This is a genomic window from Denitratisoma sp. agr-D3, assembly GCF_054658675.1.
Genome location: NZ_BAAGIA010000001.1, coordinates 1 through 56282, shown reverse-complemented (window position 1 = coordinate 56282; position 56282 = coordinate 1). Strand labels below are relative to the sequence as shown.

Here is a 56282-nt window from a genome sequence, read left to right as displayed (position 1 = left end):
GTGTTGGGGCAATATGGGTCGCAAGCGGCCCAACACGAAAACGCCAGAGATGACCTCTAACGTTTTTGTTTGAGTGAGTATTCCCTCAGGCCAAGTTGCTCCAAATTCAATGAGTATTTCCTCGTATCCCCGCATGGATCGTCAGCCCCAAGCCCACGCTGCCGAATCGATCTCCCTCCACTACCTGAGCCTGGGGCACCATCCCCTGACAAGCCTCTCGCACCGCCGGAATCGCTGACGTCCCACCGGTCAAAAACAGGGTGGTGATGGTCTTAGCGCTGACGCCGGCCTGCTGCAAACAGTCGCGAATGCTGTCGGCGATTTTCTGGGTGTCGGCGGAGGTGGCCGCTTCAAATTTCTGCCGGGAAAATTCCACGTTCAGGTCTTCATCCACATAGGGCAGGGGCAGGGTGGCGTGGTCGCTGTCCGAGAGGGCGATCTTGGCTTTTTCCACGTCACCGGCCAGGCGGTGGCCGGACTGTTCGCGCACCACCCGTTGCAGGCGGTGCACCAGTTGCGGCTGGGCGGCGCTGTAGTGCATGTCCCGCAGGAAGGTGGCGGCGCTGTTGCCGTTGAGCAGGGCAATGCGGTGCCAGGTGGCTAGGTCGAAATACACCGAGGAAGGCAGTTCGCGCCCCGGGTGGTCCTTGTGGTGGCTCTTGTAGCCCAGGTGGGGCATCACCTGATGCAGGCTCAGTTGTTTGTCGTAGTCGGTGCCGCCGATGTGCACGCCGCTATTAGCCAGCACGTCGGCCTTGCGCTCGGTCTGGCGGTGCCGTTGCGGCGAAACGCGGACGATGGAAATGTCCGAGGTACCACCGCCCAGGTCGGCGATCAGGGCCAGTTCTTCGCGTTGGATGCGGGACTCGTAGTCCAGGGCGGCGGCGATGGGTTCGTACTGGAAGTCCACCTGTTTGAAGCCGCAGTGCCTGGCGATGGCGGCCAGTTGGTCCTGGGCCGCCTGGTCGCGCTGGGCGTCGTTGTCCACGAACCAGACGGGCCGGCCCAGTACTACGGCGTCCACGCTGTGACCGAGGTGGTTTTCCGCCTTGGCTTTGAGCTGGCGCAGGAACAGACCGATGATGTCCTTAAAGGCCATGGCCTTGCCGCCCACGGGGGTGGTTTCGTCGATCAGGCTGCTGCCCAGCACGCTCTTCAGGGCTCGCAGCAGCCGCCCTTCGTAGTGCTGGGTGTAGGCGGCAATGGCCTCCCGGCCGAACTGCACGCATTCCTCTTCCTCGTTGAAAAAGATGGCGCTGGGAATGGTGAGTTGGTCATCTTCCACGGCCACCAGTACCGGCCCCGTGGCGGAGGGGTAGCCCACGGTGGAATTGGAGGTGCCGAAGTCGATGGCGAGGATGGCGTCTGTGGGCTGGGACATTGCGGGGCTGGTGAGGGGCGGTGATGGATCGTTGGGGGCGATGACTGGGCCCTTGCGGGGTCTTCGTCGGGCCCCCAGGCGCGGCGGGGGGCGGATTATAAGCACGGCCCCGACCGGGACAAGGGGTGGAAAGTTGATTTCCACTATAACAGCGACAGTGCATAGCAACCCTGCCCTGGGCCGGCCCCAAGCCCGGCTTAAGTACCTGATTGTTAAAACCTCAAGAACTTTTGCCGGGGTGGCACGGCCCTTGTACTGTTACGCCATCCGTTACAAGGCGTTCTCCATGGAAGATCTGACCCACGACATCCTGATCCTCGGCATCGGCAACCTGCTCTGGGCCGACGAGGGCTTCGGCGTGCGCTGCGCCGAGGTGCTGGCCGCCGAATGGCAACTACCGGACAACGTGCTGGTCATGGACGGCGGCACCCAGGGCCTCTACCTGCTGCCCTACGTGCAGCAGGCCAAGCGCCTGATCGTGTTCGACGCCATCGACTACGGCCTCGAACCCGGCACCATGAAGCGGGTGGAAAACGAGGAAGTGCCCCGTTTCATGGGCGCCAAGAAGATGAGCCTGCACCAGACCGGTTTCCAGGAAGTCATCGCCGCCGCCGAATTCACCGGCCAGTGCCCCGCCGAGATGCTGCTGATCGGCATCCAGCCGGTGGAACTGGAAGACTACGGCGGCAGCCTGCGGCCCCAGATCAAGGCCAAGGTGCCCGAGGCCGTGGCCATTGCCGTGGAGCGCCTGCGCCAGTGGGGCGTGGACATCACCCCCCGCCCGGCGGACGCGCTCCTGCCCGCCAGCGACGACGCCCTGGCCATGGGCCGCTACGAAGCGGGCCGGCCCAGCGCCGAGGAAGCCTGCCGTTTCGGCGACGACCGTTTCCTGCGCATCCGCGAGGATGCCGAACCCGGAGAGAACAGCTGATGTGCCTCGCCATTCCCATGGAAGTGCTGCGGGCCGAGGGCCTGCAAGCCTGGTGCCGCGACCGGGACGGCAGCGAGGTGGTGGTGGACACCCTGCTCACCGGGCCGGTGAACCCCGGCCAGTGGCTGCTGGTGTTCCTCGGCGCCGCCCGGGAGATCGTCAGCGCCGAGGACGCGGCCAAAGTGTCCGGCGCCATCGACGCCCTGGAAGCCGCCCTGGTGGGCGACACGGACCGGATCAACGCGGCCTTTGCCGACCTTATCGACCGGGAGCCCCAGCTCCCCGACTTCCTCAGAAAGGACGCCTGATGGCCCTGCCCTTTAGCGCAACTCCGGACGGCGACCGCCTGCTGGCCCTGTTCCAACGCCATGCCGAGCACCACGGCCACGCGGTGCTGACCGATGCCGCCGGCGCGGATGCCTTCCTCGCCGGCCCCGGCGACCGGGTGCTGCTGCTGGCCGACGACCCGCGCCTGGTGCCGGAAAGCTGGGACGTGGCGGTGATCCTGCCCGATGCGGTCAAACCCGTCGCCGCCAAACTCAGCGTCGGCCTGGCCCTGCCCGCCGTGGCCCGTCCCATCGCCGCCCGCTACGCCATCAACCTCTGGCCGGCCCTGCTCTTCGTCCGCGACGGCCAGTACGTGGGCGCCCTGGAAGGTATGCGCGACTGGGCGGTGTACGCCAAGGAAATTCCCGCCATGCTGGACAAGCCCACCAGCCGCGCGCCGGGCATCGGCATTCCCGTGGCCAGCGCCACTTCCTCCTCCTGCCATTGAGTCGAGACCGTCATGAAACCCTTCCCCATTCCCGTCGTCCCCGTGCTCGGCCCCGGCTCCCAACCGGAAGAAGAGGAACTGCACTACCTCGCCACGCCCGGCGACATGTCGGTGTTCCGCGCCCCCATTCCCCGCCCGCCCGCCTCGCCGGAAGCCCTGGCCGGCGCCCGGGCTCTGTTGGAAAAACTGGTGGCCGACATGGAAGCCAAGGCCTTCGCCGACGCCGACGCCCCCTGCCTGTCCCTGCTGGGCGTGGACGCCCTGGTGGTGGATGAAGTGAACGAACTGCTGGGCCAGGGCGAGGTCAGCGTGCTGGTCAAGGGCGGCCGCACGCTGCGCGTGCAGGAAACCGCCTTTCCTTCCGTCTGGCGCGTCCAGTCCCTGCGGGAGGACGGCAGCCTGGAGCGGGACGACGTGGAAGCCGGCGCCATGCCCAAGGCCGTGCTCGACGCCATCGCCGCCGCGCCGAAGGGCGCCGAGATCAAGGCCGAACCGGCGGGGCTGATGAACGCCCCGGCCCTGGTCAATGAGTTGTTCTCCCAGGCCGCCCAGTACCAGGCCGGCCAGCCCGCCCACGTGATCAACCTGACCCTGCTGCCGGTGACGCCGGAAGACCTGCAATACATGGCCGACTGCCTGGGTTTCGGCACCATCTCCATGCTCTCCCGGGGTTACGGCAACTGCCGCATCACCGCCACGGGCCTGCCCCACACCTGGTGGGTGCAGTACTTCAACAGCATGGACCAGTTGATCCTCAACACCCTGGAAGTGGTGCAGGTGCCCGAAGCCGCCCTGGCCGCCCGGGAGGACTACGAGGACAGCATCGAACGCCTGAAGGAGTGGATCGTCTCCCTCGACGACCTGCTATGAGTTCCTTCGAGCGTACCGCCAACGAGGTCAGCACCGCGCCGGAAAGCCGCTTCGAATGCGGTATCTGCTGGCATGTCTACGACCCGGCCGAGGGCGACCCCCTGAGCCAGACGCCCCCGGGCACGCCCTTCGCCGCCCTGCCGGCCCAGTGGACCTGCCCCGAGTGCGATGCCCCCCGCCACAAATTCATGGTGCTGGCCGATGAGTGACGCCAACCTCGCCGAGGTCGTCAGCGAGCCCCAGGCCCATGCCGCCGGCCAAGCCCTGAGCCAGGCCTTCGGCCGCATCCGCCAGACGCGCATGGCGGGCCTGCCCTTCCTCAACCCCAAGCTCCACGTCGAGGCCGTGGGTTTCCGCCCCTGGCAGCAGCGGGTGCTGGGGGTATTGATCACGCCCTGGGCCATGAACCTGATCGTGCTGCCCGGCAACGACAAGGACTTCCGCGCCCTCGGCGCCGACGTACAGCAGACCTGGGCCTTCCCCTCGGGGGACTACGATTTCATGGGCGGCGAAGAAATGGAATGCGGCCCTTTCCACTTCTGTTCCCTGTTCTCGCCCATGGCCGAGTTCGACGACCAGGCCGGCGCCCGGGCCACCGCCGAGGCCGTGCTGGACGCCCTGTTCGTCGAGGACGAGGCGACCCGCAGCGCCCGCGCCAAGGAACAGCGGGAAGCCGCCCAGCTCAAGGGCGAACAGGCGCCCTTGACGCGCCGGGGCTTCCTCTCCGGTGGCCGCAGCGCCTGAACGGTAAGATATCGCCATGCACGAAATGTCCCTCGCCGAAGGCGTATTGCAATTGATCGAGGACGCGGCCAAGCGCGAGGGCTTCACCCGCGTCACCGGCGTCTGGCTGGAGATCGGCCAACTGGCGGCGGTGGAAACCGAGGCCCTGCGTTTTTGTTTCGACGCCGTCACCCGCAACAGCGTGGCCGAGGGCGCCAAACTGGAAATCGTGGACCTGCCCGGCCAGGGCTGGTGCATGAAGTGTTGCGAGACCGTCGCCATGACCGAGTCCATGGGGGCCTGCCCCAAGTGCGGCAGCCACCAGGTGCAGGTCACCGGGGGGACGGAAATGCGGGTCAAGGAATTGGAAGTGGAATGAGTTTTTCCGAATTTGCCGCAAAACCCCATTCGTACTTCTATACATCAGTACGAACGGCGTTTTGCTACAACGCAGCGTTTCCGTTCGCCCTGATGTATAGAAGGGCGAGGGGAAACGCGGCACCGAAGCGACAGAAATAAGGATTTCCCCATGTGTACAACCTGCGGCTGCGGCCCCGATGAAGTTCATATCGACGGTGAACACCACCATCACGATCATGGCATCGCCTATCGCCCTCGGGGCAAGGGCCACGATCATGGTCACGACCATCCCCACGATCACGGCCATGACCACGCCCACCACAGCCATGCCCCCGGCACCTCCGCCGCCCGCATGGTGCAGATCGAGCAGGACATCCTCTCCAAGAACGACGCCTACGCCAACGGCAACCGCGCCGCGCTGGCGGCAAAAGGCATCTTTGCGCTGAATCTGGTCTCCAGTCCCGGCTCCGGCAAAACCACCCTGCTGTGCAAGACCATCGAACTGCTCAAGGGCCAGCGCACTGTGGCGGTGATCGAAGGCGACCAGCAGACCGACCAGGACGCCGCCCGCATCCGCGCGACAGGCGCGCCAGCGATCCAGATCAACACCGGCAAGGGCTGTCACCTGGACGCCCACATGGTGGGCCACGCCATGGAAAAACTGGATCTGGCCGAGCGCTCGGTACTGATGATCGAGAACGTCGGCAACCTGGTCTGCCCCGCCGCCTTTGACCTGGGCGAGGCCCACAAGGTGGTGATCCTCTCCGTCACCGAGGGCGAGGACAAACCCATCAAGTACCCGGACATGTTCCGCGCCGCCGACCTGATGCTGCTCAACAAGTGCGACCTGCTGCCCTACCTGAATTTCGACGTGGACAAGGCCATCGCCTTCGCCCGCCAGGTGAACCCCGGCCTCAAGGTGATCCGTACTTCCGCCACCAGTGGCGAAGGTATGGAGGAGTGGCTGGGCTGGATTGAGGCCGGTGTGGACAAGGCCAATCAGACGGTGGCCGTGTCTGCCGCCAAACCTGCAGTTAGCTATCGGCAGGTGGGATAGTCATGTCCCCTGCGACAACGCTCAGGAAAAACGTCGACTTCGCTGCTGTCCTTCGACTTCAGCGCTTCGCGCTTACGCTCAGGACGAACGGTGAGTTTTTTTTAGCCCAAAACTTCTCCACCGTTCGTCCTGAGCGTAGCGCAGCGAAGTCGAAGGATGAGTGAACGCACACAGCCCATGATCCAAGCCCGCCACATCCGTGTCAGCGGCCTGGTGCAGGGCGTCGGTTTCCGGCCCTTCGTCTGGCGCCTGGCCAAGGAACTCGACCTCGCCGGCTGGGTGCGCAATGACGCCGCCGGTGTCGAGATCGCCGTGGAAGGCGAAGCCGATCAACTGGACATCCTGTTGCGCCGCCTGGAAGGGGAAGCCCCGGCGCCGGCCCGCATCGACCGGGTGCAGGCCGAGGCCATGCCTTCCGTCGGCAGCCGCGACTTCGTCATCGCCGAAAGCGGTGCGGGGAGCGCATCTCAACCCATGGCCACCGCCATCGGCCACGACACCGGTCTTTGCGCCGACTGCCTACACGAATTGTTCGACCCCGCCGGTCGTCGCTGGCGTCACGCTTTCATCACCTGCACCCACTGCGGCCCGCGCTATACCCTGAGCCGCCGCCTGCCCTACGACCGGGCCAACACCAGCCTGGCGGACTTTCCCCTCTGCCCCGACTGCGCCACGGAATACGGTAATCCCGCCGACCGGCGCTTCCACGCCGAGCCCATCTGCTGTTCCCACTGCGGCCCCCAGTTGCAATACCTCGCCGCCGACGGCGAGGTGCAAGGGGGCGACCCCATCGCCAGCACCTTGGCGGTGCTGCGCGCTGGCGGCATCGTTGCCGTGAAAGGCCTGGGTGGCTTCCATCTGGTCTGCGATGCCCGCAACGCCGTCGCCGTGGCCGAACTGCGCCGACGCAAAAACCGGGAAGAAAAACCCTTCGCCGTGATGGCGGCCAATGTCGCCTCCTTGGCCGCCTACGCTCAATGCAGTGAAGCCGCCGCCGGATATTTGCACTCGCCGGAACGCCCCATCGTTCTGCTGCCCAAAGGTGAACAGGAACTGGTCGGCATCGCCCCCGGCCTGCAATGGTTGGGCGCCATGCTGCCGACCACGCCCATGCAGTGGCTGCTGTTCCATGAAGCCGCCGGTCGGCCCGCCGGCACTGCCTGGCTGGATGAACCCCAGGACCTGCTGCTGGTGATGACCAGCGCCAACCCCGGCGGCGAGCCCCTGGTCATCGACAACACCGAAGCCCTGCAACGCCTGGCGGGCATCGCCGATGGCTACCTGCTCCACGACCGGGCCATCGTCGCCCGGTGTGATGACAGCGTGGTGCGCGCCATGCCTACCGCCGTTCGCCCTGAGCTTGTCGAAGGGCTCAGCACGAAGGGCGCCGAATTTCAGTTCATCCGCCGTGCCCGCGGCTACACCCCCACCCCCATCCCCCTGACCGATGATGGCCCCGCCGTGCTGGCCCTGGGCGCGGGGCTGAAGAACACGGTCTGCTTCACGCGCGGCAAGGAGGCTTTTCTTTCCGCCCACATTGGCGATCTGGACAACGCCGCCACCGTGGCCTTCCTCGAAGAAACCGTGCATCACCTGCGGCACATCCTCCAGGTGACGCCCCAGGCGGTGGCCTGCGATCTGCATCCCGACTTTCCCTCCACCCATCTGGCCCAGGCCCTGGCAGCAGAGTGGCAGGTGCCCCTGGTGCCGGTACAACACCATCACGCCCACATTGCTGCCGTGGTGGCTGAACATGGCGTCAGCGGCCCCGTGCTGGGCCTGGCCCTCGATGGCGTCGGCCTCGGCAGCGACGGCCAAGCCTGGGGCGGCGAACTGTTGCGTCTTGAGGGCAGCGAGTATCAACGTCTCGGCCATCTCGTGCCGCTCCCCCTGCCGGGCGGCGACCGGGCGGCGCGGGAACCCTGGCGCATGGCGGCCGCCGCCTTGCACCGTCTCGGCCGTGCCGACGACATCGCTACCCGCTTTGCCGACCAGCCCCCGGCGGCCCAACTGGCCCAACTCTTGGACAAGGGCCTCAATACGCCGCCCACCTCCAGCCTGGGTCGGGTCTTCGACGCTGCCGCCGCGCTGCTGGGCATCCGTACCGTTGCCAGCTTTGAAGGCCAGGCCGCCATGCTGCTGGAAGGCTGCGCCGCCCGCCACGATGGCACAACCCCACTTTGGTCGGACTGTTGGCGCATCGCGGACAATCAATTGGATTTGCTGCCCTTGCTGGCCCGCCTCGCCGACTGGACCGGCCCGGTGGAAGAGGCTGCCGCCGCCTTCCATCGCACCCTGGCCGCCGCCCTGGCGGCTTGGGTGCGCCAACGGTCTGCCGGGGAAACCACCCTTGCCCTGGGGGGCGGCTGCCTGCTCAACGCCCTGTTGCTTCGCCACCTGCGCGAGGAGCTGCCGACCTCGACCCTGCTCAGCGCCGAGTTGGCGCCGCCCAACGACGGCGGCATCGCCCTGGGCCAGGCCTGGGTCGCCCGAAAAACTTTGATGAAGGATGGACACTGATATGTGCCTCGCCATGCCCGCCCGAGTGGTGGAACTGCTGCCCGACGACAACGCCATTGTGGACCTGGGCGGCGTGCGCAAGGAAATCTCCCTCGCCCTGGTGGAGGACGTCGCCGTGGGGGATTACGTGATCCTTCACGTGGGCTACGCCCTGCAAAAGCTGGATACGGATGAGGCGGAAAAAACCCTGGCCCTGTTCGCCGAGCTGGCCGCCAGCGAATCCCACTTGGGTGAAGGAACGCAGCCATGAAGTACATCGACGAGTTCCGCGACGGCGACGTGGCCGCCGGCCTGGCCAAGGCCATCATTCACAGCACCCGCGCCGACCGGGAGTACCGGCTCATGGAATTTTGCGGCGGCCACACCCACGCCATTTCCCGCTACGGCATTGCCGACCTGCTGCCCAAGAATGTGCGCCTGATCCACGGCCCCGGCTGCCCGGTCTGCGTGCTGCCCATCGGTCGCATCGACCAGGCCATCCGCCTCGCCCGTGACCACGGTGCCATCCTCTGCACCTATGGCGACACCCTGCGGGTACCCGCCTCCGATCATCTTTCCCTGCTCAAGGCCAAGGCCCAGGGCGCTGACATCCGCATGGTCTATTCCACGGCGGACGCCCTGCGCATTGCCCAGGAGCAGCCCGGCAAGGAAGTGGTGTTCCTCGCCATCGGTTTCGAAACCACCACCCCGCCCACGGCGGTGGCGGTGAAGCAGGCCGCCGTGCTGGGGCTGAAAAATTTTTCCATCCTCTGCAACCACGTGCTGACCCCGGCCGCCATGCACGCCATCCTGGCGGTGGAAGGTGGCGTGCAGATCGACGGCTTCGTCGGCCCGGCCCACGTGTCCACGGTCATCGGCAGCCGCCCCTACGAACCCTTTCCCCGCGACTACAAGAAACCCGTGGTGATTGCCGGGTTCGAGCCCCTGGACGTGATGCGCGCCATCCAGATGCTGCTGGTGCAGATCAACGAAGGCCGCAGCGAAGTGGAAAACGAATTCACCCGGGCCGTCACTCCCGAGGGCAACCGCAAGGCCCAGGCCCTGGTCGATGAAGTCTTCATGCTGCGCGACAGCTTCGAATGGCGCGGCCTGGGCACTGTGCCCTTGAGCGCCCTGCGCCTGCGTCCTGAGTTCGATGCCTTCGACGCAGAACAGAAATTCGCCGTGCCCTACGTGGCCGTGCCCGACAACAAAGCCTGCGAATGCCCTGCCATCCTGCGCGGCGAAAAGCGGCCCCAGGACTGCAAGATTTTCGGCACCGTGTGTACCCCCGACAACCCGGTGGGCTCCTGCATGGTCTCCTCCGAAGGCGCCTGCGCCGCCCACTACACCTACGGTCGCTTCCGGGAGGCAGCATGATGGCCTTCTTCGCCTATCTGCTGCGCTGCATGGATGGGTCTTTCTACTGCGGCCACACGGACAATCTGGAACTGCGACTGGCAGAACACCAGACGGGCGCCTGCGGTGGCTATACGGCCAGCCGCTTGCCGGTGGCCTTGGTGTGGTCCCAGGACTTCGCCACCCGGGAAGAGGCCCTGGCCAGCGAGCGGCAAATCAAGGGCTGGAGCCGGGCGAAGAAGGAAGCGCTGATTGCGGGGGATTGGGCGGCGATCAACCGCCTTGGACGGGGAAAGCACAAGCACGAACGGAACCTGAGTACGTTCACTCATCCTTCGACTTCGGAAGCTGCGCTTCCTACGCTCAGGACGAACGGTGGTCCCCTAGTGTCCGATCCGCAAGTCCCAACTGCCTCCTCCGTGCGCCCTGAGTCCTTCGCTGCTTATTCCGTTCGTCTTGAGCGTAGCGAAGCGAAGTCGAAAGATGAACGGAATAAGCCCTCAGGACAGGTTCCGTCTCAAGTGCTGAAGGCGAAGGACGAGTGAATCGAGATACAACCATGACCATCAAACCCAACTACACCCGTCCCCTCGACCTGAAACAAGGCCGCGTAGACCTCTCCCACGGCTCCGGCGGCCGCGCCATGGCACAGTTGATCCAGTCCCTGTTCGCCAAGGAACTGGACAACGAATACCTGGCCCAGGGTGACGACGGCGCGCGACTGCCCGCGGCCACTGGCAAGCTGGTCATGGCCACCGACGGCCATGTGGTGTCGCCCCTGTTCTTTCCCGGCGGCGACATCGGCTGTCTGTCGGTGCACGGCACCCTCAACGACGTGGCCGTCATGGGGGCAACGCCCCTGTATCTCGCCGCCAGCTTTATTCTGGAAGAAGGCTTTCCCCTGGCCGATCTGCAACGCATCGTGCAGTCCATGGCCCAGGCTGCCAAGGAGGCCGGGGTGCCGGTGGTGACGGGGGATACCAAGGTGGTGGAAGCGGGCAAGGCGGATGGCGTGTTCATCACCACCACCGGCGTCGGCGTGTTGCGGGAAGGGGTGGACGTGTCCGGCGCCCATGCCCGGCCCGGCGACGTGGTGCTGGTCTCCGGCCCCATCGGCGATCACGGCATGGCCATCATGTCCCTGCGGGAAAACCTTTCCTTCGACGCCCCCATCGTCTCCGACACCGCCGCGCTCCACGGCCTGATTGCGGCCCTGCTGGATACCGTGCCTTCGGTACGCACCCTGCGCGACGCCACCCGGGGCGGCTTGTCGGCCACCTTGAACGAAATCGCCCAGCAGTCCCAGGTGGGCATCACCATCAACGAAGCCGCTGTGCCGGTGCGCCCCACCGTGGCCGCTGCCTGCGAGCTGCTGGGCCTGGACCCGCTCCACGTGGCCAACGAGGGCAAGCTGGTGGTGGTGTGTCCGGCCGACCAGGCCGACGCCGCCCTGGCCGCCCTCCAGTCCCACCCCTTGGGCCGGGAATCTGCCATCATCGGCACCGTGCTTGCCGACGACCACCGCTTCGTCCAGATGCAAACCCGCTTCGGCGGTCGCCGCATCGTGGACTGGCTGTCGGGCGAACAATTGCCCCGCATCTGCTGACCACATCCCGAGCCGCGCCATGGACACTGCCGTCACCCTGCCCTCCGTCCTCGTCATCGACGACGAGATCCGTTCCCAGGAAGCCCTGCGCCGTACCCTGGACGAGGATTTCATCGTGTTCACCGCCGGTTCCGCCGACGAGGCGCGGCGCATCATGGAGCGGGAGTTCGTCCAGATCCTGCTCTGCGACCAGCGTATGCCCGGTACCTCCGGCGTGGAGTTCCTGCGCGACGTGCGCCAACACTGGCCAGACACGGTGCGCATCATCATCTCCGGCTACACCGACGCCGAGGACATCATCGCCGGCATCAACGAGGCGGGCATCTGGCAATACCTGCTCAAGCCCTGGCAGCCGGAGCAATTGCTGTTGACCCTGAAGGGCGCCGCCGAGTTATGGACCCTGCAACAGGACAACCAGCGCCTGTCCCTGGAATTGCGCGACAGCCCGTCGGCCCTGCGTCAGCGGGTCCAGCACAAGCGCCAGCAGGCCCGCGACCGGGCCGGCTTCGAGCGTCTGGCCCGGGCCGGGGACAGCCCCCTCAACGCCCTCTGCACCTACGCCGAAAAACTGGCCCGCTACGACCTGTCGGTGCTGATCACCGGCGAGTCCGGCACCGGCAAGGAACTGCTGGCGCGGGCCATGCACTACGCCAGCCCCCGCGCCGACAATGCCTTCGTGTTGGAGAACTGCGGCGCCCTGCCAGACCAGTTGTTGGAGTCGGAACTCTTCGGCACCAAGAAGGGGGCCTACACCGGCGCCTTCGAGGACCGCATCGGCCTCTTTCAGCAGGCCGACGGCGGCACGATCTTTCTCGACGAAATCGGCGAGACCTCGCCGGCCTTCCAGGTGAAGTTGCTGCGGGTGTTGCAGGAAGGGGAGATCCGTCCCCTCGGTAGCCCGCGTCCGATCAGCATCGACGTGCGGGTGATCGCCGCCACCAACCGCAACCTGGAAGAAGACGTGCGCCAGGGCCGCTTCCGCGAGGACCTTTTCTACCGTCTTGCCGGTAGCACCCTGCACCTGCCTGCCCTGCGCGAGCGGCCCATGGACATTCCCCTGATCGCCAAGGGGTTGATGGAGCGCAGTGCCGCCCAGTTCGGCAAGACGGTGAAGGGGTTCGACCGGGAAGCCCTGGACTGCATCGTGAACTACCGCTGGCCCGGCAATGTGCGGGAATTGCAGAACGAGGTGCAGCGCATGGTGGCCCTGACGGAAGGCGAGCTGCTGGGTGCCGAACTGCTCAGTCCGCGGGTGGTCCATGCCGCCGCGGAAGAAGCCCAGGCCCGGGATCTGTCCCTGCTGGCGGGCCTCGACGGCAGCCTCAAGGAACGCATGGACCAGTTGGAGGCGCGGGTGGTGAAGGAGGTGCTGGTGCGCCAGCGCTGGAACAAGACCCGGGCCGCCGAGGAGCTGGGGCTGTCCCGGGTCGGCTTGCGTTCCAAACTGGCCCGCTACGGCCTTGAAAGCAAAGAATGATGAAGGGATGAAGGGATCGGCTACCATATGCCTTCCTGCATAGCCGTAATAGCCCCTCCCTCTGTCCATGGTATTAGCCCCCCTGCTGGTCAGGCACAAGCTGCTGGCCACCTTTCTGATTGCCTTGATCGCCCTGACCACCCTGGTGGGACTCCTTGCCCGGGAGGTGTTGCGCGGTAAGGAAACCCTGCTCGAAACCGTGCGCGAGGAAAACATCAACCGGGCACGGGGCCTGGGCCGGGAGGTGTCGCGGGAGTTCGAGAAGATCGACGTGCTGCTGCGCTCGACGGCGGCGGACCTGGACGAGGTCATGGCGCGGCAGGGGGATCCGGCGGTGCGGGAACGGGTCAATCGCAAACTGGCTGAACTGCTGGCTTCGATTCCCGAGGCCCAGAGCTTCCGCGTCGTGGACGCCGAGGGTCGTTTCGTCTTCGATGCCAGCGGCAAGCTGTCCTCCGCCACCATCGCCGACCGCCCCTATTTCCGCGAGCAACAGGAAAAACGCGACGGACTGGTGATCTCCGAGCCCATCTTCGCCCGCATCACCAACAACTGGGTGATGACCCTGAGCCGGCCCATCGTCGCCACCGACGGCCGCTTCCTCGGCCTGGTCCAGGTGGCGCTCAACACCGACTACTTCAACACCCTGTTGAAAAGCAACCAGAACAGCAAGAACGACGTGGTGGCGATTTTTGGCGGGCCGAACCACACCCTGGTGGCACGCCAGCCGGAACTGCCCCGCTTCATCGGCAGCCCCCATCCCGAAGGCCCCCTCCACGACCGCCTGCACTCCGGGGAAACCGAGGCCGCGTTCGAGGCCCCCTCGGCCCTGGACCAGGTACAGCGTTCCATTTCCTTCCACAAGTTGCACGAACAGCGGCTGGTCTTCATCTACGCCCGCACCTTGGACGAGGTGCTGGCCCCTTGGTACGAGAAGGTCCGCCTCTACAGCCTGGGGGTCGGCCTGCTGTTCCTTGCCCTGCTGGCGATTTTCGTTTCCTGGCGGCGCGGCTACCTGTTGGCCCTGCACCGGGCCCAGGCCATGCAGGAACATGCCTTCCTCGAAGCGACGCGGCTGCGCACCCTGATCGACAGCCTGCCGGACCTGATCTGGATCAAGGGGCCGGACCTGCGCTTCCAGGCAGCCAACCTGGCCTTCATCCAGGCCATCGGTCGCGGCCAGCAGGATGTGATCGGCGCCAACGCCGAGAGCCTGTTCCCCCCCGACCTGGCGGCGGAGGTGACGGCCCAGGACCGCCAGGTGCTGAGCCGCAAACAGACCCTGCGCCAGGAACACGCGGTAATGGACCCCAATGGCCGGGAACGGGTGATCGACATGATCCGCGTCCCCATCCTCGGCCAGGGCGGCGCGGCCATCGGCGTGGCCGGCATCGGCCGCGACATCACCGAGCGCAAGGACAGCGAAGCCATCATCCGCCACATGGCGGAGCACGATCCCCTTACCGACCTGCCCAACCGGCTGCTGCTGTCCAAGTACGTGGCGGAGATGATGGCGCAGAACCAGGGCGACACGCCGACGGTGCACATGGCCGTGTTGTTCGTGGACCTGGACGACTTCAAGCGCATCAACGACAGCCTGGGCCACGACGTGGGTGACCACCTGTTGCAGCAGGTGGGCATCCGCCTGCAACAGGCGGTTTTCGAAACCGACATCGTCAGCCGCCACGGCGGCGACGAATTCACCGTGCTGCTGCTCAACAGCGCCAGCGCGGTGAAAACGGCCCAGGTGGCGGAGCGGGTGCTGGCCTCCCTGGCGGCCCCCTTTCTGGTGGACGGCCACGAACTGTCCATGACCGCCAGCGTCGGCGTTGCCCTCTATCCCGAGGACGGCGACGACCTGGCCTCCCTGCTGCGCAACGCCGATACCGCCATGTATTCGGCCAAGGCGGCGGGCCGCAACGCCTACCGTTTCTTCACGGCGGAAATGAACACCTGCATCGCCGAACGCCTGTCCCTGGAAAACAGCTTGCGCAAGGCCCTGGAACGGGACGAGCTGAGCCTGCACTTCCAGCCCCAGGTGGAAATGGACAGCGGCACCCCCGTCGGCTTCGAGGCCCTGGTGCGCTGGCAGCACCCGGAGCGGGGAGCCATTTCCCCGGCCCAGTTCATTCCCGTGGCCGAGGAATCCCGCCTGATCCTGCCCATCGGCGAATGGATCATGCGCGAGGCCTGTCGCGCCGCCAAGGCCTTCCAGGTGGCCTACGGCCGGCCCATGAACATGGCGGTGAATATTTCCGCCGTGCAGTTCCGCCAGGAATCCCTGGTGGGCCTAGTGGCCGAGTGCCTGCGGGAATTCGACCTGGACCCGGCCAATCTGGAACTGGAGCTGACCGAAAGCATCCTGATCCAGGACTTCCACCACGCCCAGGCCATGATGGGCCGGCTCAAGGCCATGGGCGTGCGCCTCGCCATTGACGACTTCGGCACCGGCTATTCCAGCCTGTCCTACCTGCGCAGTCTGCCCTTCGACACCCTGAAGATCGACAAGCGCTTCGTGGACAACCTGGAGCACAACGACGACGACCGGGTCATCGCCGAGACCATCATCGCCATGGGCAACAAGATGAAAATGAGCGTGCTGGCGGAAGGGGTCGAAACCCCGGCCCAGCAGGACATCCTCCATCGCCACCGCTGCGAGTTGGCCCAGGGCTACCTGTTCGCCCGCCCCATGCCCCAGGACCAGGCCCTGGCATGGCTCAAGGCGCGCGAGGCAAGCTGACATGAAGCTGCTCTGGCTCCAGTCCGGCGGCTGCGGTGGCTGCACCCTGTCCTGGCTCGGCAGCGAGGGCGCGCCCCTGTTCGCCACCCTGGCCGACGAGGGCATCGACATCCTTTGGCATCCCAGTCTGTCGGAAGCCTCCGCCGGCGAGGCCCAGGAGTTGCTGCGGCGCTGCGTCACCGGCCTGGAACCGGTAGATATCCTCTGCATCGAGGGCTCCCTGCTGCGCGGCCCCAACGGCACGGGCCGCTTCCACCTGCTGGCCGGCACCGGCATTCCCACCGTGGACTGGGTGCGGCAACTTGCCCAGCGCGCCCGTCACGTGGTGGCGGTGGGCACCTGCGCGGCCTTCGGCGGCGTCACCGCCGCCGGCAGCAATCCCACCGACGCTTGCGGCCTGCAATACGAAGGGGAAACCAAGGGTGGCCTGCTCGGCGCCGACTTCCGCGACGGCAGCGGCCTGCCGGTGATCAACATCGCCGGCTGCCCGACCCATCCCGACTGGGTGACGGAAACCCTGATCGCCCTCAACCGGGGCGAGCTCAAGCAAGAACACCTGGACGCCCTGGGCCGACCGCGCTTCTACGCCGATCATCTGGTGCACCAGGGCTGCGCCCGCAACGAGTACTACGAGTTCAAGGCCAGCGCCGAGCACCCTGCCGAACAGGGCTGCATGATGGAACACCTGGGCTGCAAGGGCACCCAGGCCCACGCCGACTGCAACCTGCGGCCCTGGAACGGCGGCGGCTCCTGCCTCAGCGGCGGCTATCCCTGCATACGCTGCACCGAGCCGGGCTTCGAGGAACCGGGCCATCCCTTCGCCCTCACCCCCAAGGTGGCGGGCATTCCCATCGGTCTGCCGGCGGACATGCCCAAGGCCTGGTTCGTCGCCCTGGCCGCCCTGTCCAAGTCGGCCACACCGGAACGGGTGCGGGAAAACGCCCGGGCCGACCACGTGGTGCGGGCGCCCACGGTCAAGGGACGCAAACCATGAGCCGCCGCATCGTCCTCGGCCCCTTCAACCGCGTCGAAGGCGACCTGGAGGTCAGCCTCGATATCGCCGACGGCATGGTCCGCGCCGCCCAGGTGAACTCGCCCCTCTACCGGGGTTTCGAACAGATCCTCCAGGGCAAGGCGCCGATGGACGCCCTGGCCCTGGTGCCGCGCATCTGCGGCATCTGCTCGGTGGCCCAGTCTGCCGCCGCCGCCCAGGCCCTGGCCGCCGCCATGGACATCGTGCCGCCGAAGAACGGTCGCCTGGCCGCCGACCTGACCCTGGGCGCGGAAAACCTGGCCGACCACCTGACCCATTTCTACCTGTTCTTCATGCCCGACTTCGCCCGCGCCGCCTACCGCGACCGGCCCTGGTTCGCCGCCACCGAGGCGCGCTTCAAGGCCCAGGTCGGCAGCGCCGGACAGGAAGTGCTGGCGGCCCGCAGCGCCTTCATGCGCGCCCTGGGCCTGCTGGCGGGCAAGTGGCCCCATACCCTGTCGCTGCAACCGGGCGGTTCCTCCAGTCCCCTGCAAGCTTCCGAAAAAACCCGCCTCTACCGCCACCTGCGGGACTTCCGCCGCTTTTGCGAAACGGTGCTGTTTGGCGACCGCCTCGAGGCCATCGCCGAGTTGGCCGACGAGGCGGATCTCGCCCGCTGGCTGGCGCAACATCGCGACCGTAGCGATTTCGCCCGTTTCCTCGCCCTCGCCGACGACCTGCAACTCCACACCCTGGGCCGCGCCACCGACGTTTTTCTCAGCGTCGGCGCCTATGCCAACGACGGCAATCCCTGGCTGGCGCGGGGCGTCTGGGATGCCCAGGGCCTGTCCCCCCTCGATCCGGACCAGATCAGCGAGGACCTGAGCCACGCCTGGTACGCCGAGGCGGAAGAAGCCCAGTCCCCGGCCAAGGGCAGCACCCTGCCCCAGGCCGACAAGGCCGACGCCTACTCCTGGTGCAAGGCGCCGCGCCTGGCCGGCCGGGTGGTGGAAACCGGCGCCCTGGCCCGGCAGCTGGTGGCGGGCCATCCCCTGGCGCGGGACCTGGTGGCGCGCCACGGCGGCAACGTCAAGAACCGGGTGGTGGCGCGGCTGCTGGAAATCGCCCGGGTGCTGATCGCCATGGAAGGCTGGGCCCAGGCCCTACAACCGGGCGAACCCTATTGCTTCTTCGGCGAACTGCCCGACGAGGCCGACAGCGTCGGCCTGGTGGAAGCGGCCCGGGGCAGCCTGGGCCACTGGCTATCCATCCGCCGCGGCCGCATCCACAACTACCAGATCATCGCCCCCACCACCTGGAACTTCTCCCCCCGCGACAGCGCCGGCACCCCCGGCGCCCTGGAGCAGGCCCTGGCGGGCACGCCGGTGGGCGACGGCGACGACACCCTGCCCAGCGTGCAGCACATTGTGCGATCCTTCGATCCCTGCATGGTGTGCACGGTGCATTGACCGGCGGCAAAGGAAGATTTCCATGGAAAGATTCACCATCTCCCTCGACGAGGACCTGGCCCAACAGTTCGACCAGTTGATCGCCCGGCGCGGCTACAGCAACCGCTCCGAGGCTGTGCGCGACCTACTCCGCGGCCATCTGGAAAAGGAACGCCAGGAGCGGGAGGAGGCCGGCTACTGCGTGGCTTGCCTGTCCTATGTGTACAACCACCACGAGCGCGAACTGGCGGAACGGCTGACGGACATCCAGCACCAGAGCCACGACCTCACCGTGTCCACCCTGCACGCCCACCTGGACCACGAGAACTGCCTGGAGAGCGTCATGCTCAAGGGCCCGACCCAGGCGGTGCGGGCCTTCGCCGAGGCCATGATGGCCGAGCGCGGCGTGCGCCACGGCCAGATCAACCTGATCTCCGTGGACATGGACCAGGGCAGCCATCACCACGCCTACCGCCCCCGGGGCAAGGCCCTGCCCCACCTGCACCTGCGCCCCAAGAGCTGACCGTGAGCCGCGCCGCCAAGACCACGTCCATCGAGGACATCGCCGCCGCCAGCGGCGCGGCGGCGGGGGACCATGTCTGGATGGACGTCATCCAGAAGATGGACGAGGTCTACCACGAGCTGCTGGACTACGAAGTGGCCCTGGAGGAGAAGAACGCGGCCCTGGAGGAATCCCAGCAGTTCATCGTCTCGGTGCTCACCTCCATGTCGGACATCCTCATCGTCTGCAACCGCAGCGGCGTCATCGAGGACGTGAACCCTTCCCTGGTGGCCCTCACCGGCAAGAAGGAAGAAGCCCTGAAGGGTATCGCCCTGGCCGACCTGTTCACCGGCGACGAGTCCCGGCGGCGGGTGCAACAGCACATCGCCGGCCACGGCAGCGAGGTCCTGCACGATTGCGAGCTACTGCTGCAAGGCCGCGACGGCAGCGCGGTGCCCGTCTCCCTCAATTGCACCCCCCGTTACAACAGCGTCGGCAAGATGCTGGGCCTGGTCATCACCGGCCGCCCCGTGGGCGAGTTGCGTCGCGCCTACCAGGCCCTGCACCAGACCCACGAGGAACTCAAGCGCACCCAGCAGCAACTGCTGCATTCGGAGAAGATGGCCTCCCTCGGCCGCCTGGTGGCCGGCGTGGCCCACGAGTTGAACAACCCCATCAGCTTCGTGCTGGGCAACGTGGTGGCCCTGCGCCGTTACGTGGAACGCATCGACCGTTATTTGGCGGCGGTGCACAGCGGCGACGACCATGCTGCCCAACTGCGCCGGGAACTGCGCATCGACAAGCTGCTCGAGGACCTGCCCTCCCTGATCGAAGGCACGGTTGAGGGCGCCGAGCGCACCCGGGACGTGGTGGACGGCCTCAAGCGTTTTTCCGCCATGGACCGGGACGAGCGGGAAGATTTCGACCTGGTGCCCGTCATCGAACGCTCCGTGCATTGGGTCAGTCGCGCCGTGGCCGATGCCTTCAAGATTTGCCTCGACCTGCCGGAAAAGCTCCCGGTCACCGGTTCCCCGGGCCAGTTGCAGCAAGTATTGATGAACCTGGTGCAGAACGCGGCGGACGCCACCGCCGACCGCGCCGAACAACGCCTGGCCATCACCGGCCGGATCGAGGCGGGACAGATGATCCTGGACTTCCATGACACCGGCCCCGGCATCGCCGCCGACAACCTGCCGCGTATCTTCGATCCCTTTTTCACCACCAAGCCCGTGGGCCAGGGCACCGGCCTGGGACTGGCCATCAGCTACGGCATCGTCGAACGCCACGGCGGCAAGCTGCTGGCGGCCAACCATGCCGACGGCGGCGCCCTGTTCACCCTGTGCCTGCCCCTGGCGCGTCAGGATGCCGCATCGCCTTCCGCCCCGTCGTCCATTGCCAAGGAGCAACCATGAACCTCGCCAAGACCCTCGCCGCATGCCTGCTCGCCGCCGTGACCCTGGCCGTCCAAGCTGCACCCGCGCCCTGGTATCTCTGGCGCAGCCTGGTGGAAAACATGACGGTCTGCGCCCAAACGCCTCCTGGCGAAGGCTGGGTCCAGATCAAGGGCCCCTACCAGGACGCCCAGTGCCGCACTCCGGGCAAGCCCTCCAACGCCTGGTAGGCCGGCTGCCGACACCGACGCCGAAGCGCTGCGTCACTTCATCTTCGACGGCAATTTGATCCGCTCCCCCGCCACCATAAAGGTGCCCATGCCCTCGTGGTGCAGGGTGCGCGGTGCCTTGAGGCCGCTGGCCTTCCAGGCCTGGGTCACCTCCAGCACGAACAGGTTGTACTTGTTCACCATGCGCGTGTCCGCGATCCGGCAGGCCAGGCTGGCGTAGCACTCCGCAATCAGGGGTGGCTTGACGCCATCCACCTGGACCGGCGTCAAGCCGAAGGCGGCGAACTTGTCCTTGCGCCGACCGCTGCAATTGCCGCAGGCCACAACCGCCTTCGCCAATTCCACCGTGGGGATGTTGATCACGCATTCCCGGCTGGCGCTGAGCAACTCGAAACTGTAGTTACGGCCGCTCATCAACATACCCACCAGGGGCGGCTCGAACTCCATCATCAAATGCCAGGACAGGGGCATGACGTTGCTTTTCCCGCCATGGGCGGTCGTCACCAGAATCACGGGACCCGGCTCAAGCAAGCGATAAACCTTGGACAGGGGAAAGGGTTTCTTGACCATGGCGCACCTCGACGCAGGCGGGGAGTGGTCCAGTATAAGAGCCTATTCCTGCCCGGGTCCCATGGCTTGCGCGGCGCGGCGGGATGCAGGGCCTAGCCGCCGGGATCGGTGCCTTGCTTTCCGCTTGCCGGGGAAAAACGCTAAGGGGCTGTCCAGCCGGCGCTCGCGCCATTGATTCGCCGGCTGCCGCCATCCCCCTGGGCAAGGCGGTTCGCCGCGGCCGTCCCAATCGGGCACGAAAGTTGTATGATGTTTTTTATCTTTTGCTTACCAAGCCCCCGCCCCGGCCACCATGGATACGACCTTGCCCCAGGAATGGACCGCCCTCTGCCTGCTGGTATTCGTGCTGGGCATGCGCCATGGCTTTGACGCCGACCACCTGGCCACCATCGACGGCCTGACCCGTTTCAATGCCCGCAGCCGCTCGCCTTGGGCGCGCTGGTGCGGCGTGCTGTTCTCCCTGGGCCACGGCGGCGTGGTGGTGGCCATCGCCCTGCTGGTAAGCCTGGCCTCCGGCGCAGCGCAAGTCCCGGCCTGGCTGGAAAGCTTCGGCACGGCGGTATCGGTACTGTTCCTGATCGCCCTCGGCGGCGCCAACCTGTTGGCCGTGCTGCGTACCCCGCCAGCCGAGATTGTCCAACCGGTCGGCCTCAAGGGCCGCTTCCTCGGCCGCCTGCGGGAGGCCTCCCATCCCGGCCTGGTGGCCCTGGTGGGCGCCCTGTTCGCCCTGTCCTTCGACACCCTGAGCCAGGCCGCCCTGTTCGCCCTCACCGCCACCCGCTACGGCGGCTGGGAACATGCCCTGACCCTGGGCCTGATCTTCATGGCCGGCATGCTGGCCACCGACGGCATCAACGGTTTCTGGATCGCCCGCCTGCTGCGCCGGGCCGACGCCACGGCGCTGATCGCCTCCCGGGTCATGGGCCTCGCCGTCGCCTTCATCAGCCTGGGCGTGGCGGCCTTCGCCGTGGCCAAGTGGTCCCTGCCGGCCGTGGCGGACTGGAGCGAGGGCAAGGAGTTGTTCATCGGCGCCGGCGTGGTGGCGCTGTTGGCCGCGAGTTTTGTGCTGGCCTCCCGTGTCGGGCGCTCGGCCGTGGCGGTGGAGTCTTGAGTTTTTTTGACCATGATTAAGAAAAAAATAAATTACTTCATATTTTCTACCCTCGCTGTCACCGCATCAACGGTCCAGGCGGCGGGCATCCCCACCTTGGCCGAGGTGGAGGTGAAAGCCACCTCCGCCGATCTGGTGGGCGTCGCCGATTCCGCCAGCGAGGGCACGGTCAGCGCCAAACAATTGGAAAACCGGCCCCTGCTGCGGCCCACCGAGGTGCTCGAAGTGGTGCCGGGCCTAGTGGTGTCCCAGCACGCCGGCGACGGCAAGGCCAATCAGTACTACCTGCGCGGTTTCAACCTGGACCACGGCACCGACTTTTCCGCCAGCCTGATGGGCATGCCGCTGAATCTGCCCACCCACGCCCACGGCCAGGGCTATCTGGACCTCAACTTACTGATCCCCGAACTGGTGGATCGCATGACCTACCGCAAGGGCCCCTACTGGGCCGAAGAGGGCGACTTCTCCAGCGCCGGCGCGGTGCACATCGACTACCGGCGCAGCCTGGAGCGTTCCTTCATGCAGGCCGAGATCGGCCAGGGCAACTATCGCCGCGCCCTATTGGCGGGGTCACCGCAAGTGGGCGACGGCCGCCTGCTTTACGGCCTGGAGGTGTTCGGCAACGACGGCCCCTGGCAATTGGCGGAAGGCCTACAACGGCTCAACGGCGTGCTGCGCTATAGCTGGGGCAGCCGCGAGGAGGGCGGCAACGTGGCGCTGATGGCCTACGACAGCAAGTGGCGCTCCACCGACCAGGTGCCGCAACGGGCCATCACCAGCGGCAGCATCGACCGCTACGGTTATGTGGACCCCACGGACGGCGGCCAAACCCACCGCTACAGCCTCTCCGGCCAATGGAACGGGCGCTTTACGGACGGTCGCTGGCAGGCCAATGCCTACGCCATCGACTACGGCCTCAACCTCTGGTCCAACTTCACCTACGCCACCGACACCACGAATGGCGACCAGTTTCTCCAAACCGACCAGCGCCGCATCTACGGCGGCGGCGTCAGCCGCACCTGGGTCAGCGACTGGAATGGGCGGCTGGTGGAAAACACCTTGGGCAGCCAGGTCCGCCTGGATCGCATCGGCAAGGTGGGCCTCTACCTGACCACCGACCGCCAGCGCTGGAACACGGTGCGGGAAGACGCGGTGGACGAGGACTACTTCGCTTTCTACGGCCAGAACATGGTGCAGTGGACCGACTGGCTGCGCAGCCAGGTAGGCCTGCGCGGCGACTACCAGCGCTACAAGGTGAACTCGGACACCGCCGCCAACAGCGGCAGCGCCGGCGCCCACCTGTGGAGCCCCAAGCTGGCCCTGGTCTTCGGCCCCTGGCGCAACACCGAGTTCTATTACAACCACGGCCTCGGCTTCCACAGCAACGATGCCCGGGGCGCCCTGACCCGGGTCAATCCCGATCCCCGCAGCACCGACTTCGGCGCTGCCGTCTCGCCTGTGACCCCCCTGGTGCGTAGCCGTGGCCAGGAACTCGGCCTGCGCAGCGCGCCCCTGCCGGGCCTGCAACTGACCGCCTCCCTCTGGCGCCTCGACATCGCCTCCGAACTGCTGTTCACCGGCGATGCCGGCACCACCGAGCCGAGTCGCCCCAGCCGGCGCCAGGGCACCGAGCTGTCCGCCTACTGGCGCGCCAGCGAGGCCCTGACGGTGGATGCCGACCTGGCCCTGTCCCGGGCCCGTTACAGCCAGGACGATGCCGCCGGCAACTACATCCCCGGCGCCGTGGAAAAGGTGTTCTCACTCGGCGCCAGCTGGGCCGATGGCGGCCCCTGGTCCGCCGGCCTGCGCCTGCGCTATTTCGGTCCTCGTCCCCTAATCGAGGACAACTCGGTGCGCTCGGCGTCCACCATCCTCGCCAACGCCCAACTCGCTTATGCCCTGAGCAAGGACGTTAAGCTGGGGATGACGGTGCTCAACCTGTTCGACCGCAAGGCCAGCGACATCGACTACTACTATGAGTCCCGGTTGCGTAGCGAAGGGGCGGCGGTGAACGACGTACACACCCATCCGGCGGAACCGCGCACGGTACGCCTGTCCTTGCGGGTCAGCTACTGACCGCCCCGAACCGGGTGTCGCCGCCTTGAGACAGCGGCAGCGCCCGGCGGAACTGGGGCACAATGGCAGCCCGGATTTTCCACCACCGTTCCGCCGCCATGAGTTTCGACCCCGGTGCCGTGCACCTGCGCGTGCAACTGACTGCCGCCCCCTGTCGCATCGCCGCCGTGGCAGTGGCCTGCCGCCGGCCCGCCGCTGCCCAGGTGTTGCAGGGCAAGCCGCCGGCCCTGGTCCAGCACCTGGCCTCTCTGCTGTTCGCCGTCTGCGGCAAGGCCCAGGGCTTGGCCGCCCACATGGCGCTGCGCGCTGCGGAAGGCGAGCAACTACCGCCCCGACAGGACCGGGAGGTCGCCCGGGAAGCGGCTCGCGAACACCTATGGCATCTGCTCGGCCATGAACAGCGGGACCTGCTGGCCCAGGGCGGACGCTGCCTGGCGGGCTCGGCATGGGAGGCCGATCTGGCCGCCTTTCTCCATCCCCTGCTGGGCATTGCCGGCGACACCTGGCTGGCCTTCGACACGACCGCGCAACTGGACGCCTGGTGCGACAGCCAGGACACGATACTGGCCCGCCGCCTACGCGCCCGGCTCCAGGAACCGGCAGCGGCGGACGTGGCCCTGCTGCCGCCGATGGATGCCGCGACCAGCCTGACCCGTTGGCCCCGGCTCGATGCCGCCTTTTGCGCCCAGCCCCAATGGCAGGGACAGGCGGCGGAAACCGGCGCCGTGGCCCGGCAGCGGGACGCCGCCCTGGTCAAGTCCCTGGCCGACAGTCCCTGGCGACAGCGGGAAGCCGCGCGCCTGCGGGAACTGCTGTTGCTGACCGCGCCGGACAACACGGTGGCAACCGCCGTCCTGCCCGGCCACGCCAGCGCCGTTCCGGTGGCGCCCCGACGCGGACGCGCCCTGGTGGAAACCGCCCGCGGCCTGCTGATGCACGAAGTGGCCGTGACCGACGGAACGGTGACGGACTACCAACTGGCGGCCCCCACCGAATGGAACTTCCACCCGGCCGGCCCGCTGCCCGCCTGGCTGGCCGGCTGGGCTGGGGACGACCGCGCCGCCTTGCGCCAAGCGGTGGCCGCCGCCGTGGCTGCCCTCGATCCCTGCGTGGAGTGGTCGCTGGACATCGTCGACGCCGAGGGCCCGGCCTGACACCGCCGGCGGGCCGGGCTATAATCGCCGCTCTTTCCGAGGAGCGCTGCGAGGCTGACCTTGATCACCCCAGGCTCGGAAACTGATTTCAACGGCGCTCACCAACCCAGATTGATCGGGACTTCGGTGAGCCGCGCAAGCGTCGCCGCCCCGGTCATGGAGACGAACCGTGACTGCCCAGCTTCCCCCCTTCAACACTGCCACCGTACAGCCTGATCGCAGCGCCGAAATCCGCGCCCTGCTGGCCCAACGCATCCTGATTCTGGACGGCGCCATGGGCACCATGATCCAGCAGCACAAGCTGGGGGAGGCCGACTATCGCGGTGATCGTTTCAAGGATGCGGCCAAGGACTTGAAGGGCAACAACGACCTGCTGGTGCTGACCCGGCCCGACGTGGTGGGGGGCATCCACCGGGAGTATCTGGAAGCCGGCGCCGACATCATCGAGACCTGTACCTTCAACGCTACCCGCGTCTCGCAAGCCGAGTACGGTCTTGAGGAAGTGGCCTACGAACTCAACGTGGCCGGTGCCCGGCTGGTGCGGCAACTGTGCGACGAATACACGGCCAAGAACCCCGCCAAGCCCCGCTTCTGCGCCGGGGTGATCGGCCCCACGTCGCGCACCCTGTCCATCTCGCCAGACGTGAACGACCCGGGTTTCCGCAACATTAGCTTTGATGCCCTGGTGGACGACTACTACGCCGCTGCCCAGGGCCTGATGGAAGGGGGCGCCGACTTCCTGCTGATCGAAACGGTGTTCGACACTTTGAACGCCAAGGCCGCCGTGTTCGCCGTGCAAAAGCTCTTTGCCGACTCGGGCTGCACGCTGCCCATCATGATTTCCGGCACCATCACCGATGCTTCCGGCCGCACTTTGTCGGGCCAGACAGCTACGGCCTTCTGGAACTCTCTCTCCCACGCCCAGCCCATCAGCTTCGGCCTTAACTGCGCCCTGGGGGCCAAGGAGCTGCGCCAGTACGTGGAAGAGCTATCCAACTGCTGCGACACCCATATCTCCGCCCACCCCAACGCCGGGCTGCCCAATCCCCTGGCCCCCACGGGCTATGACGAAACCCCGGAACAATTGGCGGGGGAAATCGTGGAGTGGGCCAAGAGCGGCCTGCTCAACATCGTCGGCGGTTGCTGCGGCACCTCCCCGGCCCACATCGCCGCCATTGCCCAAGGGGTGGCGAACGTTAAACCGCGTGCCGTGCCGGTCATCGAAAAGAAACTGCGCCTGTCGGGCCTGGAGCCCTTCCACGTGGGCGCCGACAGCCTGTTCGTGAACGTGGGCGAACGCACCAACGTCACCGGCTCCAAGGCTTTCGCCCGCATGATTCTGGAAGGTCGTTTCGACGACGCCCTGGCCGTGGCCCGCAATCAAGTGGAGAACGGCGCCCAGGTCATCGACATCAACATGGACGAAGCCATGCTGGATTCCGTGGCCGCCATGGAGCGCTTTTGCAAGCTGGTGGCGTCCGAGCCGGAAATCAGCAAGGTGCCCATCATGCTGGACTCCTCCAAGTGGGAGGTGATCGAGACCGGCCTCAAGTGCATTCAGGGCAAGGGCATCGTCAATTCCATCTCCATGAAGGAAGGCGAGGCCAAGTTCCTCGAACAGGCCCGCCTCGCCCGCCGTTACGGCGCGGCGGTGATCGTCATGGCCTTTGACGAACAGGGTCAGGCCGACACCTACACCCGCAAAACCGAGATTTGCCAACGCGCCTATGAACTGCTGACGCAGGATGGCTTCCCGCCGGAAGACATCATCTTCGACGCCAACATCTTTGCCATTGCCACCGGCATTCCCGAGCACGACAACTACGCGGTGGACTTCATCGAGGCGGTGCGCTGGATTCATACGAACCTGCCCCACGCCAAGACCAGCGGCGGCGTTTCCAATGTCAGCTTCTCCTTCCGCGGCAACGACCCGGTGCGGGAGGCAATTCACACCGTCTTCCTCTACCACGCCATCCAGGCCGGGCTCACCATGGGCATCGTCAACGCCGGTCAGTTGGGCGTCTACGACGACCTGGAACCCGTGCTGCGGGAGAAGGTGGAAGACGTGGTGCTCAACCGCAAAGAAGGCGCCGGTGACGCCCTGGTGGAATTCGCCCAGACCGTGAAGGGTCAAGCCAAGGAGCAGACGGTGGATCTGGCTTGGCGTCAGTGGCCCGTGGACAAGCGCCTGGAACACGCCATGGTCAAGGGCATTACCGAGTTCGTGGTGGCCGATACCGAGGAATGCCGCGCCGCCCTGGCCGCCGCGGGCAAGCCGCCCCTGTCCGTGATCGAAGGCCCGCTCATGGCGGGCATGAACGTGGTGGGCGACCTCTTCGGTGCGGGCAAGATGTTCCTGCCCCAGGTGGTGAAATCCGCCCGGGTGATGAAACAGGCCGTGGCCCATCTGATTCCCTACATTGAGGAAGAGAAGCTACGCACCGGCGCCAGCAGCAAGGGCAAGATCGTCATCGCCACGGTAAAGGGCGACGTGCACGACATCGGCAAAAATATCGTCGGCGTGGTGCTGGGCTGTAACGGTTACGAAGTGGTGGACCTGGGGGTGATGGTGCCCACGGACAAGATCCTCCACGCCGCCAAGGAGCACGGCGCCCAGGCCATCGGCCTGTCCGGCCTGATTACCCCGTCCCTGGAAGAGATGAGTTCCGTGGCGGCCGAAATGCAGCGCCAGGGTTTTGATGTGCCGTTGTTGATTGGCGGCGCCACCACCAGCCGCGCCCACACCGCCATCAAGATCGCCCCCCACTACGAAGGCCCCGTGGTCTACGTGCCCGATGCCTCCCGCGCCGTGGGCGTGGTGACCCGCCTGCTTTCCGCCGAAATGAAGGCGACCTATGTGCAGGAACTGGCAGCGGATTACGAAAAGGTGCGTAGCCAACACGCCAACAAGGCCGGGGTAAAGCTGGTGAGTCTGGCTGACGCCCGCGCCAACGGCCCGCAGTTGAGCTACGCCCCGGTGAAGCCCGCCAAGCTGGGCGTCACCGCGCTCCAGGACGTGAGCCTGCTGAAGATTTCCGACTACATCGACTGGGGCCCCTTCTTCCAGACCTGGGATCTGGCCGGCAGCTACCCCAAGATTCTGGACGATGCTGTGGTGGGTGAAGCCGCCCGCAATGTGTGGAACGATGGCCGCAAGATGCTGGCCAAGATCCTCATGGAAAAGTGGTTCAGCGCCAACGCCGTGTTCGGTCTTTTCCCCGCCAACCGGGTGGGGGACGACGTGGTGATCTACGCCGACGAATCCCGCCAGCAGGTGCTGGGCAAGTGGCACGGTCTGCGCCAGCAGCACGAGCGGCCCGCAGGCAAGGCCAACGAATGCTTGAGTGACTTTGTCGCCCCTGAAGGTACGCCGGACTACATCGGCCTCTTCGCCGTGACGGCGGGCATCGGCATCGAAGCCAAGCTGGCGGAGTTCGAAGCCGCCCACGATGACTACCACGCCATCATGCTCAAGTCCCTGGCTGATCGGCTGGCGGAAGCCTGCGCCGAATGGCTGCACCGGGAAGTGCGCACCCAGTACTGGGGCTACGCCAAGGACGAGCAGTTGGACAACGACGCCCTCATCAAAGAGCAGTACCAGGGCATCCGTCCCGCCCCCGGCTACCCGGCCTGCCCGGACCATCTGGCCAAGGGTCTGATCTTCCAGTTGCTGGATGCTCCGGCCAACGCGGGCATGGCCCTGACTGAGAGCTTCGCCATGACCCCGGCGGCTTCAGTATCCGGCTTCTACCTGGCCCACCCGGACGCCCGCTACTTCGCCATCAGCAAAATCGGCAACGACCAGTTGCAGGACTGGGCGGCCCGCAACGGTCTGGCGGAAGCGGAAGCCCGCAAGTGGCTGGCGCCTATCCTTTGACCGTGGTTTGCGCTGAAGATTGACCATGGGCAGCGTTGAGCCGGAGCGGCAGGCCCAGGCCTCGCCCGAGGTGCCCGCCTATTTGCGCGCCACCTATTGGTGGGCCTATCTGTCGCCCCGGGCTGTCCGCATCTTCGAACGCCAATGGCTGATCAACCTGATCCTGTTGGGCAACTACCGTCGCCTGCGCCAGGTCGCCTTGGATGCCTTCGGCGATGGCCTGGCCGGACGCAGCTTGCAAATCGCCTGCGTGTACGGCGACCTGACCCAGCGCTGGCGCCGCCGCCACAAGGACGATGCATCCCTGGACGTGGCAGACGTGCTGCCGGTGCAATTGCAAAATCTGGCGAACAAGCTGGGGCCCCGCAGCGACGTGGGACTCACCCTGGCCGACAGCCGACGGCTGGGGGTGCCTGACGGGACATACGACCGGGCCTTGCTGTTCTTTCTGTTGCACGAACAGCCGGCGGAAGTGCGCCGAGCCACGGTGGACGAGGCCCTGCGGGTATTGAAGCCCGGCGGCAGGCTGGTGATCGTGGACTACCACCGCCCCGCCCCCTGGCATCCCCTGCGCCTGCCCATGCAGGCGGTGCTGGCGGCCCTGGAACCCTATGCCCTCGATTTGTGGCGAACCGAGTTGAAGGACTGGCTGCCGCCAGGATTCACCCCAACGGCCATGACCAGCCGTTGCCTTTTCGGTGGCCTTTACCAGGTATTGGAAATCGTCCGCTAAGGACGGACCTCACATTTTCAGATGGGTCGGCGCGAACTCGCCGCGCCGCAGGACCGCGACACAGGCGTCCACCACCGTCGGATCCAACCGGGTGCCCTTGACCCGCTGGATTTCGGCGATGGCACCGTCGATGCCCAGGGCGGGCCGATAGGGACGGTCCGAGGACATGGACTCGACGATGTCGGCCACGGTGATGATCCGCGCCGACATCAAGATTTCATTCCCCTTCAAGCCCTGGGGGTAGCCCGAGCCATCGAGGTACTCGTGGTGCTGGCGGATCACGTCGGCGATGGGCCAGGGAAAGCTGATCTGCTTGAGGATGTTGTAGCCCACCTCGGGGTGGAGCTTGATCAGGTTGAACTCGGCGGCATTCAGGCGCGACGGCTTGGTCAGGATTTCCGACGGAATCTGGATCTTGCCCAGGTCGTGCACGATGGCCGCCAAATACAGGCAGCGCAACTCGTTTTCGCCGAGACCCATTTCCAGGCCGATGCGGATCGCCAGTTCCGCCACGTGTTTCTGATGACCGGCGGTATAAGGATCCCGCTGCTCCAGGGTGGAGGCGATGGCCATCAGCGCGTCCTCCAGGGATTTCTCCATGAGCAGGGCTTGCCGCTCCCGTTCCTGGAGGGAATGTTCGTAGGCGATCCGGGTCCGCCGCGACTGGATGCCGAAGCCCAGGTTGGCGGCCAGCTCCTCGAACAGGGAAACCTCGCGCACGCCAAAGGCTTCCGCTTCCCGGGAGTAGACCGTCAACACCGCCGCCACCCGATTGTTGAGGGTAATGGGCAGGGACAGGGAGGCATGGATGTCGTAGCGGGAAGCGGCCTCCAGCCACGGCTGGAAGAAGGACTTGGAGGTGGCGTTGTTGTTCACCAGGGTCTGGCCGCTGCGAATCGAGCGACCGGTGGGGCCATCGCCCAGGGGTCCATCCCCCCAACTGACCTTCAAGCCATCGGTGTAGCTGGCGGCACTGCCGGACGAAGCGACGATGCGCACGGTGTGGGCCTCGTCCTCGTCGGCCCAGCCGAACCAGGCCAGCACGTACATGTCCTGTTGGGTGATGGCCTGACAAACCGCCCGGAGCATTTCCTCCTCCGAGCTGGACAAGACCATGGCGCGACCGCTGCTGCGCACGGCCTCCAGGGCCCAGGTGCGCCGCTTCAAATCCTCGGCATCCTTTTTGACTTGGGTGATGTCGTGAAATACCGCGACGATGCCGACCGCGCTGCCGCTCGCGTCCAGGATGGGGGCCTTGGTGGTGTGCACCCAGCGCCGTTCGCCATGCTCAAGGTAGGGCTCCTCGACCATGATGGCCGTCTTGCTCTCCATGACCCGGCGGTCGTCCGCCCGGTAGCGCTCGGCCAGTTCGACGGGGAAAAATTCGTAATCGTTTCTGCCGACGACGGCTTCCGGTGTGATTCCCAGGTCCCGGGCGTAGCTCACGTTGCAGGACTGATAGATCGACGCGGCGTCCTTGACCAGGACTTTTTGCGGCAGATGGTCTACCAGGGTTCTGAACTTGTCCTCATTCAGCTGCTTGGCCTGGTGCAGCACCAGCTTTTGCAGCATCTGGGTGTAGTCGTTTTCCAGCTGGTGGGTCACGTCATGCTCGTTGAGGATGCCCACCATCCTGCCCGACTCATCCACCACGGCCAGGCGACGGATGTTCAAGGCCAGCATCTTCGCCACGGCATCCGTCAACGAGCTATGGACCAGGACCTGCTGCACCGGAGCCCGCATGATGTCGCCCAGCTTGGCCTTGTAGCGCTGGCGGTGGAACAAGCCCACCATGTCGCGGCTGGTGACGATGCCCACCGGACAGCCTTGCGCCAGCACCAGCACACAGTCCAGGTGCCGCTGTTCCATGGCTGCTGCGGCGGAGTCTGCCGTGGCATCCGCCGCCATCTCGATGTACTGCTGGCTCATGGCCCGTCCCACGTCGAGAATGCCGATGAACTGGCGCACTCCATAGTGGCGACGGAAATCCGTTTCGCTGACGATGCCGCAGGGATTGCCCGCTGCATCGGTCGCCACCAGATGGCGGACGTCCTGCACCACCATGGCGTGGTAGGCGGCGTGCAACTCGTCCTCCTCGCTGACGAAAAGCACATGGCGCCCCATCACCGTACTGATGGCGGCATCCCCATCCAGTCCCCGATTGATGGCGTGGATCACGTCGGACTCGGTCAACAGGCCGGTGATGCGACCGCCTTCTTCCGCCAGCACGGCGCTGATGCGCAGGGTTTCCATGCGCTCGGCGGCGGTGGCCAGGGTCGCGCTGACCGGCACCGTCACCGGGTGGCGCGTCATGATGTCGCGTACCCGCTGCACCCCGTCAAAAACCTCGGCCTCTTCCCCCGGCTTGGTGGTCGTCATGCCGCTGCCTTCGTCTCGGACAAGAAGCCTATCCCTTGCTGTTCCAGCACGCGAATGCAGGTGGCGACGACAGTGGGGTCGTAGTGGCTGCCGCTGAAGGCCCGCAACTGATCCATGGCGTAAGCAAGATCGTAGGCCCGGCGGAAGGGCCGGTGGGACAGCATGGCCTCCAGGCTGTCGCAAACGCGGAGGATCTTGGCCTCCAGCCGGATCTGGTCGGCCTTGAGGCCACGGGGATAGCCGCTGCCATCCACGTTCTCATGGTGTTGTGAAATCACTTCGGCGATGGGCCAGATAAATTGCACGTCCTTGAGGATTTCGTTGCCCGCGTCGCAATGGTGCTTGATCAAATCGAACTCCTGGGGCAGCAGGCGGCGTGGCCGGGTCAGGATTTCGGCGGGGACCTGGATCTGGCCCACGTCATGGACCAGGGCGGCCAGCTGCAAGCCCTCCAGGCGACTTTCGTCCAAGCCCAATTCCCGGCCGACGGCCACCGCCAGATCGGCCACCCGCCGTTCATGGCCAGCGGTGGTGGGATCCCTATGCATCATGGCGGAAGAGAGGGAGGCGATGGATTGCTTGAGGGTATGGCGCAGGGCGACACTGTTGTGCAAGACCTCGGCCCGGGCCAGGCGGCGGTCGTTCTGCAATTTGAACAAACCGCCGAAGAGCAGGGTGGACACGGACTGGATCAGCAAGATGTCGCTTCCCGCCAGGAAAAACAGTGATTGACCATAGTCGAAAGGTTGCACCAGGAACAGGCAGAGGGCTTCCACCACACCCACCGTCACGCCCGACACGATGATCAGCGAAATCGAAATACTGCCCTGTTCATCCAACCGTCCCAGGCGACGGATCAGGCAACAAAACAGGTAGCTGATGCCGATGCTGGCCAGCCCCGCCCCCAGCACGGGGCCGCCGAGCAGGGCGCGGCCGATGCCCTCGGCCACGGCGGTGGCGGCGCCGATGCGATAACCGCCGAACAGAGTGGCGACCACCAACACGGCGCCGCGCACGTCCAGCATCACATTGTCTTTTTCGTGGAAATGAAAGGCCAGGGCGGAAATGCCGAGCAGGATGAAGGTGGCGGCCTTGATCTGCTCCCAATATCGTTCCTCCAGATCGGGGGGCAGTACCAGTTCAAGCACGATGAAAAAACAGAACAGGGTGAGCGTTGCGGTGATCACCGAGGGAATGGACGAAAAATCGATCATGAGCCTTCCTGCATCTGTTGAGTGGCGGCCAGTCCGGGCATCGCCCGGGAAAAGACCGTTGCCCAATCCCATGCCACCCGCCGCGGATACGCGGACGACGACATTGGGATACAACCCCAATTTACCGTCTTCCTCCTTGCCGGCCTACCGTTCATGACAAATACAAAACCCGGGATTTTTCGGAAGATTATTCTATCATTTCACAATACACTGAATAATAAAGAACTATTCCAAATACAATAAACCTAAAGTTATATCAATTGATGCGGATCAATTACCTGGCCGCCCTCGGCGGACCTGACACCCGCTTCCCAAATGACGCAACCTTGGCCCATGGGACCGTGGGGCGTGCCGACACGGTCCCGCCTCGATGACTCCCATCCTGTCCAGCTAGAATGCCCCTCCCGAGGACTCGTTGCCCATTGCCCGGTGTCGCCGGGCCGCCGATGGATACCGCCCCTCCTCGCATCGGCCGTGATACACCCCTCCCCATGAGACTTGAACGAACACCCACACCCCGGGAATGCCCGTACCGCAAGCCAGACCTCGCCGGGGACTGTCACGATTGCCATCATCCCGCGCCGGCCCGGGGTGACTGCCGCGCCCACGACGTCCACGCCCGCTGACCGCCATGCCCTTGCATCTTTGGCTGGCCTTTCTTTCGGCTTCCCTCGCCATCTCCCTTTCCCCCGGCCCCGGTGCCTTCGCCTCCATGGCCGCCGGCCTGCGCAACGGTTTTCTACGCGGTTATTGGGTGGTACTGGGATTGCAGCTGGGCATCCTGGCCCTGTTGGCGGTGGTGGCCGCCGGTGTCGGCGCCCTGATCGTGTCCTCCCCCGCCGCCTTTGAAATCCTGCGCTGGACCGGTGTCGCCTATCTGTTCTGGCTGGCCTGGAGTCAATGGCGCAGCGACGGCAGCCTGGAATCCCTGATCGCCGGCAATGGTCGGCAGCGCCGGCGCGAACTCATCGCCCGGGGTTTCCTGGTGGATGCCACCAATCCCAAGGGCCTGCTGTTCTTCTTCGCCGTCGTGCCCCAGTTTCTCGAACCGGACCTGGCCCTCGGTCCCCAGTATGCGACCATAGCGGCCACGGTCGTCACCGTGGACATGACCGTCATGGCTGGCTATACCTATCTCGCGGCCCGGGCCATGCACTGGCTGGAGTCCCCGCGCCGGGTGCGCTGGGTCAGCCGCGGCTTCAGCCTGCTTTTCATTCTCACCGCCACCAGTTTGGCCCTGTTCCGTCACCATGCAACTTGAACGCATCCTCCAGTCCCAGGGCTTCGGCACCCGCAAGGAATGCCGCGCCCTGATCCGTCATGAACGCTGCACCGTCAATGGCGCGGCCGTGGACGACCCCTTCGCCGAATTCGATACCGCCGACCTGGCCTTCACCATCGATGGCGTCCCCTGGCGCTATCGGGAAAAAGCCTACGTGCTGCTGCACAAACCCGTCGACACCGAATGCTCACGTTCGCCCCGGGGTTACCCCGGCGTACTCTCCCTGCTGCCGCGCCCCCTGTACGAGCGGGGCCTGCAAAGCGTGGGGCGACTGGACGTGGACACCACGGGCCTGTTGCTGCTCACCGACGACGGCGCCTTCATCCATGCGGTGACCTCCCCCAAGCGCAAGGTGAACAAGATCTATCGGGTCACGGCCAAGCACCCCATGACGACAGCCATGTTGCAGCAGCTGGTGGACGGCGTCGTGCTCAACGATTCGCCAGACCCGGTGGCGGGCATTGCCGCCGTGCCGGTGAGCGAAACGGTGTTCGACCTGACCATACGGGAAGGCCGCTACCATCAGGTGAAGCGCATGGTGGCCGCTATTGGCAACCGGGTCGAGACGCTGCACCGCATCGCCGTGGGTGGGCTGACCTTGCCCGAGGATTTTCCGGTCGGCGCCTGGCGTTGGCTGGAGCAGGAAGACCTGGATCAATTGTGGCAAGGGGTCGGACCGTGAGCGAGCTCATCACCTTCACGACCCTGCCGCCGCCGGTGGACGACCAACCAGCGGCGGAGCGCTGTCTCGGCACGCCGCCCCAACGCCGGACCTGGAGCGTCTACCAGGGCGAACAAGGTGCTGTGGATTGCGGTATCTGGGCCTGCCAGCCCGGTGCCTGGCGCATCGCCTTCCATGACCATCGCCACGAATTCTTCCATGTGTTGGAAGGCCGCCTGCGCATCACCTCCACCACGGGCACGGTCGCGGAATTCGGCCCGGGCGACGCTTGCGTCATTCCGGCCGGATTCAAGGGCGTTTTCGAGGTGCTGACGCCGGTGCGCAAATATTATGTGATGGTGGACAAGCCCTAGAATCGGGCGGTCGATAAAGGAACACCATGAAAATGACACCAAGCCGAGGGGCCATGGGCGAGACCAGCCACGATCAGAAATCCCGACAAGCCACCGTCCTGCTGCTGCGGGTGGCCGCCGGCCAGGTGCAGGCCGCCCTGGCCGATGCCCATGGCACGGTGGCTCGCCTGCACGAGACCTTTGCCTCCCTCGTCGACCGTCTCGACAAACTGGACAGCACCCTGACCAGCCAGGACACCGCCGCCCCGCAACCGACGCGGGAAGCCCTCCTTGCCGATAGCCGGCAGATCGGCGAACAAGTGCATCAGGCCATCGTCGATTTCCAGTTTTACGACCGGCTGGCACAGCGCCTGGAACACGTGGCCAGCGGCCTCGACAACCTGGGCGAACTGCTGATCGATCCGGCTCAACAGGGCGATGCCGAGGCCTGGGAAACCCTGCGCCTGAAGCTGCGCGACAGCTATGCCATGGAGGAGGAGCGGGCCCTGTTCGATGCCGTTCTGGCCGGCATGCCCCTCAGCGAGGCCCTCGACCACGCCGCCCACAGCCAACAGCGTCATGTGGAAGACAGCGGCGGCGGTATCCAGTTGTTTTAACGCCCCCATACCGTCATGGACATCCAGATCCGCAAGGAAGGCGCCATCCTCACCCTGGCCTTCAACCGCCCCCAACGTAAGAACGCCATCACCGCCGCCATGTACCAGGCCCTGGCCGACGCCTTGGCCGAGGCGGACCGGGACGATGGGGTGAAGGTGGTGCTGATCCACGGCAGCGACGATGCCTTCACCGCCGGCAACGACCTGGAGGACTTCCTCCAGGACCCACCCCAGCGGGAAGACAGCCCGGTGTTCCAGTTTCTCCATCAGCTCAGCCGTGCCCGCAAACCCCTGGTGGCTGCCGTGAACGGCGTGGCCGTGGGCATCGGCACCACCCTGTTGCTCCACTGTGATCTGGTGTTCATCGGCGACAAGGCCAAGTTCGCCTTGCCCTTCACCGCCCTGGGCCTGGTGCCCGAGGCGGCTTCCAGCTTTCTCCTGCCCCGCATCGCCGGCCATCAACGGGCGGCGGAAGCCCTATTGCTGGGCCAAGCCTTCGGCCCCCAGCAGGCGCTGGAGATGGGCTTCGTCAATCGCGTGCTGCCGCCGGAAGAGGTGCTACCTGCCGCCCGCAAGGTCGCCGAGCAGATGGCTGTCCTACCCGGAAAATCCCTGCGGGCCACCAAGGCCCTGCTGCGGGGCGCCTTCCAGGCCACCATGGAAAGCCGCATGGCCGAGGAAAGCCGCCTGTTCAAGGAAATGCTCACCGAGCCCGCCGCCAAGGAAGCCTTCGCCGCCTTCTTCGAAAAGCGCAAACCGGATTTCTCCGGCCTGGACTGAGCCCCCCCCGCCGCCCGACCGATTGTGGTCGATTGAATTCAGGCGCCGCTTGTTCTGCAAAGCTGCACAGCCTATCGAACCGATAGTCCCGTGCCGGTTGACGCCGGCGCATGAGCCTTGTTAAGGTACGGCCCATGCACTTCCAACAGCCGACCCTTCTCGTTTCTTCCCTCCTGGCTCTCCTGAGCCTGGGTCTGCTGCTGCGCGTCTCGCGCGCATAAAACTTCCCCCTTCCTGCTGGTTTGTCTGAATTCCCCCTCGGGGAAATTGCGCCTTGTTGCGCGCCCTTTGTCTTTGCTTCTTGGAGTCCGCCATGAATCTTGATCCGAATTTTTCCCTTAGCACCCTGCTACGACTGCGACCCGGTTGCCGTGCCTTGAGCCAGCGACCGCACGGTAGCCGCGACATTACCTCCATTGCCTTGATTTCCTCGCCCGTCGCCGGGGAAGCCCCTTACCGACGATTCAGGAGAAAACGATCATGTTGAAGCAACCCGAAACCAAATACCGTCCCTTTCCCCCGGTCAATCTCGCCCACCGCCAGTGGCCCAGTCGCACGATCACCACGCCGCCGGTGTGGATGAGCACCGACCTTCGCGACGGCAACCAATCCCTCTTCGAGCCCATGAACGGCGAGCGCAAGATGCGCATGTTCCGCACCTTGTGCCAGATCGGCTTCAAGGAAATCGAAGTGGCTTTCCCCTCCGCCTCCCAGACCGATTTTGACTTCGTCCGCAACCTTATTGAAGGCGGCCATATTCCCGACGACGTCACCATCGAGGTGCTCACCCAGGCCCGGGAACACTTGATCCGCCGCACCATGGAATCCCTCCGGGGCGCCCGCCGGGCCATCGTCCATGTGTACAACGCCACCTCCCAGCCCTTCCGCGACATCGTTTTCGGCATGAGCAAGACCGAGGTGGTGGACATGGCCGTTTCCGCCGTCAACCTCATCAAACAATTGGCCGCTGAGCAGCCGGAAACCGAATGGGTGTTGGAGTACAGCCCCGAAACCTTCACCGCCACCGAATTGGATTTCGCCCTTGAGGTCTGCGACGCCGTCACCGCCGCCTGGGGCGCCACGCCGGAGAACAAGGTCATCCTCAACTTGCCCACCACGGTGGAGGTGGCCAGCCCCAACGTCTATGCCGACCAGATCGAGTGGATGCACCGCCACTTGGCCCGCCGCGACAGCGTGATCCTCAGCCTGCATCCCCATAACGACCGAGGCACGGCCGTGGCCGCTGCCGAATTGGGCTTGATGGCCGGTGCCGACCGGGTGGAAGGCTGCCTCTTCGGTAACGGCGAGCGTACCGGCAACGTGGACATCGTCACCCTTGCCTTGAACATGTACACCCAGGGCGTGGCGCCGGGCCTCGACTTCTCCGACATCAACGCCGTGGCCCGCACCGTGGAGCACTGTAACCAGTTGCCCATCCACCCGCGCCATCCCTACGTCGGCGATTTGGTGTTCACCGCCTTCTCCGGCTCCCACCAGGACGCCATCAAGAAGGGCTTCGCCGCACAGCAACCGGACACGATTTGGAACGTGCCCTACCTCCCCATTGACCCGGCCGACGTGGGCCGCAGCTACGACTCGGTGATCCGCGTGAACAGCCAGTCCGGCAAGGGTGGCGTGGCATATTTGATGGAGAGCGAATACGGCGTGGTGATGCCGCGCCGCTTGCAGGTGGAGTTCTCAGGCGTCGTGCAGCAACACACCGATACCCATGGTGGCGAGGTGAGCGCGGCGGACATCTGGCGGCTTTTCTCCGACACCTACTTGTCCACTGTGCAACCTCTCGGCAACATTGAGCAGCATCTTTATGAAACCGATGGACAGCAAGGCATTCGCCTCAACGTGACGATGGACGGCGTCCGCCACCAGCTCACGGGCGCCGGCAACGGTCCCATCGACGCCGCCGTCCACGCCCTTGGCCAATTGGGCATCGATCTTCAGGTGCGCAGTTACGAAGAGCGCTCCATGGGCAGCAGCAACCGCCATAGCGGCGATGCCCAAGCCTGTGCCTTCATCGAAGTCAGCCTCCCCGGCATCGGCGAAGGCTACGGCGTGGGGATAGACGCCAACATCGTCACCGCCTCGATCAATGCCTTGATCAGCGGCGCCAACCGATTGCTCGCGCGCCAGCAATCGGCCCAGGCTGCCTGAAAATGCCAAGCCCCGCGCGGCTATGCGCCGGGCGGGGCTTGGCGGGTCGGTCTGGCGGCTTAGAGTTTGAAGCGGCGCACCAGTCCGGTCAGGGCCGAGGACAACTCCACCAGGCTGGACGAGCGGCTCTTGGCTGTTTCCGACGCCACATGGGTTTGCTCCACCCCTTGCACGATGCGCTCCACCCGCTGGGCGATGTCGGTGCTGGCCGCGCTCTGTTCGCGCAAGGACGACGCGATAACTTCGATGGCCCGGCTGACTTCCTTGGCGGCCTGGTCGAGACCGGCCACGGCATTGCGGATTTCCTCGGTGCGGCTGGCGCCGGCCATGGCCAGATCCTTGGCCTGGCTCATGTTGCCCCGCGCCGTGTCGGTGCTGCGCTGCACGCCGCTGACGATTTCGGAAATTTCCTCGGTGGACGTGGTCGTCCGTTCCGCCAGCTTGCGCACTTCGTCGGCCACCACGGCGAAGCCCCGGCCCTGCTCGCCTGCCCGGGCTGCCTCGATGGCGGCGTTCAGTGCCAATAGGTTGGTCTGGTCGGCAATCTCGCGGATGGTCTGGACGATGCCGTTGATGTTGGTCACCTGGGCCGACAGTTCTTCCATGGTCTGGGCGGCAGCCGTCATGCCGTCCGCCACTTGCTGAATGGTTTCCGTCGCCGTGGACACTGTGGCCAAGCCTTCCCGCGCCCGCTGTTCGGACATTTCCGAGAGGCGGCCCGACTCTGCCGCGTTGTCGCTCATGACACCGATGCTTACGGTCAGCTGCTCGATCGCGGCCGCAATCGCTGCGGTGGCGCTGCTCTGGACTTCGGCGGTGTCCGCCAGGCTGTCAGCATCGCTCTTGAGGCCTTCGCTCTCCACAGTCACCGCGTTGGCATTGGCGACGATCTGGCTGATCAATTGCCGCAGGTGGCCCTGCATCGCCTCCATATTGGCCAGGATGCTTTGCGGCGTGCTGCCGGCCAGGGATTGGGTCAGGTTGCCTTCGGCGATTTGTTGCAGGGCCTCGGCGGCGTGGGCCGGCTCACCACCGATCTGGGCGAAGATCTTCTTACCCAGCAGTACCGTCACGCCGGAGATCACCAGCAAGCCAACGAGCCCCAGGATGATGGCCGTATTCCGCGTCCGCTCCAGGCCGGCCAGCAACTCATCCCGCTGGGCGGACGCTTCCGCTTCGCTGCTCTTCACCAACCCCGTCAGAATGTCGCGCACCGCCCGCCACGCCGGGGTCTCCTTCGACACCAGCAAACTCTTGGCATCGCCTCCGCTGAGCACGATGTCCACCACTTCCTTCTGCAAGGGCAGCCACTGATCGATGCTGGCCTTGAGCTTGGTCGCGGTTTCCTTGCCCTCCGCGCTCTGTGCCAACAGCGCGCTCATCTTGCCGACCTCCTGGTCGAACTTCTTGCTCGCTTCGGCCAGATTCTCGTGGCCCTTCTTATTGGCGGGGTCCAGCAGGACGTTGCGCAAGGCCTGTCCCATTTGCAAGCCATGGGCATAGGATGCCGTCGCGCTGCGATTAATGGCGATGGTTTGATCGACAAAGCCGAGTAATACGACTTTTGTCCTATACGAATGCCATACCGAAGCGCCGGCCAAAAAGGCTGCACCGAGTATCCCCACCGCCCCCAGCAGCATCAGCTTGGTTTTCAGCGATTGCAACGTCATTGTTCACTCCCTTGGGTAGTCATATCCTGTTGGATGTATCTAAATTAGCCTTTTGTTATATTCATTTACGCTTATTAGATAATATATGAATCCAATGAAATGTCATGCCATCCATGAAAAAAGGGGCAATGGCCGTGACGCAAAACGCACTAGTCATGGAAGGCGCACCTCGATGGTGCTTCTTGCTACCATCCGCACCCGCTCACCTCGCTCCATTTCCCCATGATCTCGCCACAAACACCGGCAGCCCTTCCCCGGATTCATTGGTCTGCCCCCGATGGCGACCATGTCGCCGGGTGGCGCTCCGAAGCCGGACTGGCACCGCCCAAACGCGTGGTAATCGCGGACGACGCCCTGACCGCTGAGGCGGCCTACCGCCTTGCCTGCGAGGGCACGGCGCTGCTCTGGCAAGGGGATTTCCAAAATGCCCGGCAACTGCTGACCGCCCTGGCACGGCGCTGTGATCGCCGTCGTGATGGCAGCGGCCAGTCACGCCCGCAGCGCGGCGGCAAGCCCGAGCCAGAGAAGGCCGAAGCTTTCCATCGGCATCGTCTGGCCCTCGGCCAGCGGGCCCAGGTGTTGGGCAAGCTGCTGATCCCCCTGGATGGCGACTACGCTATCCCCCTGCGCCGGGCGCCCGATTGGCGACTCGCCTGCCAGGAAGCCTGGGGCGAGGCCGACGGCATGCCCAGCGTGGTTTCATTGCGCGAATTGTTGGGATTGAACGGCGCCCACGAATGGCGCCGGAAAGGTGTCGAGGTCGCCGTCCTGGGCGCGCGCATCCACCCCTGGTATGGGGTGTTCTCCCCCTTGCGCGGCGAATACCTGGACCTGATCGCCGCCGCCCCCCTGCCGGCCAGCGACCTGGCCTTCGACATCGGCACTGGCAGCGGCGTCATCAGCGCCCTGCTGGCCCAGCGCGGCATCGCCCGGATCGTGGCCACGGACCTGGACCCGCGCGCCCTGGCCTGCGCCCGGGACAACTTGGTCCGCCTCGGCTACGGCGAGCAGGTCGAGGTGATAGCTGCGGACCTGTTTCCCGCCGGACAGGCGCCGCTCATCGTCTGCAACCCGCCCTGGGTGCCGGCCAAGCCCAGCGCCGCCGTGGAGCGGGCCGTCTACGACCCGGACAGCCGCATGCTGCGCGGTTTCCTGGCGGGTTTGCGGGCACACCTGACGCCCACCGGCGAGGGTTGGCTGATCCTCTCCGACCTGGCGGAACATCTTGGCTTGCGCAACCGGGAAACGCTCATGGGCTGGATCGCCGAGGCCGGATTGAAAGTGCTGGAAAAGCGCGACATCCGTCCGCGCCATCCCAAGGCCAGCGATGCGCATGATCCCCTGGCCCTGGCGCGGCAGGCGGAAGTCACCTCCCTCTGGCGGCTGGCGGCAGCCTAAGCGGGCATTGCGCGCGGGGCAGGCGGGGGAGTCAACCCGCCAATCAGCGGGGTACTGGCAGGAACAGCAGACAGCAGGCGCCGCGCGCCGCCGCTGGCGCGGACGCCTAGATGCTCTGCTTGCTGGCGCCGACGGGCAGCTTGGGCGCTTTGGCGACGCTGCGGCCGATCCCCAGGCGGGGCATCAGACCCTGGCCGATCAAACGGTAGAACAGGGCGCCGACAGCCAGGCTGGCGGCCCAGGCCAACACCACGCCGACAAAATTGAGGGCGGGGTGTTCCAGTTCGAAGCGGACGAACAGGCCATTGACCACCAGGCACACCGGGAAGTGCACCAGGAAGGTGGCGAAGGAAATCCGCGACAGGAAGGCGATGGGACGCGACGCGATGAAACGCTCGAACCAGGCCGCCCGCAAGGGCATCAGCAACAACAGGGCGGTGACCATAGCCAACAGGATGCGCCAGCGGAAATCCACCAACAATGCCAAGCCGCAGACCAGAATGATGCCGGCGGCGCAGAGCCAGCCCCGATTGCGCACCACGGACCAATAGGCCAGGGCGCCGATGCCGTAGGAGCCGAAGAAGTACAGCGCCCAGTTGTCCCATTCGCTGTTCAGGTTGAAGTGGAACAGGGACACCGCCAACAGCACGGCCACCGCCGGCAGCGCCAGGCGGGCAAGGCCGATCCTGCGCGGCAGCCAGAGCAGCAGGGCGAGCAGGGAATAGAGCTGGAAGTCGATGGCCAGGTACCAGACCCCGGCGGACAGGGACTCGTAGTTCAGCAGGCTTTGCACCAACAACAGGTGGGCCGTCACCTGGGCGGCGGTGGCCGGGGCGGAGATGGAGTCGTGGTCCATCAAATGGCGTGCCACGGCGGATAGGCCGATGGCCAGCAGCAGGGCGGCGGTGTAGGGAATGACCAGACGCAGGTAGCGGCGGCCGATCTGGGGCAGCACGTCCCACTGCACGGGCGCCGTCCCCGGCATCAGCGAGCGGGCCGCCAGGTAGCCGCCCACCACCAGGAAAACCTGGACCGCCATGCGGCCGTACTGGTCCAGCCAGTCGAACAGCCAGGGCGCCAGATCGGCGGCACTATCGGCCATGGGACCGTAGTGGGCCAAGTGGTGCAGGACGATGATCTGGGCGGCAATGGCCTTCAGGGCGTCGGCCAGGGGCAGTCGGGAAAAGGCTGAGGCAGCGGAAGTCATGGGGGTCGGCAGCGACAAGGGCCAATGTGGCCTGCACCCGGTGGGGTGCTTTCTTTGTACTAAAGTCGATGATTTTAGCAATAAAGTTGCTATCGAACGGGACAAAATGGCCGGAAATGACGGCCAATGCCCCGTTTTCACCCACCATCGGCCCACACGGCAGCCGCAGCGCCCCCCCGGCGCCTGGGTTAAGATTCCCGCCCTCCCGACGACGGTAATCACGCCATGAGCGAAGGTCCGATGAGCGACCGCGTCCGCGATCTGCTGAACCAGATCGGCGGCCTGCAAAACGAACTGAAAAAGGTCCTCCACGAACAGGAGCACCGGGTCTTTTTCGAATGGCAGGGTAAGCGGGTGGTATTCGAACAGAACGTGCGCGACGCCCACAAGCGGCTGCGTACCGGCCTCTTGCGCTGGCTGGTGCACAGCCGCCCGCAAAGCCTGCTGTCCGCTCCCATCATCTACGGCATGGCCCTGCCCCTGGTGCTGTTCGACCTGGCCATGACCTTTTACCAATGGACCTGTTTCCCCCTCTACGGCATCCCCCGGGTGAAACGCGGCGACTATTTCGTTTTCGACCGGGCCCACCTGGCCTATCTGAACTTGGTAGAAAAGATCAACTGCGCCTATTGCAGTTACGGCAACGGCCTCCTCGCCTACGCCCAGGAAATCACCGCCCGCACCGAACAATACTGGTGCCCCATCAAGCATGCCCGCAAGGTGCTCGGCAACCACCCACGCTATGAACAGTTCGCCAGCTACGGTGACGGCGAGCACTATGCCGAGCAGTTGCGCATCCTGCGCCAATCCCTCGCCGACGAAAAACTCTCGCGCCGGGCCGGGGACAAATTCCAAGAACAGGACCACCATGAACACTGATCTGGCCGACATCAAGCAAGCCATGGCCGAGGCCGATTGCCTGGCCGACGCCGCGACCGTGGAAGCCGCCCTGGAGCGCATGGCGGTTGCCATCGGCGAGCGCCTGCGGCAGCGCAATCCCCTGGTCTATTGCGTCATGAACGGTGGCCTGGTGCTGGCCGGTCGCCTGCTTTGCCGACTCGACTTCCCCCTGGAGGTGGCCTACCTCCACGCCACCCGCTATGGCGACAAACTGCGGGGCGACCTGCTCGACTGGCGCGTGCGACCCAACCAGGACCTGCGTGGCCGGTCAGTCTTGGTGCTGGACGACATCCTCGATGAAGGCCACACCCTCAAGGCCGTCGTCGACTACCTGAGGACCGAGGGCGCCGCCGAAGTATTGAGCGCCGTGCTGGTGCACAAGCTACACGAGCGCAAGGCCCAGCCCGGCATGCGCGCCGACTTTACCGGCCTCGACATCGAAGACCGCTACCTGTTCGGCTGCGGCATGGATTACAAGGGTTACTGGCGCAACGCGCCGGGCATCTACGCCCTGAAAGGACATTGATCACGTGAAAGACGCACCCGCCAACCTGCACGGTTCCCCCCTCGGCGCCACGGTCGCCTACCGCGACACCTACGCCCCCGAGTTGCTGTTCCCCGTCTCCCGCCAGCCCCAGCGGGATGGCCTGGGCATCGCCGGCCCCTTGCCCTTCCATGGCGTGGACATCTGGAACGGCTACGAACTCTCCTGGCTCGACCCGCGCGGCAAACCCGTGGTCGCCACCCTGCGCTTCGACGTGCCCATCGACTCGCCCAACATCGTCGAGTCCAAATCCGTCAAGCTCTATCTCAACTCCCTCAACCAATCCGCCTTTGACTCCGTGGCCAGCGTGGAAGCCGCCATTGCCCAAGACCTGTCCGCCGCTGCCGGAGCGCCGGTGAGCGTGGCTGTACACGCCCTGCAACCCCAGGCCCAGCGGGCCTTGGCGAACTTTTCCGGCACCGTCATCGACGACCTGGCCGTGCACATCCGCCACTACCACCCGGCGCCCGAACTGCTTTCCGCCCAGGGCGACGTGGTGGAGGAAACACTGGTATCCCATCTGCTCAAATCCAACTGCCCCGTCACCGGCCAGCCCGACTGGGCCGCCGTGCGCATCGCCTATCGCGGCCCCGCCATCGACCGCGCCGGCCTGCTCGCCTACATCGTCTCCTACCGCCAGCACAGCGGCTTCCACGAGCACTGCGTGGAACGCATCTACACCGATCTGATGGCCCGCTGCCGTCCCCAGCGTCTCTCGGTTTACGCCCGCTACACCCGACGCGGCGGCCTCGACATCAACCCCTACCGCAGCAGCGTGGCCGGTGACGTGCCGGACAACGACGGCGACCTGCGCCAATAGTCGGTAAACAACCCCGCGCCATGGCCAGCAAGCCCCTGCCCGAAATCGTGCGCTGGTCCCAGGAACTGTTCGCGCCCCTGGGCAGCCTGCGCACCAAAGCCATGTTCGGCGGCTGGGGTTTCTACTGCGACGAATTGTTCTTCGCCCTGATCGCCGACGAGGTGCTTTACCTCAAGGCCGACGACGAAGAAAGCCAGGCCCGGTTCAAGGCGGCGGGCAGCGCACCCTTCCGCTACACCTACGCCGACGGCCGCACCGTCACCATGGGCTACTGGTCGGCGCCGGAAGAAGCCATGGACAGCCCGAACGCCATGCTGCCCTGGGCCCGGGCGGCCTTGGCCTGCGCGTTGAGGGCGGGGGCGAAGACGCGGCGCAAATAGCCAGCGGAATGTCCGGAATTGCTGATGCCACCCGGGTGGCCGTTATGGCTTGGCTGCCAGCGCGACCAACCAGTAAAAGCAAAGATCACCACCAGCAGACGTTCTCGCGGACGTCGCCAATCACTGCGACATCACCGCCGCGCCACACCAGTACGTCATGGGGCGTCCGGCAGCTCCCGCAGGTCCGCCACCGGTGCCTCGCCGAACGCCGCTGAGCGTAAATAGGCCACCAAGCGCTTGGCCGCCGCCGTCGGAGAAGTGAGCTGACCTTCCTGTTTCAAGGCCAGGAAGCGATCCTTCAAGGGAAACAAGGCTTCCGGGGTGGCGCGGATTTCTCCCTGCATTTCGGTATCCACCACGCCGGGGGCCAGGCTACAGACGCGCAGGCCTTCTTTCCCCTCCAAGGCCACGGCCCGGGCGTGATGGTCGAGGGCCGCCTTGGTGGCGCCGTATACGCTCCAGCCCGGATAGGCATTGCGTCCGGCACCGCTGGACACGTGCAGGATGCGGCACGCGGCGGCGCCGCCCACGGCGGCCAGGGCGGCGGCCAGTTGCAGCGGCGCGGCGACGTTGAGGGCCACGGCCCGGGCGATGAGCGCCGGGTCCTGTTCGGCCAGGGGCGCCATGGGTTGCACCGTGCCGGCATTGTTCACCAACAGCACGGTCTCGGCGCCGACGATGAAACGGGTCAGCCCGTCGCTTGCCAACCAGCGAGCAACGGCGGCGCTGTCGGCCAGATCGAGGGCGACCTCGGTCAACAGGTCGGGATGGGCCTTGGCCAGGGCGGCATTGCCGGCCCGGGCCAGCCCCAGCACGGGAATGCCGGAGGACAACAGTTCGGCGGCAACGGCGGCGCCGAGGCCGCGACTATGGCCGCTGACGACGGCCTTGGTGGAAAAGATTTTTTTCACGGCGACCACCTGTGGGAATGTCGGAACGAAACACGGGGGCGCAGCATACACCCCGTCCCATGACAACTTGCCGGGTCTTTCAGCAGGGAGTTTTCACAAAGGTCGGCAGGGATGTGGGGTGAATCTCGCACTGCACAAATTTCATGCAACGCCGCCAATCGCCCACGCCCTGCGGGTTTACGACGCCCCATGACAAAGGAAACGCAATGCCAACAAAGTCTTACAACTCCCGTTATGGGCCGTCTCACTTGACCTAACGCAAATTCGCACCCGACCGTTTGGGTAGAGTAGCCGCCAATTTTCCACGCGAGGAAGCGGCACCGTGACTGCGACACTTGTACCAACCACTGCACTCGGACCCTTGGTCGATCCCATACTCGACAAACACCAGCGCCGCCCGGACCGCCTGGTGCAAATCCTGCGCGAGGTGCAGGATGTCCTGCACTATCTCTCCGACGAAACGGTGGCCTACATCGCCCAGGCGATGCCCATGTCCCGCGCCCAGGTGCAAAGCACCCGCGACTTTTACGCCTTCTTCTATCGGGAAAACCGGGGCGAGTACCGCATCCTGGTGTCCGACAACATCACCGATCGCATGCTGGGCAACCAGGATGTCTTCAACCACCTGCTGCACCGCTTCAAGCTCGAACCGGGCAAGGTTTCCGCCGACGGACTGGTGAGCGTGGACTACACCTCCTGCACCGGCATGTGCGACCAGGGACCCGCGATCCTGGTGAACAACCGGACCATCACCCGCATGACGCTGCATCGGGCCGACGAGATCTGCGAGTTGATCCGCAACCGGGTGCCCCTGTCCCGCTGGCCGGCGGATTTCTTCACGGTGAGCGACAACATCCGCCGCGCCGACATGCTGCTCGGCGACAAGCACATTCCCGGTGCCGCCATCCAGGCCGCCGTGGCCCGGGGCCGCGACGGCATGCTGGCCGAGATGAAGGCCGCCAACCTGCGCGGCCGGGGCGGGGCCGGCTTCACCACCGGCATCAAATGGGATGCCTGTCGCAAGGCCCCGGCGGCGCAGCGCTACATCGTCTGCAATGCTGACGAAGGCGAACCGGGCACCTTCAAGGACCGGGTACTGCTCCAGTCCTATGCCGGCCGAGTGTTCGAGGGCATGGTCATCGCCGCCTACACCGTCGGCGCCCAACGGGGCTTCCTCTACCTGCGCGGCGAATACCTCTATCTGCTGGCGCCCCTGGAGGCCCACCTGGCGGAAATGCGGCAACAGAAACTGCTGGGCAAGTCCATCGCCGGGGTGGACGGTTTCGATTTCGACATCGAGATCCACCTGGGTGCCGGCGCCTACGTCTGCGGCGAGGAGTCGGCCCTGATCGAATCCCTCGAAGGCAAGGCCGGCCGGCCCCGGGTGCGCCCCCCCTTCCCCGTTACCTGCGGCTACATGAACCAGCCGACGGTGGTGAACAACGTCGAAACCCTGTGCAAGGCCACCGAAATCGCCGTCCATGGCGGCAAGTGGTACGAGTCCATCGGCACCAAGCAGTCCACCGGCACCAAGATCCTCTCGGTTTCCGGCGACTGCGAGCGGCCCGGCATCTACGAATACGCCTTCGGCGTACGCATCGCCCAGGTGCTGGAGGACTGCGGCGCCAAGGATGCCATCGCCGTGCAGGTCAGCGGTGCCTCCGGCGTCTGTCTGTCGGAACGGGAGTTCGGTCGCCGCATCGCCTTCGAAGATGTGCCCACCGCCGGTTCCTTCATGATCTTCGGCAAGCACCGCGACATGTTCGAGGTGGCGCGCAACTTCAGCCACTTCTTCGCCCACGAATCCTGCGGCTTCTGCACCCCCTGTCGGGTCGGCACCCAGTTGATGAGCGACATCATGGACAAGATCGCCGACGGCCGGGGCACCCAGTACGAAATGAACGAACTGCTGCGCTTGCAACAGGTGCTCAAGCCCGGCAGCCACTGCGGCCTGGGCCAGACCGCCGGCAACGCCGTGGCCGACACCCTGCAGAAATTCCGCCCGGCCTACGAGCGGCGCCTGGCGCAAACCGACTTCATGCCCGCCTTCGACCTGGACCAGTCCCTGGCCCAGGCACGCGCGATCACCGGACGGGATGACGCGGACGCCCACTTCGCCGAACACGTCGAACATTGAGGGAACGGACCATGAGCGATCACAAAGACACCTTCACCATCGACGGCCAGGCCATCGAATTCGACCCAGGCCAGACCGTGCTGCAAGCCGCCCTGGCCGCCGGGGTCTACATTCCCCACCTATGCCACCACCCGGACCTCAAGCCCCACGGCAGCTGCAAGCTGTGCACCGTGACGGTGAACGGCCGCAACGGCTCGGCCTGCACCCAGCAGGCCCTGCCCGGCCTGGAAGTGGAAAACAACACGCCGGCCCTCAACGACCGTCGCCGCGTGCTGCTGCAAATGCTGTTCGTCGAGGGCGATCACTTCTGCCCCGGCTGCGAAAAAAGCGGTAACTGCCAGTTGCAGGCCCTGGCCTACGACCTGGAAATGGTCACCCCCCACTTCCGCCATGCCTTCCCCCATCGTCCGGTGGATGCCTCCCATCCCGACATCTGGCTTGATCTCAACCGCTGCGTGATGTGCGAACTCTGCGTGCGGGCCAGCCGCGACCTGGATGGCAAGAACGTCTTCATGCTGGCGGGGCGGGGCACGGATTCCCACATCGTGGTGAACTCGCCCTCCGGCCTGCTCAAGGACAGCACCCTCACCCTGGAGGACAAGGCCGCCCACGTCTGCCCGGTGGGGGCCATCCTGCCCAAGCGCGTCGGCTTCGCGGTGCCCATCGGCGCGCGCCAGTTCGACGCCGCCACCATCAGCAACCAGACCGACTACCTGGCCAAGCGCCACATCGCCATCACCCCGGTCGCCGCCGGCAAACCCCAGACGGAGAAGGTGTGAGATGAACGCTCCCGAACAACCGCGCAAACTGCGCATCGCCACCACGTCCCTGTCCGGCTGCTTCGGCTGCCACATGTCCCTGCTGGATATCGACGAACGCCTGATCGAGCTGGCCCATCTGGTGGAGTTCGACCGCTCCCCCATCACCGACATCAAGCATTGCAGCCACTGCGACGTGGCCCTGGTCGAAGGCGGCGTCTGCAATGCCGAGAACGTGCACGTGCTGCGCGAACTGCGGGCCAACAGCAAGGTCCTGGTGGCCCTCGGCGCCTGTGCCATCAACGGCGGCCTGCCGGCCCAGCGTAACCACCTGGACGTGGGCCGCTGCCTGACCCAGGTGTACCGCAGCGAGGATGGCGGCGAGGTCCAGGTGCCCAACGACACGGAACTGCCCCTCTTGCTGGATCGGGTCTATCCCATCAACGAGATCGTCCGCGTCGATTACTTCCTTCCCGGCTGCCCGCCCTCCGGCGATGCCATCTGGAAATTCCTGACCGATCTGCTGACCGGCCGCACCCCCCGTATCGAGCACCCCCTGCTCAAGTTCGACTGATCGGAGCCACGAGACACCATGTTTGAACTGGAAACCGCCGCCAATCCCGAAACCCTGCGCCGCGTCGCCATCGATCCGGTAACCCGCGTCGAAGGCCACGGCAAGGTCACCCTGCTGCTGGACGAGCAGAACAAAATCCACCAGGTGCGCCTGCACATCGTCGAATTCCGCGGCTTCGAGGTCTTCATCGAAGGCCGTCCCTACTGGGAAGTACCCGTGGCCGTGCAGCGCCTGTGCGGCATCTGCCCAGTCAGCCACCAACTGGCCGCGGTCAAGGCCATGGACCAGATCGCCGGCTACGGCCCCCTCACTGCCACCGCCGAAAAGCTGCGCCGCCTGATGCATTACGGCCAGATCGTGCAATCCCACGCAGTACACTTCTTCCATCTGGCCTCCCCCGACCTGCTGCTGGGTTTCGACAGCGACTTCACCCGGCGCAACATCGTCGGCGTGGCCCTCGACTTCCCCGAGATCGCCAAGCAGGGCGTGTTGATCCGCAAATACGGCCAGGAAGTGATCCGTCACGTCGCCGGCAAGCGGGTGCACGGCACCGGCGCCATTCCCGGCGGCATGAACAAGGCCCTGAGCCGGGCCGAGCGCGACGAGATGGCGAAGGACATCGACCAGATCATCGCCTGGACCCAGGGCGCCGTGGCCCTGGTGCGCCGCCTGCACGAAACCAAGCCGGAGTTCTACAACCGCTTCGGCGAGTTCGACTCCAACATGATGGGCATGGTCGCGCCGGACGGTGCCCTCGACCTTTACCACGGCGCCCTGCGTGCCGTGGATGCCGAAGGCAAGACGATTTTCGACCAGGTGGACTACGCCACCTATCAGAACGTGTTGCAGGAAGAGATCAAGCCCTGGAGCTACATGAAGTTCCCCCACATCCGCGCCCTGGGCGCGGAGCAGGGTTGGTACAAGGTCGGCCCCTTGGCCCGGGTCCAGGTCGCCAGCCACCTGTCCACGCCCCTGGCCGAGGCCGAGCGGCTGATCATGCTGGCCATCGGCAACGGCCGGCCGGTGCACGGCACCCTGGTCTTCCACTGGGCGCGACTGATCGAAACCCTCCACGCCGCCGAGGTCATCCGCAACCTGCTGGCCGACCCCGACATCCTCGGTACCGAGCTGATGGCGGAAAAGGGCGAGCGTCGCCACGAGGCGGTGGGCGTGATCGAAGCGCCCCGGGGCACCCTGTTCCACCACTACCGGGTAAACGACGACGACCTGGTCACCTATTGCAACCTGATCGTCTCCACCACCAACAACAACCAGGCCATGAACGAAGCGATTCGTACCGTCGCCCGGCAGTATCTGGATGGCCAGGAGATCACCGAGGGACTGCTCAACCACATTGAGTGCGCCATCCGCGCCTACGATCCCTGCCTCTCCTGCGCCACCCATGCCCTCGGCCAGATGCCCCTGGAAGTGAGCCTGGTGGACGCCACCGGCACGGTGATCGACAAGGTGACCAAGGACAGCGCCGGCCTGCGCCACCAGCCGGCGGGCGAAGTGATCGTCCTTTGATCGGATCACGGCAATCATGATCGACGGCTCGAACCGGGCGCCGCTGCTGGTCTTCGGCTGGGGCAATCCGAGCCGGGGCGACGACGCCCTGGGCCCAGCCCTGGTGGACGCCGTCGCCGCCCTCGACTTGCCCGGCGTCGAGTGCATCACCGATTTCCAGTTGCAGATGGACGACTGCCTGGAACTCAAGGGCCGGCGTAAGGTGTTGTTCGTGGACGCCAGCAAGGTGGCCGCGCCGCCCTTTGCGGTGGAAGAGGTGCAGCCGCGCAAGGATGCCAGCTTCACCAGCCATGCCATGACCGCTCAGGCGGTGATGCAGGTCTATGTGGACATCGAAAAGGAAGCGCCGCCGCCTTGCCAGTTGCTCGGCATCCGTGGCGAAACCTGGGGCCTGGGTGAAGCCATGAGCGATGCCGCCCAGGAACGCCTGGCCCAGGCCGTCCAATGGGTCAAGGGCTGGGCAACGGACGCCGCCAGCCCAGCCTCCTGACGGCGGCGTCACCGCCCCCCTCCACGGTTTCTCCCGTCCCGGCCTCTTCATCGGCCATTCATCGCATTTGGCGATGGATGCCATCACGGATGGTGCGTTTATTCCTCCGCCATGACCCTCAATAATCGCCCCCACTGCCACGGCAGCGACGATTATTCATCAAGAGGAGAACAGCGCTCATGCAGCACGGCAAACGCACCATACCCGGCACGCCCATTTTCGACAGCGATGCCGCGCGCAAGGGATATGCGCTCAACAAGATGTGCTACTCCTTCAATCACCAGGCCAATCGCGAGGCCTTCCTGCGGGATGAGGTGGCGTATTGCCATCAATTCGGCCTGAACGAGGCGCAACGCAATGCCGTGATCCAACGGGACGTGCTGGGCCTGATCGCCGCCGGCGGCGGTGTCTATTTCCTCGGCAAGCTGGCCGGTGGCGTGCTGGGCCTGGACATGCAGGACATCGGTGCCCTCCAGACCGGCATGAGCAAGGATGCGTTCAAGGCGAAACTCGTGGCGGCGGGGCAATAACCATGGCAAAGATTGTTGGATTGGTCACCACCTCCCACGTCCCGGCCATCGGCAAGGCCATCCACCTGGGGCTGCAACAGGACCCCTACTGGAAACCCTTTTTCGACGGTTTCCTGCCCATCCGCCAGTGGGTCGACGAGGTCAAACCCGATGTGGCCGTGGTCATCTACAACGACCACGGACTGAACTTCTTCCTCGACCAGCAGCCCACCTTCGCCATCGGCGTGGCTCCCGAATACCGCAGCGAGGACGAAGGTTGGGGCATCCCCACCATGCCCGCCTTCCCCGGCGACGAGGACCTGGGCTGGCACCTGCGCGACTCGCTGGTACGGGAAGATTTCGACATGGTGACCTGCCAGGAAATGCTGGTGGACCACGCCTTCACCCTGCCCATGGCCCTGATCTGGCCGGACCAGAAGTGGCCGGTGAAGACCGTGCCGATCAGCATCAACACCGTCGTCTTTCCCCTGCCCTCGGCCAAGCGCTGCTACAAGCTGGGTGAAGCCATCGGCCGCGCCATCGCCGCCTTTCCCAGCGACGCCAAGGTGCTGGTCATCGGCACTGGCGGTCTGTCCCACCAGTTGGAGGGTGAGCGGGCGGGTTTCATCAATAAGGAATTCGACCTGAAGTTCATGGACAGCATGATCAGCGATCCCACCTGGGCGACCCAGTTCTCCGACTTGGACCTGGTGGAGCAAACCGGCTGCGAAGGCGTCGAGTTGATCAACTGGCTGGCTGCCCGGGGTGCCTTGGGTAGCGGCGCCAAGCTGGTCCATTCCAATTTCCACATTCCCATTTCCAACACCGCCGCGGCCACCATGCTGATCGAGCCGGCGCGCTGACCCTTACCCCAACCGTCTTCTCGTCCCCCCCGTATCCGTCCACGCGGATACGGGGGTCTTTTTTTGCGACAACGCCCATGGCGTTGCCATCGGGACGACGACGCCTCGGTTAAAGTAATGCCCATGGGTAAAGAAAGCAGAACCTCGCGGGAGATGCGGGTGCACGACAAGGACCACTGGCAACTGGACGGCCGATTATTGAGCACGCTGCTGGCCGTGCTGGATACGGGTTCGATCACCAAGGCCGCCGACAAGCTGGGCATGACCCAGTCGGCGGTCAGCAACCTGCTGGAAAAACTGCGCGAGCTGGTGGGTGACCCCCTTTTCGTCAAATCCGGGCGCGGCATCGTGGCCACCGCCCACGCCGAAACTCTGGCAGTGCAAGCCCGGGTGCTGCTGGAGGAAATGCAGCACTTCGTCGCCGGACCGGTGTTCGATCCAGCCAGCGTGAACACCACGATCACCGTGGCGGCCAACGACCTGCAACGGGACCTGCTGCTCCCCGCCCTGCTCAAGCGCTTGCGTGAAACCGCACCAGGCCTGAGCCTGCGGGTGATCAACTCCGCCGTGCCGACGCCGGAACTGCTGCGCAGCGAGGATTGCCAACTGGTGATTTCGCCCCGTCCCCCCGATGCCGGCGACGTGCTGCAAAAACGCCTGTTCGAGGACCACTATCGGGTCTTCTACGACGCCGCCTGTCGGGATGCGCCCCGCAGCCTGAAGGACTATTTGTCTGCCGAACACGTGACCGTGGCCTACGAGCCCTTGCGCCGCCTGGAAATCGATCAGGTGCTCGGCGCCGCCAATATCGACCGCCGCTTCGTCGCCTATGTGCCCGGCTTCGCCGGCATCGCCGCCTTCCTGCGGGGCAGCACCTATCTGGCCACCGCGCCCAGCCTGTTGCGTGACGATCAACTACGGGATCTGGCCAGTTGCGCGGTGCCGGTGCCCTGCCCAACCATGCCCATGTACCTTATCTGGCATTTGCGCTATCGCCACGACCCGCTCCAATGCTGGGTGCGAGAGCAGGTCGAGGACATCGCCCGCGGCATTGCCTCCCAGGTCGTGGCTTAAGCGAATTCCTCGGTATCGATTTCGGCCTGGGTCGCCTCGTTGTAGCGGGCGCCATGGACCGTATGCCGGTTGATCAGCCCATCCAGGCGCGCCATGACTTCCGCCGACAAGCGCAAGGTCGCCGCTCCCAGGTTCTCCTGCAAGTGGGCAAGGGAAGTGGTGCCGGGAATGGGGACGATGTTCTCGTCCCGGGTTAACAACCAAGCCAGTGCCAACTGCGCCGGGGTGCAAGCCAGTTCCTTGGCCATCGCGCCATAGGCGTCGAACAGCGCCAGGTTGGCCGCGTAGTGGCTGGGCATGAAGCGCGGCATGGCGCGCCGGATGTCCTTGCCATCAAGGGTGGTCACATCGCGCAGGCCACCCGCCAGGAAGCCCCGGCCCAGGGGACTGAAGGCGACGAAGGCCGTGCCCAGTTCGCGGCAGGCGTCGAGCACGGCGATTTCCGGATTGCGGGTCCACAGGGAATACTCGGTCTGTAGCGCGGCAATGGGATGCACGGCGTGGGCGCGGCGCAGGGTATCCGCCGACACCTCGGACAGGCCGATGGCGCGGACCTTGCCCGCATGGACCAGGTCCGCCAGGGCGCCGACGCTGTCCTCGATGGGGACCTGCTTGTCCCAGCGATGCAAATAGTAGAGATCGATGACGTCCGTGCGCAGCCGTTGCAAGGCTTCCTCACAGGTGCGCTTCAGAGTGGCGGGACGACCGTCGATCACCCGCTTGCCGTCCACACCCGTCATGCCGCACTTGCTCGCCAGTACAAACCGCGAGCGGTATTTGGCCAGCACTTCCCCCACCAGGGTTTCGTTGGCGCCGAAACCATATAGGGCTGCCGTGTCGAAAAAGTCGACACCGGCTTCCAGGGCCTGCTCCAAAACCAGGGCCGCCTCCTTCGGACTGGGGGGCACGCCGTAGGCATGGCTCAGGTTCATGCAGCCGAGGCCGATGGGGTTCACCTGGAACGGGCCGACGGAACGTTTGCTCATCGAGACTCTCCTGGCAGTTCAGCCATTGCGTGGCCTGCGCGGCCTGAACGGCCTTTAGATCGCCGCGGTCAATTGCGGCACGAGGTCAAACAGATCGCCCACCAGGCCGTAGTCGGCCACCTGGAAGATGGGGGCGTCCGGGTCCTTGTTGATGGCGACGATCACCTTCGAATCCTTCATCCCGGCCAAGTGCTGGATCGCCCCGGAAATCCCCACGGCGATGTACAGCTGCGGCG

53 protein-coding genes and 1 riboswitch are annotated in these 56282 nt (G+C 65.5%); of the genes, 44 read left to right on the top strand and 9 right to left on the bottom strand.

Annotation, left to right across the window (positions count from 1 at the left end; translation table 11 throughout):
* Positions 1-106: 106 nt before the first annotated feature.
* A complete protein-coding gene (locus ACYQ2U_RS00265; protein ID WP_459948332.1) occupies positions 107-1381 on the bottom strand; it encodes an Hsp70 family protein in 1275 nt (424 codons plus the stop codon).
* Positions 1382-1667: 286 nt separating this feature from the next.
* On the opposite strand from ACYQ2U_RS00265, the gene ACYQ2U_RS00260 reads away from it, so the two are divergent.
* From ACYQ2U_RS00260 to ACYQ2U_RS00165, 20 genes are all read left to right on the top strand, one after another.
* The gene (locus ACYQ2U_RS00260) at positions 1668-2312 is read left to right on the top strand and encodes a HyaD/HybD family hydrogenase maturation endopeptidase (RefSeq protein WP_459948331.1); all 645 of its coding nucleotides are present in this window, start codon (positions 1668-1670) and stop codon (positions 2310-2312) included.
* Entirely contained in the window at positions 2312-2620 is a 309-nt protein-coding gene (locus ACYQ2U_RS00255; protein WP_459948330.1) for a HypC/HybG/HupF family hydrogenase formation chaperone, read from the top strand. Before ACYQ2U_RS00260 ends, ACYQ2U_RS00255 begins: the two co-directional genes overlap by 1 nt.
* Positions 2620-3087: a thioredoxin domain-containing protein gene (locus tag ACYQ2U_RS00250; RefSeq protein WP_459948329.1), complete on the top strand. Its 468-nt coding sequence runs from the start codon at positions 2620-2622 to the stop codon at positions 3085-3087. The genes ACYQ2U_RS00255 and ACYQ2U_RS00250 overlap by 1 nt, the downstream gene beginning before the upstream one ends.
* 12 nt (positions 3088-3099) lie before the next feature.
* Positions 3100-3957, top strand: coding sequence for a hydrogenase expression/formation protein (locus ACYQ2U_RS00245; RefSeq protein ID WP_459948328.1), 858 nt, complete (start codon positions 3100-3102; stop codon positions 3955-3957).
* Positions 3954-4166, top strand: a complete 213-nt coding sequence (locus ACYQ2U_RS00240; protein ID WP_459948327.1) for a rubredoxin — start codon at positions 3954-3956, stop codon at positions 4164-4166. The genes ACYQ2U_RS00245 and ACYQ2U_RS00240 overlap by 4 nt, the downstream gene beginning before the upstream one ends.
* On the top strand, positions 4159-4701 hold the full coding sequence (hybE, locus tag ACYQ2U_RS00235) for a [NiFe]-hydrogenase assembly chaperone HybE (RefSeq protein ID WP_459948326.1): 543 nt from the start codon (positions 4159-4161) through the stop codon (positions 4699-4701). Before ACYQ2U_RS00240 ends, hybE begins: the two co-directional genes overlap by 8 nt.
* 16 nt (positions 4702-4717) lie before the next feature.
* The gene (hypA, locus tag ACYQ2U_RS00230; protein ID WP_459948325.1) at positions 4718-5059 is read left to right on the top strand and encodes a hydrogenase maturation nickel metallochaperone HypA; all 342 of its coding nucleotides are present in this window, start codon (positions 4718-4720) and stop codon (positions 5057-5059) included.
* Between the two features lie 150 nt (positions 5060-5209).
* Complete coding sequence (hypB, locus tag ACYQ2U_RS00225) at positions 5210-6097, top strand: hydrogenase nickel incorporation protein HypB (RefSeq protein ID WP_459948324.1); 888 nt, start codon at positions 5210-5212, stop codon at positions 6095-6097.
* Between the two features lie 156 nt (positions 6098-6253).
* Positions 6254-8617 (top strand): carbamoyltransferase HypF, encoded by a 2364-nt coding sequence (gene hypF / locus ACYQ2U_RS00220; protein WP_459948323.1) that lies wholly within the window; start codon positions 6254-6256, stop codon positions 8615-8617.
* A 1-nt stretch (position 8618) separates the two neighbouring features.
* Entirely contained in the window at positions 8619-8867 is a 249-nt protein-coding gene (locus ACYQ2U_RS00215) for a HypC/HybG/HupF family hydrogenase formation chaperone (protein WP_459949222.1), read from the top strand.
* Entirely contained in the window at positions 8864-9976 is a 1113-nt protein-coding gene (gene hypD, locus ACYQ2U_RS00210) for a hydrogenase formation protein HypD (protein WP_459948322.1), read from the top strand. Before ACYQ2U_RS00215 ends, hypD begins: the two co-directional genes overlap by 4 nt.
* Complete coding sequence (locus tag ACYQ2U_RS00205) at positions 9973-10500, top strand: GIY-YIG nuclease family protein (protein WP_459948321.1); 528 nt, start codon at positions 9973-9975, stop codon at positions 10498-10500. Before hypD ends, ACYQ2U_RS00205 begins: the two co-directional genes overlap by 4 nt.
* Before the next feature lie 14 nt (positions 10501-10514).
* Positions 10515-11561 carry a hydrogenase expression/formation protein HypE gene (gene hypE, locus ACYQ2U_RS00200; RefSeq protein ID WP_459948320.1) on the top strand — a complete coding sequence of 349 codons (1047 nt, stop codon included), beginning with the start codon at positions 10515-10517 and terminating at the stop codon, positions 11559-11561.
* A 19-nt stretch (positions 11562-11580) separates the two neighbouring features.
* Entirely contained in the window at positions 11581-13038 is a 1458-nt protein-coding gene (locus ACYQ2U_RS00195) for a sigma-54-dependent transcriptional regulator (protein WP_459948319.1), read from the top strand.
* 67 nt (positions 13039-13105) lie between these two features.
* Entirely contained in the window at positions 13106-15778 is a 2673-nt protein-coding gene (locus ACYQ2U_RS00190) for a bifunctional diguanylate cyclase/phosphodiesterase (protein WP_459948318.1), read from the top strand.
* Position 15779: 1 nt separating this feature from the next.
* Positions 15780-16772, top strand: coding sequence for an NADH-quinone oxidoreductase subunit B family protein (locus ACYQ2U_RS00185; RefSeq protein WP_459948317.1), 993 nt, complete (start codon positions 15780-15782; stop codon positions 16770-16772).
* A complete protein-coding gene (locus tag ACYQ2U_RS00180; RefSeq protein ID WP_459948316.1) occupies positions 16769-18220 on the top strand; it encodes a nickel-dependent hydrogenase large subunit in 1452 nt (483 codons plus the stop codon). Before ACYQ2U_RS00185 ends, ACYQ2U_RS00180 begins: the two co-directional genes overlap by 4 nt.
* Positions 18221-18242: 22 nt before the next feature.
* Positions 18243-18722: a nickel-responsive transcriptional regulator NikR gene (gene nikR, locus ACYQ2U_RS00175; protein ID WP_459948315.1), complete on the top strand. Its 480-nt coding sequence runs from the start codon at positions 18243-18245 to the stop codon at positions 18720-18722.
* A gap of 2 nt (positions 18723-18724) precedes the next feature.
* A complete protein-coding gene (locus ACYQ2U_RS00170) occupies positions 18725-20113 on the top strand; it encodes a sensor histidine kinase (protein ID WP_459948314.1) in 1389 nt (462 codons plus the stop codon).
* The gene (locus tag ACYQ2U_RS00165; RefSeq protein ID WP_459948313.1) at positions 20110-20322 is read left to right on the top strand and encodes a hypothetical protein; all 213 of its coding nucleotides are present in this window, start codon (positions 20110-20112) and stop codon (positions 20320-20322) included. The genes ACYQ2U_RS00170 and ACYQ2U_RS00165 overlap by 4 nt, the downstream gene beginning before the upstream one ends.
* A 33-nt stretch (positions 20323-20355) precedes the next feature.
* Here the strand turns inward: ACYQ2U_RS00165 and ACYQ2U_RS00160 are convergent, their stop codons facing one another.
* The gene (locus ACYQ2U_RS00160; RefSeq protein ID WP_459948312.1) at positions 20356-20892 is read right to left on the bottom strand and encodes a flavin reductase family protein; all 537 of its coding nucleotides are present in this window, start codon (positions 20890-20892) and stop codon (positions 20356-20358) included.
* Between the two features lie 292 nt (positions 20893-21184).
* On the opposite strand from ACYQ2U_RS00160, the gene ACYQ2U_RS00155 reads away from it, so the two are divergent.
* The 5 genes from ACYQ2U_RS00155 (at position 21185) to rquA (ending at position 29843) form a co-directional block, all read left to right on the top strand.
* Positions 21185-22003, top strand: coding sequence for a HoxN/HupN/NixA family nickel/cobalt transporter (locus ACYQ2U_RS00155; RefSeq protein WP_459948311.1), 819 nt, complete (start codon positions 21185-21187; stop codon positions 22001-22003).
* Positions 22004-22015: 12 nt separating this feature from the next.
* Entirely contained in the window at positions 22016-24079 is a 2064-nt protein-coding gene (locus ACYQ2U_RS00150) for a TonB-dependent receptor (protein ID WP_459948310.1), read from the top strand.
* Positions 24080-24141: 62 nt separating this feature from the next.
* Complete coding sequence (locus ACYQ2U_RS00145) at positions 24142-25233, top strand: nickel-dependent hydrogenase large subunit (RefSeq protein ID WP_459948309.1); 1092 nt, start codon at positions 24142-24144, stop codon at positions 25231-25233.
* Between the two features lie 32 nt (positions 25234-25265).
* Positions 25266-25340: riboswitch (S-adenosyl-L-homocysteine riboswitch) on the top strand.
* Positions 25341-25402: 62 nt separating this feature from the next.
* Positions 25403-29110 carry a methionine synthase gene (gene metH, locus ACYQ2U_RS00140; protein ID WP_459948308.1) on the top strand — a complete coding sequence of 1236 codons (3708 nt, stop codon included), beginning with the start codon at positions 25403-25405 and terminating at the stop codon, positions 29108-29110.
* A 25-nt stretch (positions 29111-29135) separates the two neighbouring features.
* Positions 29136-29843, top strand: coding sequence for a rhodoquinone biosynthesis methyltransferase RquA (gene rquA / locus ACYQ2U_RS00135; RefSeq protein ID WP_459948307.1), 708 nt, complete (start codon positions 29136-29138; stop codon positions 29841-29843).
* 9 nt (positions 29844-29852) lie between these two features.
* On the opposite strand, the gene ACYQ2U_RS00130 is transcribed toward rquA, so the two are convergent.
* Complete coding sequence (locus ACYQ2U_RS00130; protein WP_459948306.1) at positions 29853-32222, bottom strand: CBS domain-containing protein; 2370 nt, start codon at positions 32220-32222, stop codon at positions 29853-29855.
* A complete protein-coding gene (locus ACYQ2U_RS00125; protein WP_459948305.1) occupies positions 32219-33436 on the bottom strand; it encodes an HD domain-containing phosphohydrolase in 1218 nt (405 codons plus the stop codon). Before ACYQ2U_RS00125 ends, ACYQ2U_RS00130 begins: the two co-directional genes overlap by 4 nt.
* A gap of 631 nt (positions 33437-34067) precedes the next feature.
* Here ACYQ2U_RS00125 and ACYQ2U_RS00120 point away from each other — a divergent pair.
* The 6 genes from ACYQ2U_RS00120 (at position 34068) to leuA (ending at position 39298) form a co-directional block, all read left to right on the top strand.
* On the top strand, positions 34068-34697 hold the full coding sequence (locus ACYQ2U_RS00120; RefSeq protein ID WP_459948304.1) for a LysE family translocator: 630 nt from the start codon (positions 34068-34070) through the stop codon (positions 34695-34697).
* The gene (locus ACYQ2U_RS00115; protein WP_459948303.1) at positions 34687-35400 is read left to right on the top strand and encodes a pseudouridine synthase; all 714 of its coding nucleotides are present in this window, start codon (positions 34687-34689) and stop codon (positions 35398-35400) included. The genes ACYQ2U_RS00120 and ACYQ2U_RS00115 overlap by 11 nt, the downstream gene beginning before the upstream one ends.
* Positions 35397-35753: a cupin domain-containing protein gene (locus ACYQ2U_RS00110; RefSeq protein WP_459948302.1), complete on the top strand. Its 357-nt coding sequence runs from the start codon at positions 35397-35399 to the stop codon at positions 35751-35753. Before ACYQ2U_RS00115 ends, ACYQ2U_RS00110 begins: the two co-directional genes overlap by 4 nt.
* A 26-nt stretch (positions 35754-35779) precedes the next feature.
* Positions 35780-36349 carry a hypothetical protein gene (locus ACYQ2U_RS00105; protein WP_459948301.1) on the top strand — a complete coding sequence of 190 codons (570 nt, stop codon included), beginning with the start codon at positions 35780-35782 and terminating at the stop codon, positions 36347-36349.
* A gap of 15 nt (positions 36350-36364) precedes the next feature.
* Positions 36365-37129, top strand: a complete 765-nt coding sequence (locus ACYQ2U_RS00100) for an enoyl-CoA hydratase (RefSeq protein WP_459948300.1) — start codon at positions 36365-36367, stop codon at positions 37127-37129.
* A 480-nt stretch (positions 37130-37609) separates the two neighbouring features.
* Positions 37610-39298 (top strand): 2-isopropylmalate synthase, encoded by a 1689-nt coding sequence (leuA, locus tag ACYQ2U_RS00095; protein WP_459948299.1) that lies wholly within the window; start codon positions 37610-37612, stop codon positions 39296-39298.
* Between the two features lie 59 nt (positions 39299-39357).
* On the opposite strand, the gene ACYQ2U_RS00090 is transcribed toward leuA, so the two are convergent.
* Positions 39358-40968, bottom strand: coding sequence for a methyl-accepting chemotaxis protein (locus tag ACYQ2U_RS00090; RefSeq protein ID WP_459948298.1), 1611 nt, complete (start codon positions 40966-40968; stop codon positions 39358-39360).
* Between the two features lie 222 nt (positions 40969-41190).
* Between ACYQ2U_RS00090 and ACYQ2U_RS00085 the strand changes: the two genes are divergently transcribed.
* Positions 41191-42366: a methyltransferase gene (locus ACYQ2U_RS00085; protein ID WP_459948297.1), complete on the top strand. Its 1176-nt coding sequence runs from the start codon at positions 41191-41193 to the stop codon at positions 42364-42366.
* A 106-nt stretch (positions 42367-42472) separates the two neighbouring features.
* Here ACYQ2U_RS00085 and ACYQ2U_RS00080 read toward each other — a convergent pair whose 3' ends face one another.
* Positions 42473-43573, bottom strand: a complete 1101-nt coding sequence (locus ACYQ2U_RS00080; RefSeq protein ID WP_459948296.1) for an acyltransferase family protein — start codon at positions 43571-43573, stop codon at positions 42473-42475.
* A gap of 225 nt (positions 43574-43798) precedes the next feature.
* Between ACYQ2U_RS00080 and ACYQ2U_RS00075 the strand changes: the two genes are divergently transcribed.
* The 4 genes from ACYQ2U_RS00075 to ACYQ2U_RS00060 are packed head-to-tail and all read left to right on the top strand — an operon-like array spanning position 43799 to position 46217.
* Complete coding sequence (locus tag ACYQ2U_RS00075) at positions 43799-44452, top strand: hypothetical protein (RefSeq protein WP_459948295.1); 654 nt, start codon at positions 43799-43801, stop codon at positions 44450-44452.
* Positions 44442-44999: a hypoxanthine-guanine phosphoribosyltransferase gene (locus ACYQ2U_RS00070; protein ID WP_459948294.1), complete on the top strand. Its 558-nt coding sequence runs from the start codon at positions 44442-44444 to the stop codon at positions 44997-44999. Before ACYQ2U_RS00075 ends, ACYQ2U_RS00070 begins: the two co-directional genes overlap by 11 nt.
* Before the next feature lie 4 nt (positions 45000-45003).
* Positions 45004-45837, top strand: coding sequence for an NADPH-dependent 7-cyano-7-deazaguanine reductase QueF (gene queF / locus ACYQ2U_RS00065; protein WP_459948293.1), 834 nt, complete (start codon positions 45004-45006; stop codon positions 45835-45837).
* A gap of 20 nt (positions 45838-45857) precedes the next feature.
* Positions 45858-46217 carry a TfoX/Sxy family protein gene (locus ACYQ2U_RS00060; protein WP_459948292.1) on the top strand — a complete coding sequence of 120 codons (360 nt, stop codon included), beginning with the start codon at positions 45858-45860 and terminating at the stop codon, positions 46215-46217.
* A 155-nt stretch (positions 46218-46372) separates the two neighbouring features.
* On the opposite strand, the gene ACYQ2U_RS00055 is transcribed toward ACYQ2U_RS00060, so the two are convergent.
* Positions 46373-47128 (bottom strand): SDR family oxidoreductase, encoded by a 756-nt coding sequence (locus tag ACYQ2U_RS00055; protein WP_459948291.1) that lies wholly within the window; start codon positions 47126-47128, stop codon positions 46373-46375.
* Between the two features lie 361 nt (positions 47129-47489).
* Here ACYQ2U_RS00055 and ACYQ2U_RS00050 point away from each other — a divergent pair, with 361 nt between their 5' ends.
* From ACYQ2U_RS00050 to ACYQ2U_RS00015, 8 genes are all read left to right on the top strand, one after another.
* Positions 47490-49265, top strand: coding sequence for an NAD(P)H-dependent oxidoreductase subunit E (locus ACYQ2U_RS00050; protein ID WP_459948290.1), 1776 nt, complete (start codon positions 47490-47492; stop codon positions 49263-49265).
* An 11-nt stretch (positions 49266-49276) separates the two neighbouring features.
* Entirely contained in the window at positions 49277-50044 is a 768-nt protein-coding gene (locus ACYQ2U_RS00045; RefSeq protein ID WP_459948289.1) for a 2Fe-2S iron-sulfur cluster-binding protein, read from the top strand.
* A 1-nt stretch (position 50045) separates the two neighbouring features.
* A complete protein-coding gene (locus ACYQ2U_RS00040) occupies positions 50046-50597 on the top strand; it encodes an NADH-quinone oxidoreductase subunit B family protein (protein ID WP_459948288.1) in 552 nt (183 codons plus the stop codon).
* An 18-nt stretch (positions 50598-50615) separates the two neighbouring features.
* Positions 50616-52124 (top strand): Ni/Fe hydrogenase subunit alpha, encoded by a 1509-nt coding sequence (locus tag ACYQ2U_RS00035; RefSeq protein ID WP_459948287.1) that lies wholly within the window; start codon positions 50616-50618, stop codon positions 52122-52124.
* A 16-nt stretch (positions 52125-52140) separates the two neighbouring features.
* Positions 52141-52614: a hydrogenase maturation protease gene (locus tag ACYQ2U_RS00030; RefSeq protein ID WP_459948286.1), complete on the top strand. Its 474-nt coding sequence runs from the start codon at positions 52141-52143 to the stop codon at positions 52612-52614.
* Between the two features lie 179 nt (positions 52615-52793).
* Positions 52794-53144 (top strand): protocatechuate 4,5-dioxygenase subunit alpha, encoded by a 351-nt coding sequence (locus ACYQ2U_RS00025; protein WP_459948285.1) that lies wholly within the window; start codon positions 52794-52796, stop codon positions 53142-53144.
* A gap of 2 nt (positions 53145-53146) precedes the next feature.
* Positions 53147-53986 (top strand): class III extradiol dioxygenase family protein, encoded by an 840-nt coding sequence (locus ACYQ2U_RS00020; protein ID WP_459948284.1) that lies wholly within the window; start codon positions 53147-53149, stop codon positions 53984-53986.
* Between the two features lie 123 nt (positions 53987-54109).
* A complete protein-coding gene (locus ACYQ2U_RS00015; protein WP_459948283.1) occupies positions 54110-55060 on the top strand; it encodes a LysR family transcriptional regulator in 951 nt (316 codons plus the stop codon).
* Here ACYQ2U_RS00015 and ACYQ2U_RS00010 read toward each other — a convergent pair.
* Together ACYQ2U_RS00010 and ACYQ2U_RS00005 are read right to left on the bottom strand one after the other, a co-directional pair.
* The gene (locus tag ACYQ2U_RS00010) at positions 55057-56046 is read right to left on the bottom strand and encodes an aldo/keto reductase (protein WP_459948282.1); all 990 of its coding nucleotides are present in this window, start codon (positions 56044-56046) and stop codon (positions 55057-55059) included. The genes ACYQ2U_RS00015 and ACYQ2U_RS00010 overlap by 4 nt on opposite strands.
* A 54-nt stretch (positions 56047-56100) precedes the next feature.
* On the bottom strand, positions 56101-56282 hold a 182-nt coding region (locus tag ACYQ2U_RS00005), incomplete at its 5' end, for an electron transfer flavoprotein subunit alpha/FixB family protein (protein ID WP_459948281.1).

Excerpts from the sequence above, each read along its gene's own strand:
- ACYQ2U_RS00260 (WP_459948331.1), top strand. The coding sequence starts at position 1,668 with ATGGAAGATCTGACCCACGACATCCTGATCCTCGGCATCGGCAACCTG.
- hypB (WP_459948324.1), top strand. The coding sequence starts at position 5,210 with ATGTGTACAACCTGCGGCTGCGGCCCCGATGAAGTTCATATCGACGGT.
- ACYQ2U_RS00155 (WP_459948311.1), top strand. The coding sequence starts at position 21,185 with ATGGATACGACCTTGCCCCAGGAATGGACCGCCCTCTGCCTGCTGGTA.
- ACYQ2U_RS00010 (WP_459948282.1), bottom strand. The coding sequence starts at position 56,046 with ATGAGCAAACGTTCCGTCGGCCCGTTCCAGGTGAACCCCATCGGCCTC.
- ACYQ2U_RS00075 (WP_459948295.1), top strand. The coding sequence starts at position 43,799 with ATGAGCGAAGGTCCGATGAGCGACCGCGTCCGCGATCTGCTGAACCAG.
- ACYQ2U_RS00190 (WP_459948318.1), top strand. The coding sequence starts at position 13,106 with ATGGTATTAGCCCCCCTGCTGGTCAGGCACAAGCTGCTGGCCACCTTT.
- ACYQ2U_RS00100 (WP_459948300.1), top strand. The coding sequence starts at position 36,365 with ATGGACATCCAGATCCGCAAGGAAGGCGCCATCCTCACCCTGGCCTTC.
- ACYQ2U_RS00030 (WP_459948286.1), top strand. The coding sequence starts at position 52,141 with ATGATCGACGGCTCGAACCGGGCGCCGCTGCTGGTCTTCGGCTGGGGC.
- ACYQ2U_RS00090 (WP_459948298.1), bottom strand. The coding sequence starts at position 40,968 with ATGACGTTGCAATCGCTGAAAACCAAGCTGATGCTGCTGGGGGCGGTG.
- ACYQ2U_RS00255 (WP_459948330.1), top strand. The coding sequence starts at position 2,312 with ATGTGCCTCGCCATTCCCATGGAAGTGCTGCGGGCCGAGGGCCTGCAA.
- hypD (WP_459948322.1), top strand. The coding sequence starts at position 8,864 with ATGAAGTACATCGACGAGTTCCGCGACGGCGACGTGGCCGCCGGCCTG.
- ACYQ2U_RS00035 (WP_459948287.1), top strand. The coding sequence starts at position 50,616 with ATGTTTGAACTGGAAACCGCCGCCAATCCCGAAACCCTGCGCCGCGTC.
- ACYQ2U_RS00045 (WP_459948289.1), top strand. The coding sequence starts at position 49,277 with ATGAGCGATCACAAAGACACCTTCACCATCGACGGCCAGGCCATCGAA.
- ACYQ2U_RS00180 (WP_459948316.1), top strand. The coding sequence starts at position 16,769 with ATGAGCCGCCGCATCGTCCTCGGCCCCTTCAACCGCGTCGAAGGCGAC.
- hypA (WP_459948325.1), top strand. The coding sequence starts at position 4,718 with ATGCACGAAATGTCCCTCGCCGAAGGCGTATTGCAATTGATCGAGGAC.
- ACYQ2U_RS00085 (WP_459948297.1), top strand. The coding sequence starts at position 41,191 with ATGATCTCGCCACAAACACCGGCAGCCCTTCCCCGGATTCATTGGTCT.
- ACYQ2U_RS00160 (WP_459948312.1), bottom strand. The coding sequence starts at position 20,892 with ATGGTCAAGAAACCCTTTCCCCTGTCCAAGGTTTATCGCTTGCTTGAG.
- ACYQ2U_RS00070 (WP_459948294.1), top strand. The coding sequence starts at position 44,442 with ATGAACACTGATCTGGCCGACATCAAGCAAGCCATGGCCGAGGCCGAT.
- ACYQ2U_RS00195 (WP_459948319.1), top strand. The coding sequence starts at position 11,581 with ATGGACACTGCCGTCACCCTGCCCTCCGTCCTCGTCATCGACGACGAG.
- ACYQ2U_RS00040 (WP_459948288.1), top strand. The coding sequence starts at position 50,046 with ATGAACGCTCCCGAACAACCGCGCAAACTGCGCATCGCCACCACGTCC.
- ACYQ2U_RS00080 (WP_459948296.1), bottom strand. The coding sequence starts at position 43,573 with ATGACTTCCGCTGCCTCAGCCTTTTCCCGACTGCCCCTGGCCGACGCC.
- ACYQ2U_RS00145 (WP_459948309.1), top strand. The coding sequence starts at position 24,142 with ATGGCAGCCCGGATTTTCCACCACCGTTCCGCCGCCATGAGTTTCGAC.
- ACYQ2U_RS00015 (WP_459948283.1), top strand. The coding sequence starts at position 54,110 with ATGGGTAAAGAAAGCAGAACCTCGCGGGAGATGCGGGTGCACGACAAG.
- ACYQ2U_RS00165 (WP_459948313.1), top strand. The coding sequence starts at position 20,110 with ATGAACCTCGCCAAGACCCTCGCCGCATGCCTGCTCGCCGCCGTGACC.
- ACYQ2U_RS00120 (WP_459948304.1), top strand. The coding sequence starts at position 34,068 with ATGCCCTTGCATCTTTGGCTGGCCTTTCTTTCGGCTTCCCTCGCCATC.
- ACYQ2U_RS00105 (WP_459948301.1), top strand. The coding sequence starts at position 35,780 with ATGAAAATGACACCAAGCCGAGGGGCCATGGGCGAGACCAGCCACGAT.
- hybE (WP_459948326.1), top strand. The coding sequence starts at position 4,159 with ATGAGTGACGCCAACCTCGCCGAGGTCGTCAGCGAGCCCCAGGCCCAT.
- rquA (WP_459948307.1), top strand. The coding sequence starts at position 29,136 with ATGGGCAGCGTTGAGCCGGAGCGGCAGGCCCAGGCCTCGCCCGAGGTG.
- ACYQ2U_RS00025 (WP_459948285.1), top strand. The coding sequence starts at position 52,794 with ATGCAGCACGGCAAACGCACCATACCCGGCACGCCCATTTTCGACAGC.
- ACYQ2U_RS00265 (WP_459948332.1), bottom strand. The coding sequence starts at position 1,381 with ATGTCCCAGCCCACAGACGCCATCCTCGCCATCGACTTCGGCACCTCC.
- ACYQ2U_RS00245 (WP_459948328.1), top strand. The coding sequence starts at position 3,100 with ATGAAACCCTTCCCCATTCCCGTCGTCCCCGTGCTCGGCCCCGGCTCC.
- ACYQ2U_RS00020 (WP_459948284.1), top strand. The coding sequence starts at position 53,147 with ATGGCAAAGATTGTTGGATTGGTCACCACCTCCCACGTCCCGGCCATC.
- ACYQ2U_RS00125 (WP_459948305.1), bottom strand. The coding sequence starts at position 33,436 with ATGATCGATTTTTCGTCCATTCCCTCGGTGATCACCGCAACGCTCACC.
- nikR (WP_459948315.1), top strand. The coding sequence starts at position 18,243 with ATGGAAAGATTCACCATCTCCCTCGACGAGGACCTGGCCCAACAGTTC.
- ACYQ2U_RS00130 (WP_459948306.1), bottom strand. The coding sequence starts at position 32,222 with ATGACGACCACCAAGCCGGGGGAAGAGGCCGAGGTTTTTGACGGGGTG.
- ACYQ2U_RS00240 (WP_459948327.1), top strand. The coding sequence starts at position 3,954 with ATGAGTTCCTTCGAGCGTACCGCCAACGAGGTCAGCACCGCGCCGGAA.
- ACYQ2U_RS00185 (WP_459948317.1), top strand. The coding sequence starts at position 15,780 with ATGAAGCTGCTCTGGCTCCAGTCCGGCGGCTGCGGTGGCTGCACCCTG.
- ACYQ2U_RS00150 (WP_459948310.1), top strand. The coding sequence starts at position 22,016 with ATGATTAAGAAAAAAATAAATTACTTCATATTTTCTACCCTCGCTGTC.
- leuA (WP_459948299.1), top strand. The coding sequence starts at position 37,610 with ATGTTGAAGCAACCCGAAACCAAATACCGTCCCTTTCCCCCGGTCAAT.
- ACYQ2U_RS00250 (WP_459948329.1), top strand. The coding sequence starts at position 2,620 with ATGGCCCTGCCCTTTAGCGCAACTCCGGACGGCGACCGCCTGCTGGCC.
- hypF (WP_459948323.1), top strand. The coding sequence starts at position 6,254 with ATGAGTGAACGCACACAGCCCATGATCCAAGCCCGCCACATCCGTGTC.
- ACYQ2U_RS00115 (WP_459948303.1), top strand. The coding sequence starts at position 34,687 with ATGCAACTTGAACGCATCCTCCAGTCCCAGGGCTTCGGCACCCGCAAG.
- ACYQ2U_RS00215 (WP_459949222.1), top strand. The coding sequence starts at position 8,619 with ATGTGCCTCGCCATGCCCGCCCGAGTGGTGGAACTGCTGCCCGACGAC.
- ACYQ2U_RS00060 (WP_459948292.1), top strand. The coding sequence starts at position 45,858 with ATGGCCAGCAAGCCCCTGCCCGAAATCGTGCGCTGGTCCCAGGAACTG.
- ACYQ2U_RS00205 (WP_459948321.1), top strand. The coding sequence starts at position 9,973 with ATGATGGCCTTCTTCGCCTATCTGCTGCGCTGCATGGATGGGTCTTTC.
- hypE (WP_459948320.1), top strand. The coding sequence starts at position 10,515 with ATGACCATCAAACCCAACTACACCCGTCCCCTCGACCTGAAACAAGGC.